This window comes from Polaribacter sp., assembly GCF_036480315.1.
Lineage (GTDB): Bacteria > Bacteroidota > Bacteroidia > Flavobacteriales > Flavobacteriaceae > Polaribacter.
In genome coordinates, this window is sequence record NZ_JAZGGG010000024.1 from 1 (window position 1) to 50624 (window position 50624).

42 protein-coding genes and 5 tRNA genes are annotated in these 50624 nt (G+C 29.5%); 24 read left to right on the plus strand and 23 right to left on the minus strand.

Annotated features, from left to right (window positions below; all coding sequences use genetic code 11):
* Positions 1-320 precede the first annotated feature (320 nt).
* The 4 genes from V3V28_RS04980 to V3V28_RS04995 form a co-directional block, all read right to left on the minus strand.
* Positions 321-394: transfer RNA gene (locus tag V3V28_RS04980), tRNA-Arg, on the minus strand.
* Between the two features lie 30 nt (positions 395-424).
* Positions 425-499: transfer RNA gene (locus V3V28_RS04985), tRNA-Pro, on the minus strand.
* 11 nt (positions 500-510) lie between these two features.
* A tRNA-Ser gene (locus V3V28_RS04990) sits at positions 511-594 on the minus strand.
* A 103-nt stretch (positions 595-697) separates the two neighbouring features.
* Positions 698-2761: an HD family phosphohydrolase gene (locus V3V28_RS04995; RefSeq protein ID WP_331363929.1), complete on the minus strand. Its 2064-nt coding sequence runs from the start codon at positions 2759-2761 to the stop codon at positions 698-700.
* A 192-nt stretch (positions 2762-2953) separates the two neighbouring features.
* Here V3V28_RS04995 and V3V28_RS05000 point away from each other — a divergent pair, with 192 nt between their 5' ends.
* Both V3V28_RS05000 and V3V28_RS05005 read left to right on the plus strand, forming a co-directional pair.
* Entirely contained in the window at positions 2954-4129 is a 1176-nt protein-coding gene (locus V3V28_RS05000; RefSeq protein ID WP_331363930.1) for an acetyl-CoA C-acyltransferase, read from the plus strand.
* A 7-nt stretch (positions 4130-4136) separates the two neighbouring features.
* Positions 4137-4904 carry a C40 family peptidase gene (locus tag V3V28_RS05005; protein ID WP_331363931.1) on the plus strand — a complete coding sequence of 256 codons (768 nt, stop codon included), beginning with the start codon at positions 4137-4139 and terminating at the stop codon, positions 4902-4904.
* A 54-nt stretch (positions 4905-4958) separates the two neighbouring features.
* Here the strand turns inward: V3V28_RS05005 and V3V28_RS05010 are convergent, their stop codons facing one another.
* Together V3V28_RS05010 and gyrA are read right to left on the minus strand one after the other, a co-directional pair.
* Complete coding sequence (locus V3V28_RS05010; protein ID WP_331363932.1) at positions 4959-6209, minus strand: tetratricopeptide repeat protein; 1251 nt, start codon at positions 6207-6209, stop codon at positions 4959-4961.
* 23 nt (positions 6210-6232) lie between these two features.
* Positions 6233-8761 (minus strand): DNA gyrase subunit A, encoded by a 2529-nt coding sequence (gene gyrA, locus V3V28_RS05015; RefSeq protein ID WP_331363933.1) that lies wholly within the window; start codon positions 8759-8761, stop codon positions 6233-6235.
* Between the two features lie 262 nt (positions 8762-9023).
* Between gyrA and V3V28_RS05020 the strand changes: the two genes are divergently transcribed.
* The 4 genes from V3V28_RS05020 (at position 9024) to V3V28_RS05035 (ending at position 15465) form a co-directional block, all read left to right on the plus strand.
* Positions 9024-11588 carry an ATP-dependent Clp protease ATP-binding subunit gene (locus V3V28_RS05020; RefSeq protein WP_331363934.1) on the plus strand — a complete coding sequence of 855 codons (2565 nt, stop codon included), beginning with the start codon at positions 9024-9026 and terminating at the stop codon, positions 11586-11588.
* Positions 11589-11717: 129 nt separating this feature from the next.
* Positions 11718-13592: a hypothetical protein gene (locus tag V3V28_RS05025; protein ID WP_331363935.1), complete on the plus strand. Its 1875-nt coding sequence runs from the start codon at positions 11718-11720 to the stop codon at positions 13590-13592.
* A 20-nt stretch (positions 13593-13612) separates the two neighbouring features.
* Positions 13613-15139 (plus strand): formylglycine-generating enzyme family protein, encoded by a 1527-nt coding sequence (locus V3V28_RS05030; protein ID WP_331363936.1) that lies wholly within the window; start codon positions 13613-13615, stop codon positions 15137-15139.
* Between the two features lie 101 nt (positions 15140-15240).
* Positions 15241-15465: a hypothetical protein gene (locus V3V28_RS05035; RefSeq protein ID WP_331363937.1), complete on the plus strand. Its 225-nt coding sequence runs from the start codon at positions 15241-15243 to the stop codon at positions 15463-15465.
* Positions 15466-15707: 242 nt separating this feature from the next.
* Here V3V28_RS05035 and V3V28_RS05040 read toward each other — a convergent pair whose 3' ends face one another.
* Positions 15708-15962, minus strand: a complete 255-nt coding sequence (locus V3V28_RS05040; RefSeq protein WP_331363938.1) for a hypothetical protein — start codon at positions 15960-15962, stop codon at positions 15708-15710.
* 556 nt (positions 15963-16518) lie between these two features.
* Here V3V28_RS05040 and V3V28_RS05045 point away from each other — a divergent pair.
* From V3V28_RS05045 to V3V28_RS05070, 6 genes are all read left to right on the plus strand, one after another.
* Positions 16519-17058 (plus strand): YfiT family bacillithiol transferase, encoded by a 540-nt coding sequence (locus V3V28_RS05045; protein ID WP_331363939.1) that lies wholly within the window; start codon positions 16519-16521, stop codon positions 17056-17058.
* 65 nt (positions 17059-17123) lie between these two features.
* Positions 17124-17588 carry an Mpo1 family 2-hydroxy fatty acid dioxygenase gene (locus V3V28_RS05050; RefSeq protein ID WP_331363940.1) on the plus strand — a complete coding sequence of 155 codons (465 nt, stop codon included), beginning with the start codon at positions 17124-17126 and terminating at the stop codon, positions 17586-17588.
* A gap of 1 nt (position 17589) precedes the next feature.
* Positions 17590-17928: a tRNA-binding protein gene (locus V3V28_RS05055; RefSeq protein WP_331363941.1), complete on the plus strand. Its 339-nt coding sequence runs from the start codon at positions 17590-17592 to the stop codon at positions 17926-17928.
* A 50-nt stretch (positions 17929-17978) separates the two neighbouring features.
* Entirely contained in the window at positions 17979-18557 is a 579-nt protein-coding gene (locus V3V28_RS05060; RefSeq protein ID WP_331363942.1) for a Maf-like protein, read from the plus strand.
* 516 nt (positions 18558-19073) lie between these two features.
* Positions 19074-20027 (plus strand): transketolase family protein, encoded by a 954-nt coding sequence (locus V3V28_RS05065; protein ID WP_331363943.1) that lies wholly within the window; start codon positions 19074-19076, stop codon positions 20025-20027.
* 52 nt (positions 20028-20079) lie between these two features.
* Entirely contained in the window at positions 20080-20679 is a 600-nt protein-coding gene (locus tag V3V28_RS05070; protein WP_331363944.1) for a porin family protein, read from the plus strand.
* Positions 20680-21118: 439 nt separating this feature from the next.
* On the opposite strand, the gene V3V28_RS05075 is transcribed toward V3V28_RS05070, so the two are convergent.
* The gene (locus V3V28_RS05075; protein ID WP_331363945.1) at positions 21119-21991 is read right to left on the minus strand and encodes an FKBP-type peptidyl-prolyl cis-trans isomerase; all 873 of its coding nucleotides are present in this window, start codon (positions 21989-21991) and stop codon (positions 21119-21121) included.
* A gap of 81 nt (positions 21992-22072) precedes the next feature.
* Between V3V28_RS05075 and V3V28_RS05080 the strand changes: the two genes are divergently transcribed.
* Both V3V28_RS05080 and V3V28_RS05085 read left to right on the plus strand, forming a co-directional pair.
* Positions 22073-22453 carry an RNA-binding S4 domain-containing protein gene (locus tag V3V28_RS05080; protein WP_331363946.1) on the plus strand — a complete coding sequence of 127 codons (381 nt, stop codon included), beginning with the start codon at positions 22073-22075 and terminating at the stop codon, positions 22451-22453.
* Entirely contained in the window at positions 22450-22953 is a 504-nt protein-coding gene (locus tag V3V28_RS05085; protein ID WP_331363947.1) for a phosphoribosyltransferase family protein, read from the plus strand. Before V3V28_RS05080 ends, V3V28_RS05085 begins: the two co-directional genes overlap by 4 nt.
* On the opposite strand, the gene V3V28_RS05090 is transcribed toward V3V28_RS05085, so the two are convergent.
* The gene (locus V3V28_RS05090) at positions 22945-23460 is read right to left on the minus strand and encodes a shikimate kinase (protein ID WP_331363948.1); all 516 of its coding nucleotides are present in this window, start codon (positions 23458-23460) and stop codon (positions 22945-22947) included. The genes V3V28_RS05085 and V3V28_RS05090 overlap by 9 nt on opposite strands.
* Before the next feature lie 97 nt (positions 23461-23557).
* On the opposite strand from V3V28_RS05090, the gene V3V28_RS05095 reads away from it, so the two are divergent.
* From V3V28_RS05095 to V3V28_RS05105, 3 genes are all read left to right on the plus strand, one after another.
* Positions 23558-23630: transfer RNA gene (locus tag V3V28_RS05095), tRNA-Lys, on the plus strand.
* Positions 23631-23675: 45 nt separating this feature from the next.
* Positions 23676-23759 (plus strand) — tRNA-Leu (locus tag V3V28_RS05100).
* An 81-nt stretch (positions 23760-23840) separates the two neighbouring features.
* A complete protein-coding gene (locus V3V28_RS05105; RefSeq protein WP_331363949.1) occupies positions 23841-24644 on the plus strand; it encodes a carboxypeptidase-like regulatory domain-containing protein in 804 nt (267 codons plus the stop codon).
* 73 nt (positions 24645-24717) lie between these two features.
* On the opposite strand, the gene V3V28_RS05110 is transcribed toward V3V28_RS05105, so the two are convergent.
* On the minus strand, positions 24718-24846 hold the full coding sequence (locus tag V3V28_RS05110; protein ID WP_331363950.1) for a hypothetical protein: 129 nt from the start codon (positions 24844-24846) through the stop codon (positions 24718-24720).
* 123 nt (positions 24847-24969) lie between these two features.
* On the opposite strand from V3V28_RS05110, the gene V3V28_RS05115 reads away from it, so the two are divergent.
* From V3V28_RS05115 to V3V28_RS05130, 4 genes are all read left to right on the plus strand, one after another.
* On the plus strand, positions 24970-26202 hold the full coding sequence (locus tag V3V28_RS05115) for a M48 family metallopeptidase (protein WP_331363951.1): 1233 nt from the start codon (positions 24970-24972) through the stop codon (positions 26200-26202).
* A 67-nt stretch (positions 26203-26269) separates the two neighbouring features.
* Positions 26270-28489 carry a RelA/SpoT family protein gene (locus V3V28_RS05120; RefSeq protein WP_331363952.1) on the plus strand — a complete coding sequence of 740 codons (2220 nt, stop codon included), beginning with the start codon at positions 26270-26272 and terminating at the stop codon, positions 28487-28489.
* A 72-nt stretch (positions 28490-28561) separates the two neighbouring features.
* Complete coding sequence (locus tag V3V28_RS05125) at positions 28562-29011, plus strand: Fur family transcriptional regulator (RefSeq protein ID WP_331363969.1); 450 nt, start codon at positions 28562-28564, stop codon at positions 29009-29011.
* A gap of 39 nt (positions 29012-29050) precedes the next feature.
* On the plus strand, positions 29051-30322 hold the full coding sequence (locus tag V3V28_RS05130; RefSeq protein ID WP_331363953.1) for an adenylosuccinate synthase: 1272 nt from the start codon (positions 29051-29053) through the stop codon (positions 30320-30322).
* Between the two features lie 81 nt (positions 30323-30403).
* Here V3V28_RS05130 and V3V28_RS05135 read toward each other — a convergent pair whose 3' ends face one another.
* Genes V3V28_RS05135 through nirK form a run of 4 tightly spaced genes read right to left on the minus strand, consistent with a single transcriptional unit; the run spans position 30404 to position 34633 of the window.
* Complete coding sequence (locus V3V28_RS05135; protein WP_331363954.1) at positions 30404-31657, minus strand: alginate export family protein; 1254 nt, start codon at positions 31655-31657, stop codon at positions 30404-30406.
* 10 nt (positions 31658-31667) lie between these two features.
* Positions 31668-32381: an SCO family protein gene (locus V3V28_RS05140; protein ID WP_331363955.1), complete on the minus strand. Its 714-nt coding sequence runs from the start codon at positions 32379-32381 to the stop codon at positions 31668-31670.
* A 1-nt stretch (position 32382) separates the two neighbouring features.
* Positions 32383-33156 (minus strand): formylglycine-generating enzyme family protein, encoded by a 774-nt coding sequence (locus V3V28_RS05145; protein WP_331363956.1) that lies wholly within the window; start codon positions 33154-33156, stop codon positions 32383-32385.
* 19 nt (positions 33157-33175) lie between these two features.
* The gene (gene nirK, locus V3V28_RS05150) at positions 33176-34633 is read right to left on the minus strand and encodes a copper-containing nitrite reductase (RefSeq protein WP_331363957.1); all 1458 of its coding nucleotides are present in this window, start codon (positions 34631-34633) and stop codon (positions 33176-33178) included.
* A gap of 248 nt (positions 34634-34881) precedes the next feature.
* Between nirK and V3V28_RS05155 the strand changes: the two genes are divergently transcribed.
* From V3V28_RS05155 to V3V28_RS05165, 3 genes are all read left to right on the plus strand, one after another.
* Entirely contained in the window at positions 34882-36096 is a 1215-nt protein-coding gene (locus V3V28_RS05155) for a hypothetical protein (RefSeq protein WP_331363958.1), read from the plus strand.
* 71 nt (positions 36097-36167) lie between these two features.
* On the plus strand, positions 36168-37823 hold the full coding sequence (locus V3V28_RS05160; protein WP_331363959.1) for an OstA-like protein: 1656 nt from the start codon (positions 36168-36170) through the stop codon (positions 37821-37823).
* A 2-nt stretch (positions 37824-37825) separates the two neighbouring features.
* Complete coding sequence (locus V3V28_RS05165; RefSeq protein WP_331363960.1) at positions 37826-39007, plus strand: aspartate aminotransferase family protein; 1182 nt, start codon at positions 37826-37828, stop codon at positions 39005-39007.
* Between the two features lie 21 nt (positions 39008-39028).
* Here V3V28_RS05165 and V3V28_RS05170 read toward each other — a convergent pair whose 3' ends face one another.
* From V3V28_RS05170 to V3V28_RS05210, 9 genes are all read right to left on the minus strand, one after another.
* Positions 39029-39355 (minus strand): hypothetical protein, encoded by a 327-nt coding sequence (locus V3V28_RS05170; RefSeq protein WP_331363961.1) that lies wholly within the window; start codon positions 39353-39355, stop codon positions 39029-39031.
* Positions 39356-39357: 2 nt separating this feature from the next.
* Positions 39358-40197 carry a sulfurtransferase gene (locus V3V28_RS05175; protein WP_331363962.1) on the minus strand — a complete coding sequence of 280 codons (840 nt, stop codon included), beginning with the start codon at positions 40195-40197 and terminating at the stop codon, positions 39358-39360.
* An 80-nt stretch (positions 40198-40277) separates the two neighbouring features.
* The gene (locus tag V3V28_RS05180) at positions 40278-41606 is read right to left on the minus strand and encodes a dicarboxylate/amino acid:cation symporter (protein ID WP_331363963.1); all 1329 of its coding nucleotides are present in this window, start codon (positions 41604-41606) and stop codon (positions 40278-40280) included.
* 78 nt (positions 41607-41684) lie between these two features.
* Positions 41685-42923 carry a T9SS type A sorting domain-containing protein gene (locus V3V28_RS05185; protein ID WP_331363964.1) on the minus strand — a complete coding sequence of 413 codons (1239 nt, stop codon included), beginning with the start codon at positions 42921-42923 and terminating at the stop codon, positions 41685-41687.
* Between the two features lie 5 nt (positions 42924-42928).
* Positions 42929-44458, minus strand: coding sequence for a glutamate racemase (locus tag V3V28_RS05190; RefSeq protein WP_331363965.1), 1530 nt, complete (start codon positions 44456-44458; stop codon positions 42929-42931).
* A gap of 74 nt (positions 44459-44532) precedes the next feature.
* Positions 44533-46083, minus strand: coding sequence for an N-acyl-D-amino-acid deacylase family protein (locus V3V28_RS05195; protein ID WP_331363966.1), 1551 nt, complete (start codon positions 46081-46083; stop codon positions 44533-44535).
* A gap of 35 nt (positions 46084-46118) precedes the next feature.
* The gene (locus tag V3V28_RS05200) at positions 46119-47114 is read right to left on the minus strand and encodes an NAD(P)H-dependent amine dehydrogenase family protein (protein ID WP_331363967.1); all 996 of its coding nucleotides are present in this window, start codon (positions 47112-47114) and stop codon (positions 46119-46121) included.
* A 95-nt stretch (positions 47115-47209) separates the two neighbouring features.
* Positions 47210-48595 (minus strand): SusD/RagB family nutrient-binding outer membrane lipoprotein, encoded by a 1386-nt coding sequence (locus V3V28_RS05205; RefSeq protein WP_331363968.1) that lies wholly within the window; start codon positions 48593-48595, stop codon positions 47210-47212.
* 18 nt (positions 48596-48613) lie between these two features.
* Entirely contained in the window at positions 48614-50500 is a 1887-nt protein-coding gene (locus V3V28_RS05210) for a TonB-dependent receptor domain-containing protein (protein ID WP_331363970.1), read from the minus strand.
* Positions 50501-50624 lie beyond the last annotated feature (124 nt).

Here is a 50624-nt window from a genome sequence, read left to right on the forward strand (position 1 = left end):
TAATACCTCTAAAATTTTCTCGTAATTTGCTCTAAAGCTGTTCATCTATTTAAATGTTTGAAATTCAATTAAATATACGATTCTCTTAATCAATGAACAGCTTTTTTATAATGCACAACAGGTAAATGTTATATCTTAAGAGTAATCCTAAACGGGTTACTCTTTTTTTGTTTTATCAATATGGTTTAATAATAGTATGCCGAAAAGTGTGCCTTTTATTAAATATATTAAGGTAATTATAGATAAAATAAAAAACTTACCAGAACCTCTAGAAAACCTACAAACAACAAAAAAGCCTCACATTTCTGTGAAGCTTTAAGTGAGCCCTGCAGGATTCGAACCTGCGACCGCCTCCTTAGAAGGGAGGTGCTCTATCCAGCTGAGCTAAGAGCCCGTAGTTTTTTAAGTTGCTACGACAACTTTGTCGGGGTGGCAGGATTCGAACCTGCGACCTCCTCGTCCCAAACGAGGCGCGATGACCGGGCTACGCTACACCCCGAGAATACTTTGCGGAGAGACAGGGACTCGAACCCTGGCGACAGTTACCCGTCGACAGATTAGCAATCTGCTCCATTACCACTCTGGCACCTCTCCAGTTTTACTTAGAACTTAATAACATTTCTTTAAAAATGCGAGTGCAAATGTAATATTACAATTACAATATAACAAGTAGTTTTTAACTTTTTTTTATTTTTTTTTACTCTGGATATTCTACTCTTAAATGATAGATATTCATCAACTTCTTTTTGATTACTTTACTGATAATTTCTATCTCTCTAAATGTAATATCTGAGTTTAAAAACTGATTATCTGCTTTCTGTTTGTCTATAATTTTTTCTATTAAATCATCAATAGATTGCGCTGTTGGTTTCTTTAAACTTTTTGAAGCTGCTTCTGCGGCATCACACATCATTAATATTGCAGTTTCTTTAGAAAACGGAATAGGGCCTTGATATTGAAACTTCTTTATATCTACTTCTCCATCTATATTTATTTCTTTTTCCTTGGCATAAAAATAATAAGTTGTACTTGTACCATGATGTGTTCTAATAAAGTCTATAATTCTGTCGGGTAATTTGTGTTTTTTAGCCAACTCTACTCCTTTTATAACATGATCTGTAATTATTTTAGAACTATCTCTGGGCGACAAATCGTTATGTGGATTTACACCCGTAGATTGGTTTTCAATAAAATATTGTGGATTTACCATTTTTCCAATATCATGATACAAAGCCCCCGTTCTTACCAACATTGAATTTGCACCAATCTCATTTGCTGCAGCTTCTGCTAAATTAGCCACTTGCATTGAGTGCTGAAATGTTCCTGGTGCTTTTTCATTCAATTCTCTTAATAGTTTTGTATTTGTATTTGACAATTCTAACAAGGTAACATCAGACACTAAACCAAATATTTTTTCATACATATAAATTAATATAATTGACAAAAATGACAACAAACCATTTGCAGCAAAAAGCATAAAATAATTCCAGTTTATTTGTGATGCACTTCCCATTTTAATAATTGAAAATGCAAAATAAGTAATCATGTAAATTAATGTTATTTGCGCTACAGAAATAAAGAGATTTGCTCTTTTATACAATTCAGAAACGGTTAAAATCGTTACAATACCTGCAATAATATGTAAGTAAATAAACTCAAAACTATTGGGTACAATATAACCAAGAAGTAACACCGTTAAAACATGCGTAAATAAACCCAAACGAGCATCAAAAAAGGCTTTTAAAATAATAGGAAGCACACTTAAAGGAACTACATATAAATAGTCTGAATTGTATTTTATAACTAATGTTTGTATAAAAATCATTGAAAATACGTTAAAGAAAATAAATGTAACCTTGTTGTTGTTATTATATATCTCTACTCTATATTTTTGAAGAAATAAAAGCAACATCAACAAAGCTAGAGCTACTAAAATAGTATAGCCAAAAACAATCCAATTGTAATTGTATTCTGTCCAAACTTTTGATTCAGATTCGCTTTTTAGAGAATTTAATATTGCTAACTTCTCACCCTCAACAATATCCCCTTTTAAGATGATTAATTTGTCTTTTGAAACCTTTCCTTTTGTGTAAGAAATATTATTAATATCATTATCTATTATTTTTTGAGTAAAATTATCATCATAAGAGATATTAGGTTTTATAATTTCTGATAAAAGATTTAATAACGTTTTTTGAGCATAATCAAAAGGTTTTACTCCAACATTTTTCTCTATTTCTAATAGAACTTTTCTAGAATTAAATAGGTTTTTAAAAAGAAGGTCTTGTACTTCATTTTCTTTTCGAAGCGCAATCATTTCGTCTTTATTAGAAGCTCTATCCTCACTAATTACTTCTAAAAACCCATTAGCATAAACTTTATCAATGACTCTTCTACCAGTCTTTTCTAATTTTCTAATAACATCTAAACCTAAAGAATCTGAAGGAATTAAAGCATCTACTCTTCTTTTTAAAGTAGCTTTTACCCCAGTAATAACATCAAAATCATATAAAAAATAAAGTTTTGAATTTACATCTATCTCCTTTTTTTCTATCTTAATTTCTTCCTCCGTTTTCTGAATTGCAAAATCAAAAGGAGCATATAAATTATCATATTTCCAAAGCTGACCATTATTAAAATCGTACTGAAACTGTGTTCCTTTTGGAAACAAGTATACAATAGCTACCGTGGTAATTAAAAACAGTATTACCTTATAAATTGTAGTGTTATTTTGATATAGTTTATTAACTATTTTACTCATAATATTTTTCTTCTAACTACAAACTTACAGTAAAATTTTTAAGGTCAAAAATTCCGATTGCATAATCAAAGTAAAATTCATTAAAATTGGCTATTTTTGTAGGATAAAACTTAAAACATTTAATTATTAATTTTATCATAATAAAAAGAACATTTTATTGCATAAAATTTAATTTCACAAAAGATATTATACATGAAAGAAGTAGTAATAGTTTCAGTAGCAAGAACTCCTATTGGGAGTTTTATGGGAAGTTTATCAAAAATTTCTGCTCCAAAATTAGGCGCTGCCGCCATAAAAGGAGCTATAGAAAAGATTAATTTAAACCCTAATTTAATTGAAGAGGTTTTTATGGGTAATGTTGTTTCTGCTGGTTTAGGACAAGCTCCAGCTAGACAAGCTGCTATTTATGCAGGAATTCCTGACACCGTTCCTTGTACAACTGTAAACAAAGTATGTGCTTCTGGTATGAAATCTATTATGTTAGCTGCTCAAACAATTGCTCTAGGAGATGCTGATATTGTAGTTGCTGGGGGAATGGAAAACATGAGTTTAATCCCTCATTATCAACACGCAAGAACTGGTTCTAAATTTGGACCAATTACCATGGAAGATGGTCTGCAAAAAGATGGTTTGGTAGATGCATACGGAAAAGTTGCTATGGGTGTTTGTGCAGACGAATGTGCTACTGAATATGAGTTTTCTAGAGAAGACCAAGACAATTTTGCAATACAATCTTATAAAAGATCTGCAAATGCTTGGAGTGAAGGAAAATATAGTGATGAAATTGTACCTGTTGAAATTCCACAAAGACGAGGAGAGCCAATCATTTTTTCTGAAGATGAAGAGTACAAAAATGTAAAAATGGAAAAAATCCCAGCCTTAAGAGCTGCTTTTACAAAAGATGGAACCGTAACTGCTGCAAATGCTTCTACTATTAATGATGGTGGAGCTGCATTAGTTTTAATGTCTGCAGATAAAGCCAAGGAACTAAATTTAACTCCGCTTGCAAAAATAAAAAGTTATGCAGATGCTGCGCATGAACCTAAATGGTTTACAACCGCACCTGCAAAAGCATTACCAAAAGCATTATCTAAAGCAAATATCTCTATAGATGATGTAGATTATTTTGAATTGAACGAAGCTTTTTCTATTGTAGGTTTAGCAAACATGAAAATATTAGGCATTACAGACGATAAAGTAAACGTAAATGGTGGTGCAGTTTCTTTAGGACATCCTTTAGGAGTTTCTGGGGCAAGAATTGTTATTGCATTAACTTCTATTTTAAAACAAAATAACGCTAAAATTGGTGCTGCCGCAATTTGTAATGGTGGTGGTGGTGCTAGTGCAATTGTTATTGAAAGAATTTAATTTATAAATGTTCGGAATTTGTAATTTAAGTATTGTTCCTCTAAGAGCAGAAAAGTCTGATAAATCTGAAATGATTAGTCAGGTGCTTTTTGGTGAGCACTTTATAATTATAGAAAAACAAAAAAACTGGAGTAAAATTAAATTAACTTTTGATGATTATGAAGGTTTTATTGATAACAAACAATATGTAGAAACTTCTGAAGAATTTTATTCTCAATTAACAAATCAGAAATTATACTATTCAGGAGAAATTATAGATTTTATTACAAATGCTAAAAACGAATTAACAACCATTCCTTTAGGTTCTAACTTGCCTTTTTACAATAGTAACAAACTTCATATTAATTCAGAATTCTATATCTATGAAGGAAGTGTTTTATCAGAAAAAAAAGCTAAAAGTGAAATTTTAAATACTGCTTTTACTTATTTGAATTCTCCTTTTTTATGGGGCGGAAAAACTCCATTTGGAATAGATTGTTCCGGTTTTACACAAATGGTTTATAAATTGTGTGGCTACTCTTTGTTAAGAGATGCCAAACAACAAGCTACACAAGGTGAAGTTTTAAGTTTTATTGAAGAAAGTGAACCCGGTGATTTGGCCTTTTTTGATGATGACGAAGGGAATATCACTCATGTTGGTATCATATTAAATGATTACAACATTATTCATGTTCACGGTAAAGTACGTATAGATACATTAGACCATAGTGGTATTTTTAATGCTGATTTACAAAAACATACACACAAATTAAGAGTCATTAAAAAAGTGATATAAAAAAATCCGAAACTTTTAAGTTTCGGATTTTTTTTATACTTAAGACTTAAGGTTCTATTGACCTTTCATTTCTTTATAAATTGCTCTTAATTTATCTCCTTTAGCTTCCATTTCTAAATTATCGTAGATATTTAAAAGTACTCTAACTGTATCCACAGTTCTTTTTAAATCATCTGCTTTTTCTAAATAAGGCAATGCTTTATTATAAATTTCTTTTTGTTTTTTCTGTAATTCATTATATTTTTTCTCGTTGTTGAAGTTTTCATTCATTTCATCAACAATTTGCTTATCACCTGCTAAAATTGCAATAGATAAATTTAAATATGCATCTGAATAATCTGGTTTTAATTCAATTGCCTTTTTATAAAACTCTTCAGCTTCAACAATCTTTCCTTGATTTTGATTAACAACACCAAGGTTAAAAAATAAATTAGGATTTGTAGGATCTAATTTTACAGCCTCTTCCATCAACTCACCAAACTTGTCCATTTTATCAAGTTTAATATACATTTGAGCTTGATTCAAAATTAAATTCACATCCTTAGGATTTGCTTTTCTTGCTTCATCTAAAGCTGTAATTGCTAGTTCTGGTTTTCCTTGATTTACATAAATATAGCCAATATTCTTAACAATATCTGCTTGTTTAGATTCAGACGTTTTTTGTGTTGGTTTTATATATTGCCCCAACTTAACCATAGTATCTCTATTCGCTTTGGTACCTAAACTTTCTTCTTTACCCGTTTCTTTATTTACAGCAAAATATTGTGTAGTAATACCGGTATAACCTACTTCTTTAGCTTCTTTATAATACTTTAAAGAAGTATCATACTCTTTTGCTTGAGAAGCACTAATAGCTGCATTATATAAGAAAGAAGTATCTTTTGGACTTAACTTATACGTTAAATAAAAGCTTTTTGCTGCTTCAGAAAAATTCTTGTCATCGTTATACAATTTAACCGCTTTATTAGATACTTTTTGAATAATTCCATCCAACATTGGTTTTGCGTATTTAGTATATTTTTGCTTGCCAATTTCTTCTTCAAAAGCAAATAAGTTATTAAAAGCTTCTGAAGCTCCTTCAAAATTATTCGAACCAGCCAAAGTTTGCCCTTTTAGATAGTAATATTTCGCTTTGTATTTAGCATCCATAGATCCCACAGAAGACTCTAAAGAAGTAATTGCTGAAAGTGCAGCTGCAAATTGTGATTTCTTTACTGCTTTTTCAACTATTTTTAATTCACTTTTTTGGGCATAAGCTCCAATGGTCATCAATCCTAAAGCTAATGTTAATAATTGTTTTTTCATTTTAATGAGTTTTTAATTTATTGTTATTCTTGATTATCGTTTGAATCATTTTCAATTTCCGTGCCATTTTCTGTTTCGTCTTCAGAACCTTCAACTTCAAGCTCATCTTCCTCTTCTTCATGCATTACTTTTGCAACAGCGGCAATACTATCAGAATCTTTAATGTTAATTAAACGAACACCTTGTGTTGCACGTCCCATAACTCTTAAATCTTGAACAGCCATTCTTATTGTTAATCCAGATTTGTTAATAATCATTAAGTCATTAGAATCATCAACATTTTTAATCGCAACTAGATTACCCGTTTTTTCAGAAATATTTAAAGTCTTAACACCTTTTCCTCCTCTATTTGTAACTCTATAATCTTCTAATTTAGAACGTTTACCATATCCTTTTTCAGAAACAACTAATATGTTACTTTCCATATCATTTACAGCAACCATACCGATTACTTCATCATTTTCATGTTTTAAAGTAATTCCTCTTACACCAGAAGCAGTTCTTCCCATTGGTCGTGTTTTAGCTTCCTCAAAACGAATTGATTTACCAGATGCTAATGCTAACATTACTTGACTGTCTCCAGTTGTTAACTTCGCTTCTAATAATTCATCTCCTTCTTTAATAGTAATTGCATTAATACCGTTTGTTCTTGGACGAGAATATTGCTCTAGAGAAGTCTTTTTTACTTGACCCTTCTTTGTTGCCATAATCACATAATGACTATTGATATACTCTTCGTCTTTTAAATCTTGCGTTACCAAAAATGCTTTTACGCTATCATCTTGTTCAATATTAATAAGGTTTTGCATTGCTCTACCTTTTGTGTTTTTACCACCTTCAGGGATTTCATAAACACGCATCCAGAATACTTTTCCTTTTTGAGTAAAGAACATCATATATTGATGGTTTGTACCAACAAATAAGTGTTCTAGGAAATCTTCATTTCTGGTAGTTGCCCCCTTTTGACCTCTTCCTCCTCTATTCTGAACTTTATATTCATCTAGATTTGTACGTTTTAAATATCCTGCATTAGATATAGTAACCACTACTTTAGTATCAGGAATCATGTCTTCAATTCGCATATCTCCACCTGCATATTCTATTACAGATCTACGCTCATCACCATACTTATCCTTAATATGTAATAACTCCTCTTTTATAATTTCATAACGTCTTGGTTCATTTGCTAAAATATCCTTTAAATCAGTTATTGTTAACATAATCTCATCAAACTCTGCACGTAACTTGTTTTGTTCTAAACCTGTTAATTGACGCAAACGCATTTCTACAATTGCTTTTGCCTGAATTTCAGATAATTCAAAACGCGCTATTAATGCCTCTCTAGCTTCATCAGCATTAGAAGATGCTCTAATAATTTTTATTACTTCATCAATATTATCTGAAGCAATAATTAATCCTTCTAAAATATGAGCTCTAGCTTCTGCTTTCTTTAATAAAAATTCTGTTCTTCGAACAACAACTTCATGTCTATGTTCAACAAAATAATGAATTAATTGTTTTAAATTTAATTGCTCTGGTCTTCCTTTTACCAAGGCAATATTATTTACACTAAATGAAGTTTGAAGTTGTGTGTATTTAAATAATTTATTTAAAACAATATTAGGAATTGCATCACGTTTTAAAATGTACACAATACGCATTCCGTTTCTATCAGACTCATCTCTAATATTAGAAATACCTGATATTTTTTTATCATTAACCAAGTCAGCAGTTTTCTTAATCATGTCTGCTTTATTCACTTGGTAAGGAATTTCAGTAACAATAATGCACTCACGTCCTTTTACCTCCTCAATAATCGCTTTAGCACGCATAACAATACGCCCTCGACCAGTATGAAAAGCATCTCTTACACCATCATAACCATAAATAATTCCACCAGTAGGAAAATCTGGCGCTGTTATGTGTTGCATTAACTCATCAATCTCTATATCTCTATTATCAATATATGCCATCGTACCATTAATAACTTCTGTTAAGTTATGTGGTGCCATATTTGTTGCCATACCTACTGCAATACCAGAAGCTCCATTAACTAATAAGTTAGGAATTCTTGTTGGTAAAACTGTTGGTTCTTGTAAAGTATCATCAAAATTTAAACGGTGATCTACAGTATCCTTTTCAATATCAGCTAACATGTCTTCTGATATTTTTTGCATTCTAACCTCTGTATAACGCATTGCTGCTGGCGAATCTCCATCAACAGAACCAAAATTCCCTTGACCATCTACCATCATATAACGTACACTCCAGTTCTGTGCCATACGTACCATAGAATCGTAAACAGAAGTATCTCCGTGTGGGTGATACTTACCTAAAACTTCCCCAACAATTCTTGCTGATTTTTTATACGATCCAGTTGCTTTAATTCCTAATTCGTGCATACCAAATAAAACTCTTCTGTGAACTGGTTTTAAACCATCTCTTACATCTGGTAATGCTCTTGAAACAATTACTGACATCGAGTAATCGATGTACGCAGCTTTCATCTGATCTTCAATGTTAATTGGAATTAACTTTTCTCCGTCTGCCATATATATTCTATTAATATTTTAGTCATTTTTTTAAAACAAGGCAAGATACTATTTCTTATAGTTTTTCCAAAGGTTTTACTCCTTTCTATTTAGTAGAGTTATCAACATTTTTTAATAATTTTTAACAGCTTTTTATTTGGTTGATTTTCAAGAGTTTTCTACCTTGTTCAAGAAGTCAAACTGTCAGTTTTTAGGTCTTGGCATCTTTTTTGTAATTATTCAAAAAAAAAAGGACTAAATTTACATCAATATACATTAAAATATGGACGATAATTTTTCACCAAAAGTAAGAGATGTTATAACATTCAGTAAAGAAGAAGCACTACGTTTAGGGCATGAATTTATTGGAACAGAACACCTTTTACTAGGTTTAATAAGGAAAAACGAAGGAAAAGCAATAGAAATATTAACAGCATTTGATGTTGATTTAATATTATTGCGTAAGAAATTAGAGCAATTAAATCCTGCAGACCCAACGTTTACAGAAACTTCTGAAAAGAAAAGTTTACACCTTACAAGACAAGCAGAAAAAGCACTAAAAACAACATTTTTAGAAGCAAAATTATATCAAAGTGATTCTATAGATACCGCACATTTATTGTTGTGTATTTTAAGAAATGAAAATGACCCAACAACAAAATTGATTCACAAATATCATGTAAATTATGATGAAGCAAAAGCATTATATAAACAATTGCATGTAGACGACGTAGATTTGCCTTCTAACCCAATTGCAGAAACACCTTCTGATGATGAATTTGCATCAGAAAAACCAAACCCTTTTGAGCAAACTCAAAAAGGAAAAGCCGTTAAAAAATCTAAAACTCCAGTTTTAGACAACTTTGGTAGAGATTTAACAGCAATGGCAGAACAAGGTAAGTTAGACCCTGTAGTTGGTAGACAAAAAGAAATTGAGCGTGTTTCACAAATTTTAAGTCGAAGAAAAAAGAACAACCCAATGTTAATTGGTGAACCAGGTGTTGGTAAATCTGCCATAGCCGAAGGTTTAGCATTAAGAATTGTAGAGCGTAAAGTGTCAAGGATTTTATTTGACAAACGTTTAGTTTCTTTAGATTTAGCAAGTTTAGTTGCTGGTACAAAATATCGTGGTCAATTTGAAGAGCGTATGAAAGCTTTGATGAATGAACTTGAAAAAAATGAAGATATCATCTTATTTATTGATGAAATTCATACTATTGTTGGTGCTGGTGGAGCAACTGGTTCTTTAGATGCATCTAACATGTTAAAACCTGCTTTGGCAAGAGGAGAAATACAATGTATTGGTGCAACTACATTAGATGAATTTAGAACAAATATCGAAAAAGATGGCGCTTTAGAGCGTCGTTTTCAAAAAGTAATTGTAGATCCAACTTCTGTTGAAGAAACAATACAAATATTACAAAATATAAAAAGTAAATACGAAGAACATCATCATGTAAATTATACAGATGATGCTATTGAAGCTTGTGTTAAATTAACGAACCGTTATATGACAGATCGTTATTTACCAGATAAGGCTATTGATGCTTTGGATGAAGCTGGTTCTCGAATTCATATTACAAACATTGTAGTTCCAAAACAAGTTTTAGAACTAGAGTCGCAATTAGAAATTATCCGTAATCAAAAAACAAAAGCTGTTAACGGGCAAAAATATGAAGAAGCAGCCAGGTTACGTGACGATGAAAAAAATATGGAATCTGCATTAGATTCTGCTCAAAAACAATGGGAAAACGACTCTAAATTAAATAGAGAAATTGTTACTGAAGACAATGTTGCAGAAGTAGTTTCTATGATGACAGGAATTCCTGTGAATAGAGTTGCAGAAGCAGAAACACACAGATTACATGAATTACCAGACTTAATTAAAGGAAAAGTAGTTGGTCAAGACAATGCTGTAATTAAAGTTGTTAAAGCAATTCAACGTAATAGAGTTGGTCTTAAAGACCCTAATAAACCAATTGGTTCATTTATTTTCTTGGGACAAACTGGTGTTGGAAAAACTCAATTGGCAAAGGTTTTAGCGCGTGAATTATTTGATTCTGATGATTCTTTAATTAGAATTGACATGAGTGAATACATGGAAAAATTTGCTATCTCTCGTTTAATTGGAGCACCTCCAGGCTATGTTGGTTATGAAGAAGGTGGACAGTTAACAGAAAAAGTAAGAAGAAAACCGTATTCAGTTATTTTGTTAGATGAAATAGAAAAAGCGCATCCAGATGTGTTTAATATGTTATTACAGATTTTAGATGACGGACATATTACCGATAGTTTAGGGCGTAAAATTGATTTTAGAAATACCATAATTATTATGACTTCTAATATTGGTGCACGTCAATTAAAAGACTTTGGTGGTGGCGTTGGTTTTGGAACCGCTTCTAAAAGCGCACAAGCAGATGCAAACGCAAAAAGCATTATTGAAGGTGCTTTAAAGAAATCTTTTGCGCCGGAATTTTTAAATAGAATAGATGACGTAATTGTATTTAACGCTTTAGAAAGAGAAGATATTCATAAAATTATTGATATCGAATTAGATAAATTATTAAATAGAATTTCTGATTTAGGTTATACATTAAACTTAAGCGAGAAAGCAAAAGATTACATAGCAGACAAAGGTTTTGATAAGAAATACGGAGCAAGACCACTTAAAAGAGCTATACAGAAATACATTGAAGATGCTTTAGCAGAAGAAATTGTAAATTCTAAACTCTCTGAAGGCGATACCATTTCTATGGATTTAGATGAGAAAGAAAACAAGCTCACAATTAACATAGAAAAAGGAAAGAAAAAACCTGAAACTAGAACGGAAACAGAAACAGAAACTTAAAATATTAAAGTCCTAAACTAACGTTTGGGACTTTTTTTATATAAATAGTAGCAAATTTTAACAACATTCAAAATTTTCTAAATCAAATAAAAAAAAATATTCATTATATTTGATTCTATTTAATTTCAAATGAAACATTTTTTCTTACTTTTTTTCTTACTTTTTCTTACACCAAACGATAGTTTCTCACAAAAACTAGAAGAGCCAAATTACCCAAATTGTAGCGGGCTTCGAGAAAAAAACGAGAACTATGCTTCTGCAGACGGAAACTACATAACTTGGTGTCAAATGAAAAAACAGACTGCCTATGTACGTTGCCAATGTAAGAGAGAGAAAATGAGGGCAGAATACAAAAAAGAGAGAGAGGAGATAAATGAAAAAAGAGATCGTGTTTCTGATCAAGCAAAAGGTTTTTACGATCAATTTACTGCGAGTCAAAATAAGGCAAAAGATTACGAAGGTAAACTCTATGAAGATGACAACCCAAATTTTGAAAGTGATAGAAAAAATGCTATTTCAGCCTTTAATACTGCTAGAGAGTACAGAAAACAAAATCTTATCAATTTAGAAAAAGGATATAAATTATGTTTACGAGTAGCCTCAAATGATTTTCACTGTAAATCTAGTTTAGACTATATTAAATATGCTAAAAATGATATCGAAAACATCGGTGAGAAAATAGAAGAGTTAAAGAATAAGCAAAGACAGAAAAAATTATCAATTACGTTTAACAATACTACTTCAAGTAATTCTAATTCATCTAACAAACTTAACTATTCAAGTAACAAAAACACTAATAACAACAATACAAATAACAATAAAAAAAACAGCAACTCAAACACATACAGACCTAGATATCAGAACAATACAAATAAAAGTTATAATAATTCCAGAACAGAAACCTATCAACAAAAACAAGTTCGCTTAAAACGAGAAAAAAAGAATAAAGAAATTGAAGAAAACAATAGAAGGTACAAAGCACAACTAGCGCGTATTGAGTCTAATAAAAGATTTCATGCAAAAATGGAAGCTTATAGCAGAAACGCTATGTCTAAATTTGACCAAGCAGCACAAGGAGATTTAATGGCTGCAGGAATTATGAAAGGTACTTATGCAATTGCAATGGCTTCGCAAGGTTATACAGACAAAACAGCAATTATTGGAGCAGCAACCAATATTATTGGTGGACTTATGCAAAATGCTGAAAGAAAAAGAAAAGAGGAAGCCAGACTTGCAGCTATTGCTACTGCTAAAAGAAAAAGAGAAGCTGCTAAACGTAAATTTATTGCAAAATTAGTAAGAAACAGAAAGGTTGCTTTAGCAAGAATGCCTGCTTACAAATATCCTAGTTTTTTAACAGAAGAATCAGCTAATTCAGTTTTTTTCTTTGCGATGTTAGCTGATGAAGAAAAATTAAAAAAAGATTTACCAGAAATTAAGATCACAGATTTAATTGAAGTTGCAAGATATTCAGATGGAACCTGGCCATCTGAAAACGTTTTTAAACAAAAGCTTACAAAATACGGTAGTTATGATGTTAAAATAATAGGTGCTTTTACCAATTATTCTATTGCAAGTAGAAAACTAGAACAGTTAATCAAGGGATTTGCAGAAAATGGAGTAAAAATAAAACTAATAAACGCTGCAAAGGATTTTATTGTTGAGAAAAGAGAAAATAGTACAACTAAAAACTCTTCAGGTAAAAATGACTTCTGGGGAACTTCTATTTCTGAAAAAGGAAAAGAAATTAAAAAACCAGTAACAAAAAAAGAAACTTCAAAAACTAAAAAAGAAGTATCAATTGCAAATGAAAATGGTTTATGGGGAAAATCTATAACGTTAGAGAAAAAGAAAGAACCTATATTAGCCGTTAAGAAAAAAGTGTCGAAAAAGAAGAAAAAAGATTTGTGGGGTAAAACTATTAAAGTGGAGAAGAAGAAAGACACCACAGCTAAAAAGAAAAAAATTAAAAAATTAAAAAAGGATTTTAAAAAATTAAATTAAACAAAAATTACAATTTTCATATGAAATTATTTACCCTAGTTAGCTTTTTTATATTATTTACTTCTATTTCAACAGCCCAAAGTTCTTTAGCAAAAATAGAATACAGTTATGCAGAAGAAGCATATCGTGCTAAAAACTACATAAAAACAATTAAACATTTAGAAGAAGTAAAATCTTTACTTGGTGGTGAAACCAATGGCTTGGTTATGTATTTAGAAATTATGTCTCGAAACCACCAACGTGTTTCATTATACCAAATTTTACAAAACTCTGTAGGTGTAGATTTAGGTGATATTTCTGATAAAAATGCAGATTTAGAAGATGTAAACCTTATAAATAAAGCTAGTTCTGGAGACAGCGAAGCTAAATTTCAATTAATAATAAAACTTACAAGAGCACAATACAATAAGCAAGGTTTAAAATTTGATGAAAACATGTTAAAGAATGAAGTCTTTGTAAAACATGTTAAGAAAATAGCAGATACAATGAATTTTGAACGTTTAAAACAAACGTCTAATCTTATTAAAAAAGGAAATGAGAGTTCTATAAATAAATGGTTAGCATCTAATATAAAAATTGACGAATTATGTGCTTCTTATTTAAAAAACTTTGAAAATGATGTTCCTTTAGAAAAATTAAAACAAATTTATGAAATTAAAAAAGAGATTCGTCCGTTTATAGAAAATAAAGACTTGCTTACAAAAGCATGGTCTTTAATTGCAGAAAAAAAATACGAAATAGCTTATATTAAATTTAATGAACTAAACGCAATTGGCATTAATAGCAAAACCGTTTTAAATAAATTAAAACCTGTAATTGAAAAAAATAAAGTTAAAGAAGAAGCATTAAAAGCTCAAGAAAAAGCAATAAAAAATATTGAAGAAAATATGGTTTTGGTAAAGGGTGAAGCCAGTGTTTCTGAAGCAATAGATGTTAATGGAAATACTGTTTTAGAATCTATTCCAGATTTACATGTAAGTAAATTTGAGCTAACACAGTTAGCTTATTGGTCTGTTATAGACGTAAATAGGTTAAAAGTTTCTACTTGTAAAACGTGTCCTATCACTTTTCCTTCTAGAAACTACATAGATACTTTTCTTGAAAAATTAAATAAAGCAACAGGAAAAAAATACAGGCTACCAACCAAAGAAGAATGGTATTGGTTTGCTACTGGTGGAAGAAAAACTACCGATGAAAAAAGAGGTATTAATGAAGAAAAAGCAGACAATATAAGTAAATACGCTTGGCATAGTAAAAACAGTAATGGAAAACGACAAAAAGTTGGTTTAAAAGAACCTAACGAATTAGGCTTATACGATGTTTGGGGTAATCTATCTGAATACACAACTACAAGTGCTGTTGGTGGCGCTTTTAATACCTTAAAAAAACGTTTTAATTCTGGTGATGATTATACAGATTTGTATAAAGTAAATAATGAAAAAAAATCTTTAGGAAAACGCAAAGTATTCAGTTTAAGTATTATTGGTGTTGGAGAAAATAAGGATGATAAAAAACTAGGAATTCGTTTGGTTAGAGATATAGAATAGATATTTTTATTTTCTGATATATAAAACCTAATTATGCAAACTACAAGTTATAAAATTTAACTAATTTCAATTCTTGTATATTGCATTTATAAATACATATTATGAAATTAAACCTATTATCTTGCGACGCTCAAAGCCCCAATAAAAGAGCAATTGCCAATTGTATTGCAGAGATTTCAACTAATATGAGCTCTTCTTTATCAAATGAGCTTACAGAAATCCTTTTAGAAGGTGATGCTGTAGATATTGAACTGGAAGATAAAAATGCTGGCTCTGGCTTAAGAGCTTTGCGAAAATTAAGTATTGACTACCAGATTATTGAATAACCTTAAGGACTTCAGGTTTTAAAACATCTTCTTAAATTAGTTTAACCCAGATTAACTCTACTTTTTTATTTTATGGAGTCGTTGAATGTTTTACATTTGAAACCGCATCCTTTTTGTCTTTACAGCAAAATATATAGTGAAAAAGCAGGAAATAGCTTCAAAAAAATCAATTTCTAATGCTATCTGCTTCTGTAATTAAAACAGTTTTTGCAGCAGTAGCTTCCTAGATAAAATACTACCAATTAAACTAGAGCTTTCATAAGCATCAGTAGAAAGTTTATATAATTCCTCTGTTCCATTATCGTTTTTATATACTTATAAGCAACATTCCTAACAATGTACGCATTCTCTTTTTCTGAATAAACAAAAGATCTTTTTGTTACATTCTCATCTGTAAGTAAATTATTAAAACTTGTACTATTATGAATTTCTGTGGTAGAGACTCTTGCATAATAATCTACACCCATTGTTATTGGATCATCTGCATTATTAGACAAATGCCATTTCCCTATAATTGCAGTTGCATACGCATTACTTGTGTTAACGTTTATATATTTTTGAAGTGAAGTTTCTGATGTAGAAATAACATCACCTACTTCTAAAACACCCGTTTTAATTCCGTATTTCCCTGTAATAATAGAGGCTCTTGTTGACGAACAAACTGAATATGCTCAAGTAATATCAAACGTAATTCCATTAGTCATTAAACTTTGTAAGTTTAGCATGTTTCTTTAGTATTCCCTTCAGTATAATTAGGAATTGCATCTTTACTTACATCGTATGCAATCACAAATAGAATGTTTGGTTTAGTGTTTGATGTAGGGTTTTCTATCTCTTCTTCCGATGCCGCTTCAATAATTGATGTGAACTACAATTCATAAAAAAAGACACAGTAAAATAATTGTAAAAGAAGATAGCTTCATAATTGTTAGATTGTTCTTGGACTTAAATATAGTTGAATGGTTTAATATATAAATTTAAAGATAATATTGAATCCTAAAAAAAATGCTATTTTTGAACTTAAGAACCTATCGTGCAAAAAAGAAAATCAACATGAATTTAGAAGAACTTAAATACCCAATAGGACATGAAAATATTCCCAAAAAAATAACTTCTAAAAACATCGAAGATTGGATTTTCGTTTTAGAAAAGTTTCCTCAAAATTTAGAGCTTTTAGTAAAAGACTTATCAGACAACCAAATAGACACACCTTATAGAGATGGCGGTTGGACTATTAGGCAAGTTGTACATCATTGTTATGATAGTCATCATAATTCTTACACACGTTTTAAATGGTCATTAACAGAAGATAAACCTGTTATAAAAGTATATTTTGAAGAACGTTGGGCAGAATTACACGATTCTAAATTTGCCCCAGTTTTTTTATCTATAGACGCATTAAAAGCTTTACATAATAAATGGGTTTATTTATTAAAAGGTTTGTCTAAAAGTGATTTAGAAAATATTTTTGTGCACCCTTCTAATAATGAAGAAATCTCTTTAAAGGAAAATATTTGCATTTATGCTTGGCATTGTAATCATCATTTTGCACATATAGAACAATTAATGACTCGTAAAGGTTGGCAAAAATAGATCTAATCTGTTTTAGTTTTTCTATTTTTAAATTATCCATATCTTTAAATTTTTAATATTTATACATGAAAACCGCAAAACAATGGTTTGATGATTATGCTGTTAGTCATCAAAATGAAACCAACCAATTAGTACATTACATCTGTGTACCCTTAATTTTCTTTAGTGTAATTGGGCTTTTAATGTGCATACCAAATACTTTTTTAGAAAACAATATTGGTTTATACAATCCATTATTAGAAAATTGGGCTGCAGTAATTGGTGTTATTATTTCTGTATTTTATCTAAGACTAGGTTTCTGGTATTTTCTAGAAATGCTATTTGTAATATTGCTATGTATTGTTGGTAATTTCTGGTTAGGAAATAACCTTAACTTATTATATACTTCTATAATTATCTTTGTTGTGGCTTGGATTGGTCAGTTTTGGGGACATAAAGTTGAAGGAAAAAAACCGTCGTTTGCAAAAGATTTACAATTTTTATTGATTGGCCCACTTTGGGTAATTCAAAAATTAGGAAAGAAGAAATAATATGCAAGAAGAAATTACTTTTGAAGACTTTTTAAAAGTTGATTTTAGAATTGGAACTGTAATTGAAGTGAACGACTTTCCGAAGGCAAAAAAACCTGCCTATCAATTAAAAATAGATTTTGGAGGATTGGGAATCAAAAAGACAAGTGCACAAATAACAGGTTTATATTCTAAAGAAGATTTATTAAACAAACAAGTTTCTGCAATTGTAAATTTTAAACCTAGACAAATTGCTAATTTTATGAGCGAAATTTTGATCATTGGTGTTTATAATACGGATGGAAAAGTCGTTTTATTACAAGCTTCTAAAGAAATTAAAAACGGAGAGCAAATTAATTAGTCTTTGCAATTTCGATTAAAAAATGAGAAATAATCTCATAAAAAAAAGCAATGTTAAAAGAAAAACTACAAAACTATCATGTAATTCTAGCCTCTAAATCGCCAAGAAGACAACAATTCTTTAAAGATTTAGATATCGATTTTACCATTCAATTAAAGGAAGTAGAAGAAATTTATTCGAAGGAATTAAAAGAAACTGAAATCACAGATTTTTTAGCCGACTTAAAATCGAAAGCTTTTACAGATTTACAAGAAAACGATTTACTAATAACTTCAGATACTATTGTTTGGCTGAAAGGAAAAGCTTTAGGAAAGCCTAAAAATCATGAAGATGCTTTTGACATGTTACGTAATTTATCTGGTAATACACATAAGGTAATTACCTCTATTTCTATAAAAAATAAGTCTTTTCAAAAAATTATAAATGATGTAACTACAGTTTCTTTTAAAGAATTATCTGGTGAAGAAATTAATTATTATATCAATAATTACAAACCTTTTGACAAAGCAGGTGCTTACGGAATTCAAGAATGGATTGGTTTTATAGCAATCGATAACATACAAGGAAGTTATTTTAATGTAGTTGGCTTGCCCGTGCATAAACTTTACAAAGAACTAATGGAATTATAAATACTTTTAAACGTCTAAAAAACAATAAATTACATACAAAAAAATCTACAAACTATTGCAGAGGTAATATACCATATAAACTCATTAAATCTGTTGTTTTCTAACACTCATAAACCTTCTAAATTTGCACTTGTAAATATTAAAGATTATGAAAATAAGAAATCAAAAAGTAAAAGTAGAGAACAAAATTGCTACACCAGTATTAACCTTAAGTAACACAAATTCTAATGTTTGGAATTCTAAAAGAAGATACAGATAAATAAAATTCAACAAAAAATCATCAATAAGCTCTTTTAAAAAAAAGAGCTTATTTTTTTGCTTAAAAATGAATAAAAAGAAATCATAATTTCTGTAAAAAAAATTGATAAACAAAGAATATAGATATACATTTTATAACGTTTTGAAATACTTTATCACAAACTGTTAAAAAATCTTTTCTCTATTCTCGCTTTTCTTTTCTCTAAAGAGAAATAAAAGTTTATTTTTACGAAAATTTTACAACACAACATTTTTATAATGAAAAAATATACGTACACAGAAAAAAAAGATACTCGTTCTGGTTTTGGTGATGGTTTAACTGAACTTGGTAGAACAAATCCTAACGTAGTTGCTTTATGTGCAGATTTAATTGGTTCTTTAAAAATGGATCAATTTATAAAAGAAAACCCAGAAAGATTTTTCCAAATTGGTATTGCAGAAGCAAATATGATTAGTATTGCTGCTGGATTAACAATTGGAGGTAAAATTCCTTTTACAGGTACTTTTGCTAACTTTTCTACAGGTAGAGTTTATGATCAAATTCGTCAATCTGTTGCATACTCTGGTAAAAACGTAAAAATTTGTGCATCTCACGCAGGTGTTACTTTAGGTGAAGATGGCGCAACACATCAAATATTAGAAGATATTGGTTTAATGAAAATGTTACCAGGAATGACGGTAATTAATCCTTGTGATTACAACCAAACAAAAGCGGCAACTATTGCAATTGCAGATTTTGATGGTCCTGTTTATTTACGTTTCGGTAGACCAAAAGTGCCGGTATTTATGCCAGCAGACGAAGAATTTGTTATTGGTAAAGGAATTCAATTAACAGAAGGAACAGATGTAACTATTGTTGCAACAGGTCATTTAGTTTGGGAATCTTTACAAGCAGCAGAGCAACTAGAAGCAGAAGGAATTTCTGTTGAAGTTATAAACATACACACTATTAAGCCATTAGACGAAGACATTATCTTAAAGTCTGTAGCTAAAACGGGGTGTATTGTTACTGCTGAAGAGCATAATAAATTAGGTGGTTTAGGTGAAAGTGTTTCAAGAACTTTAGCATTAAACGCTCCTACTCCACAAGAATTTGTAGCAACTAACGATACTTTTGGTGAGTCAGGTACACCAGAACAATTAATGGCAAAATATGGTTTAGATGCTGCTGCTGTTGTAAAAGCTGTTAAAAAAGTAATTTCTAGAAAATAATAACGTTTTAAGATTATAAGACGTCTTTATATTAACTTTAAAAATAAAAATGATGAAAAAAATAATTTTAGTAATGTGTTTGGCATTTGCTTTTAGTCAAACTTCAAATGCACAAATAGCTTTTGGTGTAAAAGCTGGTGTAAACTACAATTCTAATTCAATTAAAGCAGTTGGAACCGATCTTTTTGAAGGAGCTGAAAGTAAAACAGGTTACCATGCTGGTATTTGGTTACGTTTTAAAATTCCGGTTGTTGGTTTGTATATAAGACCAGAATTGGTCTACACAAATTTAGAAAATGATGTTAAATACAAATCTACTGGAAATACATCTTCTTATAATTTTCAAAAAATTGATATTCCTGTTTTATTAGGAAAAAAGATTTTTGGTGTTGGTAATATATTTATTGGCCCTTCTTTTCAATATATTTTAGATTCTGATTTTAGTTTTGATGACATAAAAGATGTGGACACAAAAGGGTTTACCGTTGGTTTACAATTTGGTGGTGGCGTTGAAATTGGTAAATTTGGAATTGATGTACGTTGGGAAAGAGCTTTTTCTGGAATTGAATCTACTTTTCTTTCAGGAACTGTACCACAAACTTTTGATACTAGAGTTAACCAGATAATTATTGGGGTTTCTTTAAAATTATAAATAAATTTCAAATATAAAAAGAGGGAAAATATGTATATATTTTCCCTCTTTTTATGCGCTATAATCTACTCTTTTAACAAAACATAAAAACTTATAAGAAATTCATTTTTTGTAGTAACAAATACAGCTGTAATAGCTAATTTTTCTTACATATACTCGATGGATTTAGCTTTTCGGGAATTTTGACAAATTTATTTTTTTCTTTGTCAAGGCAAAATTTTCAATCATAGCCGTAGCTACGATTTAAAATTTTAACGCTGAAAAAGGGAAAAAGAAAGAGTAAAAAAACCGTAAAGCTATGTGCATTGAGTATATAATAATCTATATAAATAGTTTCTGAAGAGATAATAAAAAACTAGCAATAATCCCTGCACTCTATTGCATAAAAAAAACTCTTGATTTCTCAAGAGCTTTTTTATATACTTAAAATAAATATTATTTATTTCACATCCGGATTTAAATAATCTGGTAACGTTTTATCAGTTCCACTAAAATCGTTTGCAGGGTTTCCATCTCCATTAGCATCTTCATCTTTCGTTAAAACACCATCACCATCATCATCAATATCTAAATAGTTAGGAGTAAAATCCCCATCTGTATCATCATTTCTTGGGTCACCATCACCATTTGGGTCTTCAAAAATTGAAGCAACTCCATCATTATCAGCATCTGTATTTTCTACGATATCAAATAAGTTAATATAAAACAATAAGTTCTGATTAGGGTTAATTGAAGTTGTTCCTGTATTTCTATAGGCTAAACCAGAAGGAATAAATAAAATACCTTTTCCTCCTTTTTCATAAGTAATTGGTCCATTATTCGTAATATTTTTACCTCCTTTAAAGTTAGTAAAACCATGTGTCCATCCTCTAACTACGTTGTTTAATGTAAACCAAATTCCATTATTTCTATCAAAAGCAACACTACCTATACTATCTGTATTCACAATTCTTTGCCCAGAATATTTCACTAAAACAGAATCCATCACTGTAGGAAAACCTTTTACTGGATCAGGATCGCCAACATTATTCAAGTAATAATATAAAATGTAATCGATCTCATTTTCAGATACATCCATAGATTTTAAGTTAGAATCGTCAAATAATGCAGTTTTTCCACTTGTTATTGGTTTTACAGAATCTAGAGTTGCATCATAATAATGTTTCTTAAAAAAAGAGGCTAAAGAATCCTGGTCAATTAAAGCTTGTGCTTCATGATCAAAGTTATCTACAACAATATTATTATTGTCTCCGCAAGAATAGATTATGGTCGCAAAAATTGCAAAAGCAATTATATTTTTTATTTTATTCATTTTAATGGTAAAATTTTGAAGGCGCAATTTACCATTTTTATACCTTTGTAAAAAGACAAACGTTACATTTTAACTTTTTTTATGAGAATTGATAAATATTTATGGTGCATTCGAGTTTTTAAAACAAGAACTATAGCAACTACAGCCTGTAAAAAAGGGCAAATAAAGATAGATAGTAAGAATATTAAGCCTTCTAAAGAAGTGTTTGGTAACGAGTTGCTTGTTATAAGAAAAAACCAAATAAATTATCAAATAAAAGTTTTAGATTTACCAGAAAGTAGAGTTGGCGCAAAATTGGTAGACCAATACAGAAAAGATGTTACCCCAAAAGAGGAATTCGAAAAAACAGAATTACTTAAATTTGCAAAAGATTACTATAGAAAGAAAGGAACAGGAAGGCCTACCAAAAAAGACAGACGAGATATAGACGATTATCAAGAAGATACAACAGAAGACATATGACAACTACTAATAATGTAATTTTAGACGCCACAGAGATTGAGCAAAAAATTAAAAGAATTGCTTATCAAATATATGAAGCTAATAGTAACGAAAAGGAAGTTATAATTGCTGGTATTATTGGTAATGGATATGTTTTTGCTGAAATGTTGGTAGAAGCACTTCATAAAATATCAACCCTAAAAGTAACTATTTGTGAAGTTAAAATTGATAAAAAGAACCCTTTGAAGAAAGTTTCTACTTCTATAGAAGTAAATGATTATAAAAATAAACCATTGGTTTTAGTTGATGATGTTTTAAATTCTGGTACTACATTAATATACGGAATTAAACATTTTTTAGATGTTCCATTAAAAAGGTTTAAAACGGCTGTTTTAGTTAATAGAAATCATAAAAAATATCCTGTAAAGGCAGATTTTAAAGGAATTTCTCTATCAACTTCAATAAAAGAACATGTACAAGTTGAGTTTTCAAAAAATAAATCTATAGCTTATCTAATGTAATAGAATTCTAATTTCAGTTACAACTTCATTACTAGTTTTATCATCGATTGAAAGTAAGAACTTTGCTTGTTCATAATAAAATCTTCTTTCAAAAAGATGTTTTGCTACAAATTCCGTTATTTTCTCATCCTCTAAATTTGCCACTAGAGGTCTTTTACTTTTTTCGTTTAAAAGCCTTTCTACTAAAGTTTTTATACTTGTTTTTAAATAAATCGAAATTGCTTTAGAATTATTAATCAATTCCATATTATTAGCATAACAAGGTGTTCCACCACCTAACGATAGGACACATTTTTCATCCGAATTTAAAATTTCTTTTAAATATTTATGTTCAATTAGTCTAAAATAAATTTCTCCTTTCACCTTAAAAATAGTAGAAATCGTCATTTTCTCCTTATCCTCAATATAATTATCTAAATCTATAAAATTGAGATACAGCTTTTTAGCCAACTTTTTTCCAATTGTTGATTTACCAGAAGCCATATAGCCTAATAAAACTATTTTCATATTTTTTAGGTTTTGTACAAATATCTAAAAAAAATAATCATTTTTATGCTTCTATTTTGAATGATTGATAGTATATTTGCAACCGATTTAAGAAATTGACCTGGTAGCTCAGTTGGTAGAGCATCTCCCTTTTAAGGAGAGGGTCCTGGGTTCGAGCCCCAGCCCGGTCACTAAAAAAAGTTAAGCATCTGCTTAACTTTTTTGTTTTATTATTTGCGCACGTGGCGAAATTGGTAGACGCGCAGCCTTGAGGGGGCTGTGAACGCAAGTTCGTGGAAGTTCGACTCTTCTCGTGCGCACTTTTTACTTTAAAAATCATTTTATTTACTTCTTCACAAATAATTAACCTTTTTAAGACCTATTATTGTTAATTTTGCAGAATGCAAAAATTAATATTCATTTTATGCTTACTGGTTTCATTAAGCGTTTTTTCTCAAAAAGACTCACTTCGTGTTAATAATTTAAAAGGGCAAATTATACATGCAGAAAACAAACGTGCTTTAAGTGCTGCACATATTTTAAACTTAAACTCTGTACACGGAACTATAACTAACGACAGAGGTTTTTTTGAATTACCTACTAAAGTAAATGATACTATTTTGGTTTCTTATCTAGGTTATGCATCTATAAAACTAAAAGTTACCAACGATTTATTAAAAGGTAATGAACTTTTAATTGCTTTATATGAAAAACCAGAAGAAATAAAAGAAGTTATTATAAGATCTACCAAACTAATTGGTGTTTTAGAAATTGATGTAAAACAAGTCCCAAAAGATAGGTTTACAAGAATTAAAATTAATGGTTTACCACAAACATATGAAGTAGGGAAACCTAAAGGAAAAGACTTCTCCTCCCCTATTGCAGCAATATTTCAACCTGTAGATTTCTTATATAACCTCTTCGGAAAAAAGCCAATGCAGCTTAAAAAGCTTCAGAAATTAAAGAAAGAAGATAATTTACGTAAAATGTTAGCAGGTAAATTTGATAGAGAAGTAATGATGGAATACCTAGAGATGGACAGACAAGAACTTTCTGAACTTTTAACAGACTGTAATTACTCTGAATATTTTATTAAAAAAGCTTCTGACCTTCAAATGATTGAAGCCGTTTTAGACTGTTACGAGAATTACAAAGCACTTAAAAAAGGTAAAATAGAACGTTATAAAATACCAGTAAAAAACTAGTTTTATAAAATGGAAAGGGCCTAAAGCAATGCTTTAGACCCTAATCAACTATTAAAAACTAACTAATTACTAACTAAAATACAGTTGTTATGTATTTGTAGTTATACTTTCTTCTTGAGTTCCAAGAATATCTTTTAGATTGAATAATTTCTGTTGAATTATTTTTATTTTCCGGTTTTGATTCTTTATTATTTGTTGTCATTATTTATTGTTTTGTTTACATCTATATGACGACAACTAATTACTTATGTTACGTAATAATATGAGTTTAACAGAACTTTAAGAAATACCCTTTTACTTGTTTAAACTTAAAAAAAAAATACAAATGCTGCCTACTACTCTTTTTTATATTCTAATTTCAATATTGGTTGTTAGCTTTATTATTGATAAAATATTAGACACTTTAAATGCAAAACATTTTAATGATAAAATACCCGCAAGACTTGCAGATGTTTATGATGAAGATGAATACAAAAAATCGCAAGCTTATAAAAAGACCAATGATAAATTTTCTAATTTAACTTCTTATTTTTCTATAGGTTTAACATTGTTTTTCTTTTTTGCTGATGGTTTTAAATATTTAGATATTTATGCTAGAGGCTATACAAACAATCCTATTTTGGTTGCTTTAATATTTTTTGGAGTAATTATGTTGGGTTCAGATATATTGACAACGCCTTTTTCATACTACAAAACATTTGTGATTGAAGAAAAATTCGGATTTAACAAATCCACAAAAAAAACTTTCTGGCTAGATAAAATTAAAGGTTGGTTGATGAGTATACTTTTGGGTGGTGGGATTTTATCACTTATAATATGGTTTCACCAACTTACAGGAACAAATTTTTGGATCTATGCTTGGGTTTTAGTTGCTGTATTTTCATTATTTATGAACCTATTTTATGCAAAATTGATTGTTCCTTTATTCAACAAACAAACTCCTTTAGAAGATGGCGAATTAAAATTTTCTATAGAAGAATATGCGCAAAAAGTTGGCTTTAAGTTAAATAATATTTTTGTTATAGATGGTTCTAAACGTTCTACAAAAGCAAATGCTTATTTTTCTGGTTTTGGTTCTCAAAAAAGAATTACACTTTATGATACGTTGATAAACGATTTAGAAATTGATGAAATTGTTGCTGTTTTAGCTCATGAAGTTGGGCATTACAAAAGAAAACACATCATTTTTAATTTAACAGCAGCTATACTTCTTACAGGTTTTACCTTATTTATTTTATCCCTTTTTATTAATTCTTCAATTTTATCTGAAGCATTAGGCGTTGCTATACCAAGTTTTCATATTGGTTTAATTGCATTCGGAATTTTATATTCTCCAATTTCAGAAATTACAGGTTTATTTATGAACTATATTTCTAGAGTTTTTGAATACCAAGCAGATAATTTTGCCAAAGAAACATTTGCTGCTAAACCATTAATTACATCTCTTAAAAAATTATCAAAAAATAGTTTGAGTAATTTAACTCCACATCCTGCATATGTTTTTATGCATTACTCGCATCCAACTTTGTTGGAAAGAATTAAAAATTTAGAAAAGTAATTCTTGGCTGTTAAAATTCTTATTCCTAAATTCACTTTAGATTAATTTATAATCTTTATACCAGTTAATGGAATACACAGCAACCATAGAAGAGGAAAATAAGGAGATTGCAAATCGCTACAAAGATTTATTAAAAGGTACTTATGAAGTATTATCTAAAGAAGATAAAGTACTCATAAGAAAAGCTTTCGATATTGCTGTAGACGCACATTCATCACAGCGAAGAAAAACTGGTGAACCATATATTTATCATCCAATTGCAGTAGCAAAAATTGTTGCTATGGAAATTGGTTTAGGAGCTACTTCTATTGCCGCTGCTTTATTACATGATGTTGTTGAAGACACTGAATACACATTAGATGACATGGAGCAATTGTTTGACGAAACAATTGCAAGAATTGTAAATGGTTTAACCAAGATTTCTCGTTTAAATAAAAGTCAAGATGCTTCTATTCAAGCAGAAAATTTTAGAAAAATGCTATTAACATTAAATGATGATGTTAGAGTTATTTTAATAAAAATTGCAGATAGATTGCATAACATGCAAACTATGGATGCAATGCCTGCACATAAACAAGTGAAAATTGCTTCAGAAACCTTATATATTTATGCTCCTTTAGCGCATAGATTAGGTTTGTATAACATTAAAACAGAGCTTGAAGATTTAGGTTTAAAATATACAGAACCAGAAGTTTACACAGATATTGTAGCAAAAATAAAAGAAAGCAAAGAAGAGCAACAAAATTATTTAGAAACTTTTGCTGAAACTTTAAAAAAAGGACTTGACAAAGAGAATTTTACTTATGATATAAAAGGGCGTTTTAAGTCTATTTATTCTATCAGAAGAAAAATGAGAAGTCAGAATGTAACTTTTGATGAAGTTTATGACAAATATGCCATTCGTATTATTTACTCTCCTACTTCTGATGACGATAAATTTGATGCTTGGAAAATTTACACAATAGTAACAGATTACTTCAAACCAAACCCAACTCGTTTAAGAGATTGGATTTCTCAACCGAAATCTACTGGTTATGAAGCTTTACATATTACGGTTGTTGGGCCAAAAGCACAATGGGTAGAAGTTCAAATTCGTTCTAATAGAATGAATGAAATTGCAGAAAAAGGATACGCTGCACATTTTAAATACAAACAAGGATCAGAAACAGAATCTGGTTTAGAATCTTGGTTAAATAAACTTAAGGAAACTTTAGAGAACCAGAGTCTGAATGCTGTTGATTTTGTTGAGGATTTTAAATTAAATCTATATGCAAAAGAAATTTATGTTTTTACCCCAAAAGGAGATTTAAAATCGTTACCAAAAGATGCATCTGCTTTAGATTTTGCATTTTCTATTCACACAGACGTAGGTTTAAAATGTAGAGGAGCAAAAGTAAATGGTAAACTAGTTCCTTTAAGTTACACGTTAAAAAGTGGAGATCAAATAGAAGTTATTACAACTTCTTCAAAAAAACCAAATGCTAGATGGTTAGATTTTGTAATTACAGCAAGAGCAAAAACAAAGATTAGAGCAGCACTTAAAGAGGAAGAAAAAGCAATTTCAGAAGAGGGAAAAGCAGTCTTAATGCGTAAACTACGTCATTTAAAAATTCCTTTTAATGAAAAAACAATCAACGAACTTGTAAACTATTACAAACTAAAAACGAGTTTCGATTTATTTTATAGATTTGGTAACGGTGCAATAGATAATACACAATTAAAAGCCTTTGTATCTCAAAGAAATAGTGCTATTTTAAATTTCTTTAAAACTACATTAAGAAGAAGTCCATCTAACAAAGCTCTTATAGATACAGAGGAAGTTACTAACAAATATGATGCGTTAGTTTTTGGTAAAGAAGAAGAGAAATTAGACTATAAATTATCTAAATGTTGTAACCCTATTGCTGGTGATAAAGTATTTGGTTTTTTAACCATTAATGATGGTATAAAAATTCATAAAATGAATTGTCCAAACGCAATTTCTTTGCAGTCTAACTATGCATATAGAATTATGCAAACAAAGTGGATAGACTCAACAAAGCAAGATTTTAAAGCAATTTTAAAAATAAGTGGTGTAGATAATAAAGGTATAATAAACAACGTAACTAAAATTATTTCTAACAATATGGGCGTTTTTATCAACAGTATTAATATTGCTGGTGATTATGGTATATTTGAAGGAAAAATAAGCTTGAGTGTAAAGAATAGCGCTCAATTAAACAAAGTTTTACAAAGTTTACAAAAAGTAGATGGAGTTAAAAAAGTAGAACGTGTTAATAGTTTGTAAATATCATTCTTTTAAAAAAGCTTTTTTATTAAGAAATAACTGTAAATTTGCTTTTTGGCAAAAATAAAAACCATGAGTAATTCTCTTGAAAATCAAGAAATAGTAAAAAAAGTTTTTACTACTTATTTAGAAGAAAACAAACACAGAAAAACTCCTGAACGTTATGCTATACTTCAAGAAATCTATGTAGCAGAAGAACATTTTGATATAGAATCTCTTTATATTAAAATGAAAAACAAAAATTATCGTGTCAGTAGAGCTACTTTATACAATACTATAGATTTATTACAAGATTGTGGTTTAGTTAGAAAACATCAATTTGATGGACAATCTATGGCTCGCTATGAAAAAAGTTATTTTGATAAAAACCACGATCATGTTATTTTTACAGATTCTGGTGAAGTAAAAGAATTTTGCGACCCAAGAATACAAATTATAAAAAAAACCATAGAAGAAGTTTTTGATATTGATATCCATAATCATTCACTTTATTTTTACGGAACAAAGAAGAACAAATCTTAATTAACAATACAACACAACAAACAACTAATTAAACAACTAATGGCTGTAGATTTATTACTCGGATTACAATGGGGAGATGAAGGAAAAGGTAAAATTGTAGACGTACTTACATCAAATTATGACATCATTGCTCGCTTTCAAGGTGGACCAAATGCTGGACATACTTTAATTTTTGATGGATTTAAACACGTTTTACATACAATTCCTTCAGGAATTTTTCATAAAACAGCATTAAATGTTGTTGGAAATGGAGTTGTAATAGATCCTGTTATTTTTAAAAAAGAACTAGAAAATTTAGATAAGCATAATGTAGATTATACTTCTAAATTATTAATTTCTAGAAAAGCACATTTAATTTTACCAACACATAGACTTTTAGATGCAGCCTCAGAAACGTCTAAAGGAAAAGCTAAAATTGGTTCTACTTTAAAAGGAATTGGCCCAACTTATATGGACAAAACTGGTAGAAACGGTATGCGAGTTGGTGATTTAGAATTAGAAAACTGGAAAGAAAAATACCACGCTTTAACTGCGAAACATTTAGGAATGTTAGATTATTTTAACATTGAAATTGAATATGATTTAGATGAGTTAGAAGCAGAATTCGATAGAGGAATCGAAAAATTAAAAACGTTACAATTTATTGACAGTGAAGAGTTTTTAAACCAAGCTATAAAAGATAAAAAGACAATTTTAGCTGAAGGAGCACAAGGATCTTTACTAGATATTGATTTTGGCACCTATCCTTTTGTAACATCTTCTAACACAACAGCAGCAGGAGCTTGTACTGGTTTAGGGGTTGCACCAAACAGAATTGGTGATGTCTTCGGAATTTTTAAAGCCTACACTACACGTGTTGGTTCTGGTCCTTTTCCTACAGAATTGTTTGATAAAGATGGAGAGGATATGGCAAGAATTGGTCATGAATTTGGAGCAACTACAGGAAGACCAAGAAGATGTGGATGGTTAGATTTAGTAGCCTTAAAATACGCAGTAGATGTTAATGGAGTTACTCAATTAATGATGATGAAAGGTGATGTTCTTTCTGGTTTTAATACTTTAAAAATATGTACTTCATACAATTATAAAGGAGAAAAAATTTCTCATTTCCCTTATAATATTGAACCCGAAAATGTTTCTGTAAACTATACAGAATTTAAAGGTTGGGAAGATGATTTAACAAAAATGACTTCTGCAGATCAATTACCAAAGAACTTAATGGATTATGTTGCTTTTATTGAAAAAGAAACTGGAGTTCCTGTATCTATTGTTTCTGTTGGTCCAGATAGAAAACAAACAATAAACAGATAACCTTTATCTGTATTATAAATATCAAAAAAGCATCTTTCAGTATTTGAAAGATGCTTTTTCTATTAAAAAACTAACTAAAAATTATTTTGAAGAAAATAATGTTGGTTTAAAGGTTACCATTAACCAAGTCCACGAATTATCAGAATCATTATTTCCATTCTTTAATATCTCTAAAGAATTTGTACCATACATTTTAGAGAAACCTCCATTTAATGTTACATTATTAGATATTTTATACCCTAAAACTACATCAATTTCTGTACCTAAACTATTACTCATTTTAGAGTTTACATTGTAAATATCTGCCGTAGAAGAAAAAACATGTGGAATTAATTTTGCTGAAAACTTATTTTTAGAATATGCTAAAGTTGCATTAATATCTAACAAACCAACGGAATTAATATGATTACCTACATAGAAATAATCCATAAAACCATTAAATTTATGATTGGTTCCAAACACAGGATTAAAAGATTTTATTTTAGAACTTGTATCATTCATATCCTTTCCAGATAAGTACTCTATTCCTAAACCTATATTAAATTCTTCTGAAGTTTTGTGTTTTATATTTCCACCAAAATAACTTGAACTCACAGAGTTTTCGAAAATTTTACCAGTTTGAAAATAAATTGAACCATTAAAAGATAAGTTACCAGTTTTGTAAGTTGCTCTAGAACCAAAAGTTTGCGAATAATTAAGTTCTTCTTCAGAATTTGAATTTAAAAATTCAACCCCGTTATTCAACGCTAATAAACTTAAGCCAAAATTCTCAATTTCTGTGTGATACCATGCATATTGAAACGTTTTATAACCAGCTACGTTTGTATATAATGAATTTGTAAGTTGTCTAGAATCATTATTCAAAGAATAACCAATATCTAATTTTCCTTTTTTTGATGTTTTTATTTTTGCAACAACAGCATCAAAACTTCTTGCTTGTTGCGCCCAACCAACATTTCCAAAAATTCTACTATCGTCATAAATAATTTCTTGTCGTCCAAACTTTAGAGACAACTTTTCCGAAAGCTGATATGCTGCCCATGCTTGATGAAACGAATTTGCATTGTCATTAGAAGCTAGTGTACTTATATCTCCCCAAACTCTAACGTTTTGTAAAGAAATGCCAAGAGTTAATTTTTCTTGTTTAAAATTAAAATTTAAACGTGTTCTTTGTGATATAAAACTAGCGCCTTCTTCTCCAGTTTTTATTAATGTTTTATAACCATGTCTGTTTTCAAAACGAGGCCTAATTTCTGATGACAACTTAAATGATTGTGCATTTATAGAAAATATTGTCATAAAAATAATAGTACTAAAAAATATTCTTTTTTTCATTTTTGTCTCTTTATAATTGAGTTATTGTTTCAATGATTTTTGTAATTGTTTCTTTATTGTCAATACCTAAACCTTGTTGTTGATGTACTAATTCACCATGCGGATTAAAAACACTTATAATATTAGAATGTGAAAAATCTAATGGTGAAATTTGTTTATATTTTACTGCTAAAACATTTGCAAACTCTCTAACACCATCTTCTGTTCCTTGTAATAGAGTCCAATATTTAGAGTCTAAATAATTCTCATTAGCAAACTCTTTTAACCTTTTTGGGGTGTCGTTTTCAGGGTCTATACTTACTAAAACATAATTCACATCCTTTTTTAATTCAGTAGGAATTTTAGCTTCTATATTTCTCATATCTGCTGTTAATCTAGGGCAAGCAGCTTTACAAGTTGTATAAACCATTACCATTACCAAAGTTTTTCCTTTTAGTTCTTCTAATACTATTTCTTTACTTTCTTGCGTATTCCATTTAGATGTTAAATTAAAAATAGATGCTTCAGAAATTTTATCACTTAAAACTTTTGCTGTTTTTTTTGAATTTGATCTTAAATCCATTTTACAAACAGGACAAGTACCTTTTTCTAAATATACTTTTTCGGCTTCACATTTCATGGGACATTGATAACCTACTTTAGCCGTTACTTTGGTAGTTTTTTTATCACAAGAACCTAATATTGTAATAGTTACAATAAATAATATATATGTTAGTTGTTTCATTTTAATTAGTTTTATCATCTTTAACACACCTAAAACCAAGGTTTTTCATCGTGTATTTTGCTTTTAAGCTTCCTCTAATTGCATATCGCATAAATGCTGCATAATTCATTAAATCGGTTGCGTTTACAGCTGCACTACCGCAAAATAAATTATTATCGGTGTCAACATCTTTCCTTGATTCTCCCGAAATTAAAACCGAATTAAAATCCGAAGCCCATTCCCAAACCAAACCATGTAAATCATACACTCGCCAGTAATTTTTAAAAGTTGAACCAATTGTTTGATTAAATGTTTTTGGTTTTTCGTACCAGCTTAAAATAAAAGCATTATACTCTTTAAGTGTTCTAGCGTCTGGCATTGTTTTATTTGCCATCGCAACGTATTCCCACTCATCTACTGTTGGTAATCTTTTACCTTGTATCTCACAATAGTTTTTAGCAGCAAACCATGAAATATTTGTTATGGGTGAATTTAATTTCTGATTATTATTTAAAATTGTATCAGATTTCCATTCTCGTAAGTAACTACCATCAACAAATAACTTAATAGCTTTACTTCTTTGCCATTTTTGATATTTTTTTACAAATGCTAAATACTCTTTATTGGTAACTGGGTAAACATCCATGGAAAAATCATCAATAGAAACCTTCATTGAATCTCTACCATATAAAGGAATATATTCTCCACCTTTAATTTGTACCATTTTAGATTGACAATTTGTACCAATTGAATTTAGAAATAATAGACAAATTGCCAATCTTAAAAGAGTTTTCATTGAATTTGAATTGAACTTATTAATGACTACTTTTTACTTCTTTAACTTTATTTATACTTACATTGGTTTTATTATTTCCCCAAGAATTATAAACATAAGTCATAACATCAGCAACTTCTTCTTCAGTTAAAGTCTGTTTAGTCATTACACTATTGTATTTCTTTCCATTTACAGTAATCTCACCAGTTTTACCATTTAAGACAACACCAATTGCTCTTTTTACATCATCATTTAAATAATCTGATTTTGCTAAAGGAGGAAACGCGTTTGGTATTCCTTGACCTTCTGCTTGATGACAAGCAAAACAAGTGTTCATATAGACTTGTTTACCATCTTTAAGTTTTTGAGCCAATGTTTTCTCTTTAGTAGAAGTAACTTTTTTCTTTTTATCTTCAGAATCTGGCATTGTTTGAATTGTACTTCCTTCTGGATGATAAATTCCTTCTTGTTTTATACCAGAATACAAATCCTTTTTTTCTTCTCCTGTTACCTTTAACATTCCTAAAGCACCTTTATTAAATGCTCTAAAAATAGCGTGATCTACAATAATAAAAGTTCCAGGAACATCTACTTTAAAATCTACAATTGCTGCACCACCTGCAGGAATTGAAGTGGTCTGTACATTTTTATTAATTAAATCTCCTCCTTCAACGTGTACGTTGTCAAAAATTTCTCCAATAACATGAAAAGAAGATGTTAAATTTGGCCCACCATTACCAACATACAAACGCACCGTTTCACCAACATTTGCAGTAATTGCATTATCACCTGTTAAAGCACCAACTTTTCCATTAAAAACTACATAATCTGCATCTTCTTTAATTGCTTTTGTCATATCAAAAGGTTGTAACCCTCTTTCGCCGGTAGCTCCTTTTGTATAAAAATCTCCTTGCATAATGTAGTATTCTTTGTCTACTTTAGGTAAACCTCCTTCTGGTTCTACTAAAATTAAACCATACATTCCGTTTGCAATATGCATTCCTACAGGTGCTGTTGCACAGTGATATACGTATAAACCCGGATTTAATGTTTTGAAAGAAAATGTTTTTTTATGACCTGGAGCAACAAAAGACGATGTTGCACCACCACCCGGACCAGTAACTGCATGTAAATCTATATTATGAGGTAATTTATTATCTGGGTGATTAGATAATGTGAATTCTACTAAATCTCCTACTCTTGTTCTTATAAAACTTCCAGGAACAGAACCTCCAAAAGTCCAATAGACATATTTTACACCATCAGTCATGGTTCCTTCTTGTTCAAGAATTTCCATATTTACCAATAACTTTTTAGCAGACCTATTTCCTACCGGAGCAGGCACAAAAGGAGGGGAAGTTAACTCTGCATCCATAGTTCCTTTAACATAGATTTTTGAAGTATCTACAATTGCTAACTCTTTTTTTTCATCATTTTTACAACTTGTTAGCAGCAAGCTTGCAATAAATAATAAACACACTGTTTTTAAAAGTTTCATTATATTTAGTTTTAGTTAATACATTCTCAATATTAAAAGACATTAATATCTTTTATAAGACAAAATTAATGCACTTTTAAAATAAGAAATATGACAATTATCATAAAAAGATGTTTTTATCTTTTTATTTTTGTGTGTAATTATAAATCAATAGAATCGACATTATTAAAACTGATAAACAACTAATAATAAGATGTTTATTTAATTATCGAAAAATAAAAAAAGAATATTTTTATTAAAAGAATAAAATGATATCCGTAAAAAAACAAGTTTTAATTAGTCTTTTTTACTTTCTGTTAGCGGCAAGTTTAGGCATTTTATTACGTTTGTTCCCTGTTACTGATGTTAATGTAACATATAAATATATTGTACATACACATTCGCATATTGCTTTATTAGGTTGGGTTTATGTTTCTTTAACTTCATTAATATTTCATCTATTTATTAAGAAGGAAGCTTCAAAAAGATATGCTCGTGTTTTTTGGTGTACACAATTTACAATTATTGGTATGTTAGTTAGTTTTCCAATAACTGGTTATGCATTATTTTCAATAATTTTTTCAACACTTTTTTTAATTTGCACATATTGGTTCTATGCAATTTTCAGAAATAACTATAGTGGCAACAAAGCAAATTATTCTTATAAATTTATATATACTTCCCTCCTATTTATGGTGTTTTCTAGCATTGGACCCTGGGCTTTAGGTATAATAATGACTACTTTAGGAAACACTTCTCATTGGTACAAAAATGCCATTTACTTCTACTTACATTTTCAATATAATGGTTGGTTTATTTTTTGTCTTTTAGGAATATTCTTTTTTGTTATAGAAAAAAACAAAATATATTTTGATGAAAAAATAATTTCTTCTTTTTATAAATGGATGGTTTTAAGTTGCATATTCACTGTATTTTTATCAGTTCTTTGGATAAAACCACCAACTTACATTTATGTTTTTGCTTTAACAGGAAGCACTTTACAACTATTAGCTGCATTCAAATTTCAAAAAATTATTACTCATATTAAATTTGATATATCAAAAGAACTATCGCCCTTTATTTATCGATTAATACAATTTGTTTACCTACTTTTTATCTTTAAAATTTTACTTCAGTTTATTAGTTCAATTCCTTATTTTGCTGAATTAGTATCACAGGTTGTAGATTTTGTTATTGGTTATTTACATCTTATCTTTTTAGGATTGGTAAGTTTGTGTTTATTTGTTTTCTTATATTATTTTAAACTACTAAAACTCTCAAAAATTTATCTAAAAATTTATCTTTCAGGGTTCATTGTTTCTGAAGTTTTAATTATTTACAAAGGTTTTTGCAATTGGCAACAAATATCAATTTTCGAAAATTATTATCTTACTTTGGTAATCGTTAGTGGATTGATTCCTATCAGTCTTTTGGGAATATTCATTCAGAATTTACCAAAAATCACTTTTTTAAGTAAAAAATAATAAATTCAACTTTCACTTTTCTTTAGTAAACATAAACATTCTTTTCATTATTTTTGCGTAAAACATATCTCTTGAAAAGAACCACTTTTTTATTTTTTCTATGTATTACATCTATTGCTTTTTCGCAAACAAAAAAAATTGTGATTGAAAATGCAGAAATTCAGTATGCTGAAGAAGATAAGTACGATGGCGCAACTGTATTGTTAGGTGATGTTAGGATTTCTCATGACGGAATTAAGTTATCTTGTCAAAAAGCTTTTTTCTTTAAAGAACAAAATTTCTTTAAAGCTATCGGAAAAGTATTGATAAAACAAGGAGATTCTATTACACAAAATAGCGATTATACAGATTACGATGCCAATTCTAAACAAGCGCTTTCTTGGGGAAATGTAGTTTTAAAAGACCCAACAATGACGTTGACTTCTGATACTTTACATTTCGATCGTTTAAATCAGAAATTATATTACAGAAGTTTTGCGACTATAAAGGATCAAACCAATACTTTAAAAAGTAAAAACGGTAATTATTATTTAGAAAACAAAAAGTTTACAGCAACTACAAGAGTAACTGTAGTAAATCCAGAACACAATTTAGAATCGAATCATTTAGATTATTATACAAATTCTGGCTTAACGTATTTGTACGGACCATCAACCATAACAAACACACAAAATGAGAATAGAATTTATTGTGAAAGAGGTTTTTACAATACAAAAACAGATATTTCTCATTTTGTGAAAAATGCAAAACTTTATTTAAAAGAAAGAACTGTTGAAGGTGATAGTTTGTATTATGATAAAAAGAGAGGTTTTGCTTCAGCAACTAATAACATTAGAGTTATTGATACAGTTAAGAATTTTGTAACCAAAGGTAACTATGCAGAAATTTTTGAACTAAAAGATTCGCTTTTTATTATAAAAAGAGCGGTTGCAATTTCTATTGTAGATAAAGACTCTACTTTTATTCATGGAGATACTCTATTAGTAACAGGCAAACCAGAAAAACGTATTGTTAGAACCTACCATAATGTAAAAATTTTTAAATCTAATTTACAAGGAAAATGTGATTCTATACACACAGATCAATCAACTGGATTAACAAAAATGTTTAGAAAACCTGTTTTATGGTCAGATAGAAACCAGATTACTGGTGATACAATTCACTTAATCTCTAATGTAGATACACAAAAATTAGATTCACTAAAAGTATTAAATAACGCATTTATTGTTTCTAAAGATTCTTTATCTATAGGTGATTTCAACCAAATAAAAGGTAGAAATATGTTTGGCAAGTTTAAAGAGAATAAACTTCATTTATTATTGGTAAAAGGAAATGCAGAATCTGTGTATTATAACAGAAATGAAGAAACTAATAAATTGGAAACCATTACCAAAGAAATTTCTAGTAATATTGAATTTACATTAGCAAAAGGGCAAATAGAAACCATTAAATATTTAAAAAAATCTGAAGGAAAAACGTATCCTCCATCAAAATTCCCTGAAGAATCTCGAGAATTAAAAGGTTTTATTTGGCGAGAAACCGAACAACCAAAAACAAAAAATGATATTTTTATTAAAGATGATAAAAATAATGAACCACCCTCAAAAAAAGATACTTTAAAAAAGGGTTCTGCTGTATTAGAAAAAAAATCGAAAACAAAAAAGAAACCTAATAAAAGACGCTCTAATTCAAATAATAATTTAGAATTATCTGTTAAAAAACAATAATTATGAAGTCTGATTTTTTTAAATATCAAGCACAGACTTCTCCGCATCCACTTGCCATAGAAGTTTCTCATGCAAAAGGAAGTTATATTTACGATACCTCAAATAAAAAATATTTAGATTTTGTTGCAGGTGTTTCAGCAAACAGTCTTGGACATTCTCATCCTAAAGTAATTAATGCTGTAAAAAAACAGTTAGACACTTATGCACATGTTATGGTTTATGGTGAGTTTATTCAAAAACCACAAGTAGATTTATGCAAATTACTGGTGGAAAATTCTCCTAAAAACTTGGATGCTGTTTATATAACAAATTCAGGCACAGAAGCAACCGAAGGCGCTTTAAAATTAGCTAAAAGAGTTACAGGAAGAGCAGAAATTATTGCCGCAAAACAGTCATATCACGGAAATACCCAAGGAGCAATGAGTGTTTCTGGTGTAGAGAGACAAAACCAAGCTTTTAGACCTTTAGTTCCAGGAGTAAGATTTATTGAATATAATAATGAAATTGAAATTGAAAAAATTACAAATAAAACTGCCGCAGTAATTTTAGAAACAATACAAGGTGGAGCAGGTTTTATACAACCTAAAAATGATTATTTATCAAAAGTTAAAAAACGATGTGAAAAAGTTGGAGCATTATTAATTTTGGATGAAATTCAAACAGGAATAGGAAGAACTGGTACTTTTTGGGGTTTTGAAAACTATAATGTTGTTCCTGATATAATTATCACAGGAAAAGGTTTAGGTGGTGGAATGCCAATTGGTGCTTTTATTGCTTCTTTCGAAAACATGAGTTTATTAAAAGACAATCCTAAATTGGGTCATATTTCTACATTTGCAGGCAATCCCGTAATTGCAGCTGCGAGTTTAGCAACCGTTAAAGAAATAACTACATCTAATTTAATTGCTGAAAGTTTAAGGAAAGAAGAATTGATAAAAAAACATTTACAACATTCTAAAATAAAAGAAATTAGAGGAAAAGGTTTAATGTTAGCTGCAATTGTAGAAACTCCAGAATTGGCAGCCCAAATTATTCATAAATGTTTAGAAAACGGATTGATTCTTTTCTTTTTACTTTTTGAAGAAAGAGCTATGAGAATAACACCTCCATTAACAATCTCTGATGAAGAAATTAAATTAGGTTGTACTATTTTATTAAAATCTATTGATGAAGTTTTAGTTTAAAATATATGCACAATTCAATATTTATAAAAGCATTTTTTTCAAAATTGTAAACACTTTCTTTTCTAAAAAATCTACAGAGCCATCAGCAAAAAAAACATTTTTAACTTCTCTAATTAAATTTTCTTTTTCTTCTTGATTCAATTCGTTTTCTGATATATACTGCTGAATTTTATTCAAATTTAATTCATCTGAATCTACGACAACTTCTGTATGAATTCTATGAAATGTTTTTTCGTCTACTTTAGTTCTAATATATTTTTGTTCTGCTATATCTTCTATATGATTGCAATGCGCAGCATACAAAAGTACATAAGCTTCAAATTCTTTTTTTGTCCAATCTAAATTCATAATTATAATGCTATTGGTAAATTAGTACTACTTCCCCATTCTGTCCAAGAACCGTCGTAAACAGCAACGTTTCTTAAACCAGAAATTTCTGCTCCTAAAGCTAAAATAGATGCTGTAATTCCTGAACCACAAGTGAAAATTATTTCTTTTTTATTATTAAAATCTTTAAAAATATTTTTCAATTCTTCATCAGACTTCATCTTTCCGTTTTCTAAAATGGCTGTAAAAGGCAAACTCACAGAATTAGGAATATGTCCGCTTTTTAAATCGTTTCTTGGTTCTGGTGCTATTCCAATGAAACGCCCGTTAGAACGAGCATCAGCAATTAAAATGGTTTTATTTTCTATGGAATTTAAAACGTCTTTTGTAAATTTTAATTTCCTTGGTTGATAATCAACTTTAAAACTTCCTTTTTTAGGTTGATGAATTTTGGGTTTTTCAATAGGATAATTATTCCCTTTCCATTCTGGTAAACCTCCATCTAATACTGCAATATTCTTAAAACCCATTAATTGAAACATCCACCAAACCCTAGGTGAAGAATAGATTCCTAAATCGTCATAACAAACTAGAAGTGAATCTTCATAGATTCCTAATTCTTGTGCGTTAATTTCAAACTCATTTGGAGTTAAAACCGTATTGGGAAAAAGTGCTTTTTTATCAGAAAAAACATTTTTTATATCAAAAAAGACAGCTCCTTTAATTTGTGATTTACCTTCAGTAATTATAGAATTCGCTGTTACTTTAGGAATGGTACAATCTAAAACAATGAGGTTATCGTTATTTAAATTATTGTGTAACCAATTTACAGAAACTAACGGCTTGCTTATTTTTAAAGACATTTTATATATAAAAGCATCAATAGTTTTGTAACTATTGATGCTTATAAATGTACCGTTTTTTTTATAATTGTAAAATATTTTTATTTTACTTCATCATAATTATCATCCCAGTTCTTTACTACCGGATTATCATGTAGTTTACCAACAGATTTTGCAACTAATGCGGCTACAGTAGCATCACCAGTAACGTTAATTACTGTTCTACACATATCTAAAGGTCTATCAACTGCGAAAATTAAAGCTAAACCAATTGCTAATTTATCTGCAGGAAAACCTACAGATTCTAATACAATTACTAGCATAACCATACCTGCTCCAGGTACAGCAGCAGAACCAATTGACGCTAATAGAGCTGTTACAATAATAGTTAATTGATCTGCAAAGGTTAAATCGAAGCCTAAAGCTTGTGCAATAAATACTGCTGCTACTGCTTGGTATAAACTTGTACCATCCATATTTATAGTAGCACCAACTGGTAAAACAAAACTAGAAACTTCTTTATCTACACCAATATGCTCTTCTACTCTTTCCATAGTAACAGGAAGTGTTGCAGCACTTGAGCTGGTTGAAAAAGCTAATAATTGTGCTGGACTTAATTGTTTTAAAAACCAAAGTGGATTTTTCTTTGTAAAAACACTCACTAATATCATATAAAACACAACCATTAATAACAATCCACCAACAACTGTCAGTGCATATTTTAATAAGGCTAATAACAAATCGGGATCATTGGAAGAAACCACAACATTTGCTAATAGTGCAAAAACTGCATAGGGAGCAAATAGCATAATTAAATCTACCATTTTTAAAACTACTTCATTTAAAGAATCAAAGAATTTTTTTAAAGGTTTTGATCTTTTTTCGCCAACAAGTAACATAGAAATTCCAAGAAAAATAGTAAAGAAAATAACTTGCAACATAGACTTATTGTTACCCATTGCATTAATTGCATTTTCAGGAACCATGTCTACCATAAACTGTAATGGGCCACTACTAATTTGTTTTGAAGCTTCTGCAATTTTTGATTGAACTCCTCCACTATTAGCATACGTTTCTGTTAGTTTCTTAATTGTTTCATCAGAAATACCTTCTCCAGGTTGCACAATGTTTACTAACAATAATCCAATAGTAATTGCAATTACTGTTGTACCTATATAGATAGATATTGTTTTTAAACCAATATTTTTAAATTTAGAAATATCTTTTAAATCTGAAATTCCTTTTACTAATGAAGCGATAATTAAAGGAACTGCTATTAGTTTTAGCATTTTTACAAAAATATTTCCAAATGGATTAATCCAATTAGAAACAAAATTAGCACCACCATCTAAAAAGGTCATTCCTAACCCAAAGAGGATTCCTCCAATCATTCCTATTAAAATTTTCCAATGTAATGCTAGTTTCTTCATATTATATAGTTAGTTATTTAATATTTAAGTGGAAAGATAAAAAAAGTAAAGAACATTCTTCTCTACTTTAAAATAAATTTAAAAACGAATAACTTTTTTTAATGCTAAACCATCGTTTTTTTTAATTTTTAAAAAATAAATTCCGCTAGATTCTTTACTTAAATCTATAGAAGGATTATTCTCGTTATTTATCTTTTTAACCCTAATTCTCTGTCCATACAGGTTATATACTTCTATTTGATTAACATTTTTTCCACGGATTATAATTCTTCCTAAAGTTGGGTTTGGTGAAATAGAAATACTCGTATTTAAGTTAAAATATTTTAAAGATAAAGTACTTGAAAATACACTTGTTAAAGCATTACTCATTTTTGTCCAACCAGAAGAATTATTTCTTAATTTAATTTTTTCTTGTTCTATATGTATAAATCTTCCTGATGTGTTTGTGGCAGAAGAACTGCAATGATTAGAAGAATTATTAATTAATCTTCCTTGAGTGTTTGTAAATCCTATAAGTCTTGTCCAACTGGTATTAATATGTGCTAATTGAAATGTTAATGAACTATCTTCATTTAAAAGTGCATTCTTTATTAATGTTGCATAATCTGTAGTTGGTGTTTGGCGAGTACCATTACTCATAATTACATAAGGATCCGTTGATTTTTTACCAAAACCATGTAATTGAATAAAAACCGAATTAGAAATATTAGTAAATAAATTCTCTGTAGTTTTTTGAAACATGGTTGTTACATTATGTGCCATATCTGATACTCTATAAGATTGAGAACCTGAATTACAAGTACTAGTTGTTCCTGAACAAGAAGAAAAACTATTACTATTACAACGATGTGTTCCGCTTATAAAAACAGCTCTAGCCAATGTGTTTTTAAAACAATGCACAGCTTGTTGCCCTGTATTTGTATCATTTTTTATATGTGGAGCTTGTATAATTAAGTTATTTCTAATTGGTGTTTTACTAAACACATAAGTCCCCCAATAATTAGAAGATGAACTTTGTTTTTCTAACACATAAAAAAATTGATTTGGGGAAATAGAGGTATCTGTAAACTCTGTTACTTGATAATCAAGTCCGTTTGCGTTAGATCTAGCATTTGTTAAATCATTTGCTAATAAAAAATCAATAATTATGTTCCAATTATTTAATTGTGTACTATTTGGTACTTCATAATCTTCTCCAAAACTACTAGGCACATTATCAATAATAGTGTCTATGTATGTTTCAATATCTCCTGTTGCAGTTTGTGAAAACAGCGGAATTGAGAGAAATAGAATAAAGGCTAAAATTAATTTCTTCAATAATTTTATATTTTATCTTCTTTAGAAAGTTCCTTCGTTTTTGAATTTGTGTTATTAAAATTCTGCATTAATTGATACACATAAGGTATTTGTTTTTGAAATCTGGTTAAAATATCATACGAAATATTTTTGCGACTAAAAGGTACAACTTTTACATATTCTTGAATCTCATTCGCATTTCTACCATATTTATAATCGTAAGGAAAACGACCATCTTTATCAATAGAATTATTAGAGTTGTCTTTATTAGTAACACTAATATAAAACTCGCTGTTTTTAATATTTCCGTTAGGGTTGAATAATTTTTCTGCTTTTAAATATTCATGTAACTCTTTTGCAGTATCAACTGCAGGGTCAACTAATTTTATGTCTTCAACCATAAAATTACGATATAAAGACTTTCCATCTTTCCCCTTATAATTGTATAATTCTTTTAAAATTATTGATAATTCATCCATTAAATAAGGATAATGCGTGCAACCTAAAATAATTGATTTTAATTTATTTTTAGTTTTTGATAACCTAATTTGCTCCATTAAAGTTACTAAATGATAGCGTACATAATTCTCTGCATCATTAATTTGAAGAATAGAACAATCATCCGATTTTTCGGTATCACATAGCATTTTACTGTTATTAAAATCGAAATTATACACATCGAATAATGTTTTATCAATTTGTACATCACCTTTTAATCCAGGTCCTTTATAATCTTTACGTGGTTTTTGTAGGTTTTTATTGAAGTAATTTGGATCTTCATCAACTGCTTCCGCAATTCCAATTCCACCTTGAGAAAATACTTCAATGTTTCCTGTATAGTTTAATTCATTTTTAAACTTCACAATCGTATTATGATACCCTTTAGAAGAAACTGTTCCTGCAGTTGCCAAAACTCCAATAATTGCATCTTCATCTTTCTTTATAGTCGCTAAAGTTCCACGAACACCAGCGTCAATAACACCAATAACTTTAATGTTCGAATTTGCTTTTTTAATGAACTCTTCAATATATTCTTTACCATAAGCAGTTGCTGTGTTACAAGCAATTACCAAGACTTTTACAGGTTTTTTGTTTGTATTTACTGATGTATCATTTACGTTCGAATAATATTTATTACCCATTAAAAACTGCGCATCTTTAATAATATGTTCTTTTAATAAATCTACTTTATTCTCTTTTGAATAATTACCATAAGGCATGTTTGCTTGATCTCCTAAATAAATAAAAGCTTCTTTATTAAAATCTAAATTTCCATCACTTCCATTTTTATGAGAAGTATTCTGGTTTTGATCATAATTAACAATTGCTTTTAAAACAGTTAATCCTCCAGTTCCAGAATCGAAAACTCCAATAGGCAAAGAAGTATCTGAAGTTGGATAGTTTGCCATATCAATATGGTAAAAATTATCTTTATCATTAATAATTGTATTGATAATATCATTGCTTTTAGCAAGTGCTGTTTTCTTCGGAGTTTCTTTACAACTAACTATAAAAAGTAGCATAAAAACTGAAATATATAAACTTATTTTTTTCATGTTTTTTTATTTTTTGATGTAGATACCTTAAACTATATGAAAATATAATTCTAACTACCTGTATGTGAGTTTGTTTACTTTTTTAAGACTTTTCCGTTAAGTTTATTGGTAAATTGTCCTTTATCAACAGCTAATTGTCCATTAATTATACTGTATTCCAGTCCTTCCGATAGCTTAAAAGCATCGGTATAATCTGCTTTATCTTTAAATGTTTTTGGATTAAAGATGATAATGTCTGCAAAGTAATTTTCTTGTAATTTTCCTCTATTTTTAATTTTGAAAATTTCGGCTGTTATAGAAGTACTACCATTAATAAAAGAAGCAATATCAATCACTTTTTCTTGCTGAACATATTTATGAAATTTCCTTGGAAAAGAACCATATTTTCTTGGATGACCTGTATTTCCATCAGAACCAGTAACTACCCAATCTTGCTTCATAAACGTATGAATATCATCTGAATTCATATTGAAAGATGCAACTCTTATATAACCCGTTTTTAAGGTTTCAAAAACAGCAACCTCTGGTGAAACATTCAGCATTATAGAAATTTCTAATAAATTTTTTCCTACAAATTTTGGTTCAACAGATTTTACAATTAATAGCTTATCTGGTCCACCCCTTCGTGTTATATTCTGTTTAGTTTCTTTTAATATTTTTTGAGTAAATTTTGGGTTTTTATAACGAATAAATAAAGAATCTTTACCTCCACTTTCTGCCCAACGTGGCACAACAGCAGCTTTTAACCCTGTTGCAGAAGCATCATAAGGATATTGATTTGCTGTCACTTTAATTCCTTCTTTTTGAGCGTTTTCAATAACTGAAACAATTGTTTTACTTTGATGCCAAACATCAACGCCTAAACATTTTATATGAGAAATATGAATTGGTAATTTTGCTTGTCGTCCAATTTCAATTGCTTCTTCTATTGCAGGAATTAAACCTACTGTGTATGAACTTTCATCACGTAAATGTGTATCGTAAATTCCATCGTTTTTAGAAACTGTTTTTGCCAATGCAATTACTTCTTCAGTATTTGAATAACTTCCTGGAGAATAGAACAAACCTGTTGAAATTCCAAAAGCACCAGCATCCATTTCTTGCTGAATTAAGTATTGCATTTTGATGATTTCTTCAGTTGTAGCTTTCCGATCGCTTTTGCCCATTACTTGCTCACGAATTGTTCCATGACCAACTAAAGGAACTGCATTTGTACCAATTCCGTGAGATTTATATAGATCTATATATTTAGAAGTTGGATAAAAACTATCGCCATCATTACCAGTAATAACAGTTGTTATTCCTTGAAAAAGAAATGGTTTATTATGTGAGTTTTTGGGAAGTTTTAAATCTCTATCTGCATGTGTATGAGGATCTATAAACCCTGGAGAAACAATCATTCCTGTTACATCAATTATTTTGTTTGCTTTTATTGAGACAGAATTTTCATCACCAATAAAAACAATTTTATCATCTTTTATAGCAATAGAATTATTTGTTGATTGAGTATCAATTCCATTATAAACAATTCCGTTTTGTATTAAAATATCTGCTTCAATTTTCTTTTTTGAACAAGAATAAAGTGTGATTATTATAATTAGAAAGATTGAATTTAATTGTTTCATTTTTTTTAAGGTCTCGACTTTACTCAACCTGAAATTTAATTTATAAATCCTGGAACTGCAATAGTTGCCATTGTTTGTAAGCCAGCAGGAGCTTTTAAAACACTATTAATACAATTTATGGTAATTGCACAAGTGGCTATGTCACCGTTAATTCCTCCATCAATTTCTGAAGTAAAACTTGGTACGCCTTTTATAGTAACTTTATCAAAAGAACGAGGTTCTCCAATTGCAGCTTTAAAATGCATTTTAATTTTACAAATTCCATTTTTATAACCATGAGCAATTTGTTCAACACCTCTAGCTTCTCCCTTTTGTACTTTTATTGCTTCAGATGCAACTGATGTTTCTGCTATTACTGGTTCTAAACTTTCTGTAACTTCATCTAATTCTAGACCTATGCTATTGGCTAATAAATACACGGACTCTTGTAACCCAACATGACGTAAAGTTCCTGTTGCTTCTTTAGTTTTAAATGCTTCTAAAGATAAACCTGCTCCAATTTTTTGTTGAAAGGGAACTCTTCTTGGTGTAGCATCTTGCACACGCTCAACATAAATATGTTCTATTTCTTTAGAGATTGATGTAAAAACGGAAGGCAAATAATCCATTAAAAAACCGGGGTTTACTCCTGTTCCTAAACAGGAAATATTGTGTTTTTTACAAATTTCATCAAGCTGTTTACTCAATTCTGGTTGTAATTTCCACGGATAAGATAATTCTTCGCAAGTAGAAATTACTGGAATACCAAATTTTGCGACTTCCTCTATTTGTGGAATTAGTTTTTCTAAACTAGAAACTGTAGTTATAATTGCTACATCTGGTTTTATTGTAAGAGAATTAAGTGCTTCTTTTACTGAAGAAAAAACAATAACGTCATTTGATAAGTTAGTACCTATATCTGATAGTAATTTTCCTTTTAAATCTGGGTTAATATCAACTCCTACAACTGTTTTTATAGTTGATTTTTGAGCAATATATTTCCCTATCTGAATCCCTAAAGGACCAAATCCTATTTGTAAAATATTAATCATTTAAGTAAGTTATTAAAAATTTATCTTGCCAAAAAAAAAAAAAAAGAGACTGTTTTAAAAGGATAAACAGCCTCTTTTCGAAAACAAAATTCAAATTATTGGTTTACTTCAGTTTTATCAAATATTGTTGTTCCAATTGGTGCATTGGAATTTGAGTCTAATTCTTTTTGTGACAAAAGAAATCTCTCTGGATGAGCAGTTGCTGCACCAGTATTTAATGGAAAAGGTACAGAAACATCCATGTCTGCTTTTCGTAATCTACGTGCATCATTCCATGGCATAAAAGTTCCATAACCACTAACATAACGTTCCTCAACAATCTCTCTTAACAATGCTCTTGTATCATTAATACCATCAGTATTTTCAATTCCACCATTTGCAAAATCTGCAGTTACGTAAGCATCATACTTTAAAACATCTGTACCGTTAACAACATTAAACGCATTACCTGAAGCTAAAAAGCTTCTTAATGTATTTAAATGACCAAGTGCAGTAGCAAATGTTGTTGTTCTAGCTGCTGCCTCTGCTAGAGTTAACAAGTTTTCCTCATAAGTAACCATAGGCATTGGCGCTGTTACAGCAGCAACACCTGCAGTATTTCCACCATTTCTATCAAAATAATAGTATTTACCTCTTGCATCTTCATCAGTTTTTGCATTATTTCTAGAAGTAGCACTTCCATCTAATATGCCAGCTAAAAAAGTACCATCTGTACTAATATCTCCAGCTCTTGAGCCTGACAAAAATTCATATAATAAATTTTGACGTCCACTTGATGCTCCTGAAGCGTTATACTTCATAGATGCTGAACCTGAAGATATTCCACTTTGAGCTGCTGTATATGCAGAAGGGTAATCCTTCATTAACATATAGTATCTTGCCTTTAAAGTATATGCTGTTTGTATCCATTTAGATTTATCTCCATTAAAGAATATATCTTGTGATAAAGAATAACTAGTAGCACTATTTAAATTTGAAATTGCTTCATCTAAAAGTGTTTGTAATTGTGAGTATACTTCAGCTTGAGTATCATATTTTGGGTCATCTATACCAACAGTTACAGCTTCAGAATATGGAATATTACCCCAATTTGAACAAGCTGTACCAACAGATTGCGCTTCAATAACTTTTGTTATTCCAATAATTAGTAAATCACTTGATAAACCTTTTTGAATAACATCATTTTGAGCAACAATACCATTATAAATATATCCCCAAGAACTATTAGATTCTTCGGTAGATATACCATATGTAAAAATATTACCATATAAATTTTGCTCTCCTTTGTATTGGCCAGACCACATGCCTGCAATACGATTTATATGACTTGAGTTTACGGCTACATTTGCAAGCATTATACCTTCTACTAATAAAATTTCTGGCACTTGAGTTGGCGAATTTGGATTTTCATTTAAATCTCCATATTCACACCCAGAAAAAACAATACTGAAAATTACTATTATATATTTAATTTTTTTCATGATTCTATCTCTTAAGATTTAATAATTTATTTTAACTGAAAACACAAAAGATCTAGTTGTTGGATTCGTAAAGTAATCGATACCAAATCCGTTTGCAACTCCACTTTGATTTATTTCTGGATCTACTCCTACAACATCTGTCCATAATGCTAAATTTCTACCTGTTAAAGTAAAATCTATAGATGATAGTTTAGTAGCACTTCTAAATTTTTCTGAACTTAAAGAATATCCAACAGAAATTTCTCTTAATCGAACCCAAGAAGCATCTGCAATGGCTAATTCATTAATTGGTGAAGAACCAAATCCTCCTCCTCTACTTGTATACCATGCTTGGTTAAGTAAAACTGGACCAGCTCCAAAATCTTTGATATTACCCCTAACTGGAGTTCCTGCTGGATGTACATTACCATTAAGGTCTTTAACATCTACACTTGGTGTTACTTCATTACCAACATCTGCATGGGTACCAAAGTTTCCTAAAATAAAACGAGTACGTTCTGCGTAGTCATTTCCTTGAGAGGTTTCGAATAAAATATTAAAGTTAAACTTTTTATAATTCGCATTAATACCTAAACCACCTCTCCAATCAGCATTCGGGTCTCCGATAACTCCTTGTTGAGAATCTTTTTGTAAAAACCCATTTGCATCTAAATCATAAGATCCATCAGTATTTCTTTTTATTTTTGATCCATACAAAACACTCATAGGATGACCTACAGTAGCAACTGAACTAATTGAACCTCCAACTAAAGAAACAACTTCTGTTCCTACTAAATCTAAAACTTCACTCTTGTTATTATTAAAATTACCAAAAAGAGAAATATTATAGTCTTCATGTTGTAGCAATTTTGCATTAAAATCAAATTCTAATCCTCTATTAGATAGTTTTGCACCATTCTTATACTGTTGATTAAAACCTGAACTTGGAGACAAAGTAACATTTAATAGAACGTCATTTATTTCATTTTTATAATATGTAAAGTTTAAACCTAATCTATTATTAAAAAATTTTAAATCTGCTCCAACTTCAAATTCAGTCTTAATTTCTGGTTTTAAGTTTGGGTTTCCTAACGTACTACTTAATTTAAAACCATCACCTTCTAGAGGGTCACTATAATCGCTATAACCTACACCTACAAAACTTGTATTAAATCTATGCCTTCCTGGAGCAACTCCTACTTGACCAAATGAAGCTCTTAATTTACCAAAAGATAACACAGAATCTTCAAACGTTTCTATATTCGAAAAACTCCAAGAAGCATCTATTGCTGGATAAAAAACACCGCCAACTACACTAGAAAATGTTTCATAAGCACCACTTAAATTAACAAAAACATCTTTATAAGAAAGCCCTGCTGTTGCAAAAACTCTATCTGACTTGAAGAATGATTTAGAATTAACTGATCTAATATCCTCATTAGCAGATAATGAAGATAAGTCTCTTAATCTTGTATTAAAAAGAAAATTTCGAGCACTTGAAAAAGTTGAATGTCTTTCTTTATTATTATGACCATAACCTAATACTACAGCTAAATTTAAATCTTCTTTTAAATCGAAGTTTGTTCTCCCTATTAAATCAAAAGACAAGTTTTTTAAGTCTCTATTTTCTATAGAATAAAAACCACCACTAGGTACAGAACCAGATGAAAACTTTGGGAAGAAAGAATCTCTAAAATCGACGAAATTATCAACTCCACCTCTTGCTAGTAATGTTATTTTACCTGTTGGCTTATAAGTAGTTTCTAAATTTAAAATATACCTATCTACATTATTTAAATTTTGTAATTCATTTACAGTCCATAAAGGATTATTATATGCCGAATTAGTTTTACTCCCGTAGTTATTTCTATATGAACGTTGTTTTAATGGTGTAGGTGTACCTGCATTATTATAATACGTTCCAATACCTGTTGTGCATTATAAAAAAGCTGTTCATTGATTAAGAGAATCGTATATTTAATTGAATTTCAAACATTTAAATAGATGAACAGCTTTAGAGCAAATTACGAGAAAATTTTAGAGGTATTAA

Excerpts from the sequence above, each read along its gene's own strand:
- V3V28_RS04995 (WP_331363929.1), bottom strand. The coding sequence starts at position 2,761 with ATGAGTAAAATAGTTAATAAACTATATCAAAATAACACTACAATTTAT.
- V3V28_RS05000 (WP_331363930.1), top strand. The coding sequence starts at position 2,954 with ATGAAAGAAGTAGTAATAGTTTCAGTAGCAAGAACTCCTATTGGGAGT.
- V3V28_RS05005 (WP_331363931.1), top strand. The coding sequence starts at position 4,137 with ATGTTCGGAATTTGTAATTTAAGTATTGTTCCTCTAAGAGCAGAAAAG.
- V3V28_RS05010 (WP_331363932.1), bottom strand. The coding sequence starts at position 6,209 with ATGAAAAAACAATTATTAACATTAGCTTTAGGATTGATGACCATTGGA.
- gyrA (WP_331363933.1), bottom strand. The coding sequence starts at position 8,761 with ATGGCAGACGGAGAAAAGTTAATTCCAATTAACATTGAAGATCAGATG.
- V3V28_RS05020 (WP_331363934.1), top strand. The coding sequence starts at position 9,024 with ATGGACGATAATTTTTCACCAAAAGTAAGAGATGTTATAACATTCAGT.
- V3V28_RS05025 (WP_331363935.1), top strand. The coding sequence starts at position 11,718 with ATGAAACATTTTTTCTTACTTTTTTTCTTACTTTTTCTTACACCAAAC.
- V3V28_RS05030 (WP_331363936.1), top strand. The coding sequence starts at position 13,613 with ATGAAATTATTTACCCTAGTTAGCTTTTTTATATTATTTACTTCTATT.
- V3V28_RS05035 (WP_331363937.1), top strand. The coding sequence starts at position 15,241 with ATGAAATTAAACCTATTATCTTGCGACGCTCAAAGCCCCAATAAAAGA.
- V3V28_RS05045 (WP_331363939.1), top strand. The coding sequence starts at position 16,519 with ATGAATTTAGAAGAACTTAAATACCCAATAGGACATGAAAATATTCCC.
- V3V28_RS05050 (WP_331363940.1), top strand. The coding sequence starts at position 17,124 with ATGAAAACCGCAAAACAATGGTTTGATGATTATGCTGTTAGTCATCAA.
- V3V28_RS05055 (WP_331363941.1), top strand. The coding sequence starts at position 17,590 with ATGCAAGAAGAAATTACTTTTGAAGACTTTTTAAAAGTTGATTTTAGA.
- V3V28_RS05060 (WP_331363942.1), top strand. The coding sequence starts at position 17,979 with ATGTTAAAAGAAAAACTACAAAACTATCATGTAATTCTAGCCTCTAAA.
- V3V28_RS05065 (WP_331363943.1), top strand. The coding sequence starts at position 19,074 with ATGAAAAAATATACGTACACAGAAAAAAAAGATACTCGTTCTGGTTTT.
- V3V28_RS05070 (WP_331363944.1), top strand. The coding sequence starts at position 20,080 with ATGAAAAAAATAATTTTAGTAATGTGTTTGGCATTTGCTTTTAGTCAA.
- V3V28_RS05075 (WP_331363945.1), bottom strand. The coding sequence starts at position 21,991 with ATGAATAAAATAAAAAATATAATTGCTTTTGCAATTTTTGCGACCATA.
- V3V28_RS05080 (WP_331363946.1), top strand. The coding sequence starts at position 22,073 with ATGAGAATTGATAAATATTTATGGTGCATTCGAGTTTTTAAAACAAGA.
- V3V28_RS05085 (WP_331363947.1), top strand. The coding sequence starts at position 22,450 with ATGACAACTACTAATAATGTAATTTTAGACGCCACAGAGATTGAGCAA.
- V3V28_RS05090 (WP_331363948.1), bottom strand. The coding sequence starts at position 23,460 with ATGAAAATAGTTTTATTAGGCTATATGGCTTCTGGTAAATCAACAATT.
- V3V28_RS05105 (WP_331363949.1), top strand. The coding sequence starts at position 23,841 with ATGCAAAAATTAATATTCATTTTATGCTTACTGGTTTCATTAAGCGTT.
- V3V28_RS05110 (WP_331363950.1), bottom strand. The coding sequence starts at position 24,846 with ATGACAACAAATAATAAAGAATCAAAACCGGAAAATAAAAATAATTCA.
- V3V28_RS05115 (WP_331363951.1), top strand. The coding sequence starts at position 24,970 with ATGCTGCCTACTACTCTTTTTTATATTCTAATTTCAATATTGGTTGTT.
- V3V28_RS05120 (WP_331363952.1), top strand. The coding sequence starts at position 26,270 with ATGGAATACACAGCAACCATAGAAGAGGAAAATAAGGAGATTGCAAAT.
- V3V28_RS05125 (WP_331363969.1), top strand. The coding sequence starts at position 28,562 with ATGAGTAATTCTCTTGAAAATCAAGAAATAGTAAAAAAAGTTTTTACT.
- V3V28_RS05130 (WP_331363953.1), top strand. The coding sequence starts at position 29,051 with ATGGCTGTAGATTTATTACTCGGATTACAATGGGGAGATGAAGGAAAA.
- V3V28_RS05135 (WP_331363954.1), bottom strand. The coding sequence starts at position 31,657 with ATGAAAAAAAGAATATTTTTTAGTACTATTATTTTTATGACAATATTT.
- V3V28_RS05140 (WP_331363955.1), bottom strand. The coding sequence starts at position 32,381 with ATGAAACAACTAACATATATATTATTTATTGTAACTATTACAATATTA.
- V3V28_RS05145 (WP_331363956.1), bottom strand. The coding sequence starts at position 33,156 with ATGAAAACTCTTTTAAGATTGGCAATTTGTCTATTATTTCTAAATTCA.
- nirK (WP_331363957.1), bottom strand. The coding sequence starts at position 34,633 with ATGAAACTTTTAAAAACAGTGTGTTTATTATTTATTGCAAGCTTGCTG.
- V3V28_RS05155 (WP_331363958.1), top strand. The coding sequence starts at position 34,882 with ATGATATCCGTAAAAAAACAAGTTTTAATTAGTCTTTTTTACTTTCTG.
- V3V28_RS05165 (WP_331363960.1), top strand. The coding sequence starts at position 37,826 with ATGAAGTCTGATTTTTTTAAATATCAAGCACAGACTTCTCCGCATCCA.
- V3V28_RS05170 (WP_331363961.1), bottom strand. The coding sequence starts at position 39,355 with ATGAATTTAGATTGGACAAAAAAAGAATTTGAAGCTTATGTACTTTTG.
- V3V28_RS05175 (WP_331363962.1), bottom strand. The coding sequence starts at position 40,197 with ATGTCTTTAAAAATAAGCAAGCCGTTAGTTTCTGTAAATTGGTTACAC.
- V3V28_RS05180 (WP_331363963.1), bottom strand. The coding sequence starts at position 41,606 with ATGAAGAAACTAGCATTACATTGGAAAATTTTAATAGGAATGATTGGA.
- V3V28_RS05190 (WP_331363965.1), bottom strand. The coding sequence starts at position 44,458 with ATGAAAAAAATAAGTTTATATATTTCAGTTTTTATGCTACTTTTTATA.
- V3V28_RS05195 (WP_331363966.1), bottom strand. The coding sequence starts at position 46,083 with ATGAAACAATTAAATTCAATCTTTCTAATTATAATAATCACACTTTAT.
- V3V28_RS05200 (WP_331363967.1), bottom strand. The coding sequence starts at position 47,114 with ATGATTAATATTTTACAAATAGGATTTGGTCCTTTAGGGATTCAGATA.
- V3V28_RS05205 (WP_331363968.1), bottom strand. The coding sequence starts at position 48,595 with ATGAAAAAAATTAAATATATAATAGTAATTTTCAGTATTGTTTTTTCT.